The 57,671-nt window shown below is 54.6% G+C and carries 50 protein-coding genes (2 of these 50 running past the window's edge); 4 read left to right on the top strand and 46 right to left on the bottom strand.

The genetic code is table 11. The features are described from left to right. Together FRY98_RS29600 and FRY98_RS29085 are read right to left on the bottom strand one after the other, a co-directional pair. Nucleotides 1-1,321 carry the 5' portion of a DEAD/DEAH box helicase family protein gene (locus FRY98_RS29600; RefSeq protein WP_338114624.1) on the bottom strand. It extends 173 nt beyond the left edge of the window, so only the first 1,321 of its 1,494 coding nucleotides appear in the window; its start codon is at nt 1,319-1,321; its stop codon lies beyond the left edge, outside the window. 3,590 nt (nt 1,322-4,911) lie between these two features. After that, nucleotides 4,912-5,253 carry a TnpV protein gene (locus tag FRY98_RS29085; RefSeq protein WP_249043501.1) on the bottom strand — a complete coding sequence of 114 codons (342 nt, stop codon included), beginning with the start codon at nt 5,251-5,253 and terminating at the stop codon, nt 4,912-4,914. A 319-nt stretch (nt 5,254-5,572) separates the two neighbouring features. On the opposite strand from FRY98_RS29085, the gene FRY98_RS29080 reads away from it, so the two are divergent. After that, nucleotides 5,573-6,136, top strand: coding sequence for a hypothetical protein (locus FRY98_RS29080; RefSeq protein WP_246062951.1), 564 nt, complete (start codon nt 5,573-5,575; stop codon nt 6,134-6,136). On the opposite strand, the gene FRY98_RS22405 is transcribed toward FRY98_RS29080, so the two are convergent. The 22 genes from FRY98_RS22405 to FRY98_RS22300 form a co-directional block, all read right to left on the bottom strand. Beyond that, nucleotides 6,123-6,389 carry a helix-turn-helix domain-containing protein gene (locus FRY98_RS22405; protein WP_127486742.1) on the bottom strand — a complete coding sequence of 89 codons (267 nt, stop codon included), beginning with the start codon at nt 6,387-6,389 and terminating at the stop codon, nt 6,123-6,125. The two genes, FRY98_RS29080 and FRY98_RS22405, sit on opposite strands and share 14 nt — an antisense overlap. A 21-nt stretch (nt 6,390-6,410) precedes the next feature. Further along, entirely contained in the window at nt 6,411-6,851 is a 441-nt protein-coding gene (locus tag FRY98_RS22400) for a hypothetical protein (protein ID WP_148456364.1), read from the bottom strand. Nucleotides 6,852-6,875: 24 nt separating this feature from the next. Beyond that, the gene (locus tag FRY98_RS22395) at nt 6,876-10,694 is read right to left on the bottom strand and encodes a DUF5704 domain-containing protein (RefSeq protein WP_249043500.1); all 3,819 of its coding nucleotides are present in this window, start codon (nt 10,692-10,694) and stop codon (nt 6,876-6,878) included. A gap of 4 nt (nt 10,695-10,698) precedes the next feature. Continuing rightward, nucleotides 10,699-11,805 carry a copper amine oxidase N-terminal domain-containing protein gene (locus FRY98_RS22390; RefSeq protein ID WP_249043499.1) on the bottom strand — a complete coding sequence of 369 codons (1,107 nt, stop codon included), beginning with the start codon at nt 11,803-11,805 and terminating at the stop codon, nt 10,699-10,701. A 114-nt stretch (nt 11,806-11,919) separates the two neighbouring features. After that, the gene (locus tag FRY98_RS22385; protein ID WP_148456358.1) at nt 11,920-12,903 is read right to left on the bottom strand and encodes a hypothetical protein; all 984 of its coding nucleotides are present in this window, start codon (nt 12,901-12,903) and stop codon (nt 11,920-11,922) included. Beyond that, complete coding sequence (locus tag FRY98_RS22380; protein ID WP_148456355.1) at nt 12,890-13,438, bottom strand: hypothetical protein; 549 nt, start codon at nt 13,436-13,438, stop codon at nt 12,890-12,892. Before FRY98_RS22380 ends, FRY98_RS22385 begins: the two co-directional genes overlap by 14 nt. A 10-nt stretch (nt 13,439-13,448) precedes the next feature. Further along, complete coding sequence (locus FRY98_RS22375; protein ID WP_148456352.1) at nt 13,449-13,838, bottom strand: hypothetical protein; 390 nt, start codon at nt 13,836-13,838, stop codon at nt 13,449-13,451. An 82-nt stretch (nt 13,839-13,920) separates the two neighbouring features. After that, nucleotides 13,921-14,400 carry an ABC transporter permease gene (locus FRY98_RS22370; protein WP_148456349.1) on the bottom strand — a complete coding sequence of 160 codons (480 nt, stop codon included), beginning with the start codon at nt 14,398-14,400 and terminating at the stop codon, nt 13,921-13,923. A 76-nt stretch (nt 14,401-14,476) separates the two neighbouring features. Beyond that, the gene (locus FRY98_RS22365; RefSeq protein WP_148456346.1) at nt 14,477-16,546 is read right to left on the bottom strand and encodes a hypothetical protein; all 2,070 of its coding nucleotides are present in this window, start codon (nt 16,544-16,546) and stop codon (nt 14,477-14,479) included. Then, the gene (locus FRY98_RS22360) at nt 16,536-18,407 is read right to left on the bottom strand and encodes an ATPase, T2SS/T4P/T4SS family (protein ID WP_148456343.1); all 1,872 of its coding nucleotides are present in this window, start codon (nt 18,405-18,407) and stop codon (nt 16,536-16,538) included. Before FRY98_RS22360 ends, FRY98_RS22365 begins: the two co-directional genes overlap by 11 nt. Further along, nucleotides 18,404-19,249: a CpaE/TadZ family protein gene (locus tag FRY98_RS22355; RefSeq protein ID WP_124331907.1), complete on the bottom strand. Its 846-nt coding sequence runs from the start codon at nt 19,247-19,249 to the stop codon at nt 18,404-18,406. Before FRY98_RS22355 ends, FRY98_RS22360 begins: the two co-directional genes overlap by 4 nt. Nucleotides 19,250-19,282: 33 nt before the next feature. Then, nucleotides 19,283-19,990 (bottom strand): hypothetical protein, encoded by a 708-nt coding sequence (locus FRY98_RS22350; RefSeq protein WP_124331908.1) that lies wholly within the window; start codon nt 19,988-19,990, stop codon nt 19,283-19,285. Nucleotides 19,991-20,001: 11 nt separating this feature from the next. After that, entirely contained in the window at nt 20,002-21,108 is a 1,107-nt protein-coding gene (locus tag FRY98_RS22345; protein WP_124331909.1) for an SAF domain-containing protein, read from the bottom strand. Between the two features lie 40 nt (nt 21,109-21,148). After that, on the bottom strand, nt 21,149-21,748 hold the full coding sequence (locus FRY98_RS22340) for a hypothetical protein (RefSeq protein WP_170287159.1): 600 nt from the start codon (nt 21,746-21,748) through the stop codon (nt 21,149-21,151). 297 nt (nt 21,749-22,045) lie between these two features. Continuing rightward, nucleotides 22,046-22,990: a ParB/RepB/Spo0J family partition protein gene (locus tag FRY98_RS22335; protein ID WP_429777177.1), complete on the bottom strand. Its 945-nt coding sequence runs from the start codon at nt 22,988-22,990 to the stop codon at nt 22,046-22,048. Beyond that, complete coding sequence (locus FRY98_RS22330) at nt 22,938-23,765, bottom strand: ParA family protein (RefSeq protein ID WP_148456340.1); 828 nt, start codon at nt 23,763-23,765, stop codon at nt 22,938-22,940. Before FRY98_RS22330 ends, FRY98_RS22335 begins: the two co-directional genes overlap by 53 nt. Before the next feature lie 173 nt (nt 23,766-23,938). Further along, nucleotides 23,939-26,155 (bottom strand): S8 family peptidase, encoded by a 2,217-nt coding sequence (locus tag FRY98_RS22325; RefSeq protein WP_148456337.1) that lies wholly within the window; start codon nt 26,153-26,155, stop codon nt 23,939-23,941. Beyond that, entirely contained in the window at nt 26,148-27,299 is a 1,152-nt protein-coding gene (locus FRY98_RS22320; RefSeq protein ID WP_110844016.1) for an ATP-binding protein, read from the bottom strand. Before FRY98_RS22320 ends, FRY98_RS22325 begins: the two co-directional genes overlap by 8 nt. A gap of 413 nt (nt 27,300-27,712) precedes the next feature. Beyond that, entirely contained in the window at nt 27,713-29,449 is a 1,737-nt protein-coding gene (gene rlmD / locus FRY98_RS22315; RefSeq protein ID WP_249043498.1) for a 23S rRNA (uracil(1939)-C(5))-methyltransferase RlmD, read from the bottom strand. A 506-nt stretch (nt 29,450-29,955) separates the two neighbouring features. Next, a complete protein-coding gene (locus FRY98_RS22310; protein WP_148456335.1) occupies nt 29,956-30,846 on the bottom strand; it encodes a diacylglycerol kinase in 891 nt (296 codons plus the stop codon). A 176-nt stretch (nt 30,847-31,022) separates the two neighbouring features. Continuing rightward, entirely contained in the window at nt 31,023-31,811 is a 789-nt protein-coding gene (locus tag FRY98_RS22305) for a sirohydrochlorin chelatase (protein WP_148456333.1), read from the bottom strand. Between the two features lies 1 nt (nt 31,812). After that, on the bottom strand, nt 31,813-32,103 hold the full coding sequence (locus FRY98_RS22300; protein ID WP_148456330.1) for a YerC/YecD family TrpR-related protein: 291 nt from the start codon (nt 32,101-32,103) through the stop codon (nt 31,813-31,815). A 249-nt stretch (nt 32,104-32,352) separates the two neighbouring features. Here FRY98_RS22300 and FRY98_RS22295 point away from each other — a divergent pair, with 249 nt between their 5' ends. Then, entirely contained in the window at nt 32,353-32,853 is a 501-nt protein-coding gene (locus FRY98_RS22295) for a hypothetical protein (RefSeq protein WP_148456327.1), read from the top strand. Nucleotides 32,854-32,872: 19 nt separating this feature from the next. Here the strand turns inward: FRY98_RS22295 and corA are convergent, their stop codons facing one another. From corA to FRY98_RS22275, 4 genes are all read right to left on the bottom strand, one after another. Then, nucleotides 32,873-33,832: a magnesium/cobalt transporter CorA gene (gene corA / locus FRY98_RS22290; protein ID WP_148456324.1), complete on the bottom strand. Its 960-nt coding sequence runs from the start codon at nt 33,830-33,832 to the stop codon at nt 32,873-32,875. Nucleotides 33,833-33,922: 90 nt separating this feature from the next. Beyond that, complete coding sequence (locus tag FRY98_RS22285; RefSeq protein ID WP_148456321.1) at nt 33,923-34,912, bottom strand: inorganic phosphate transporter; 990 nt, start codon at nt 34,910-34,912, stop codon at nt 33,923-33,925. 84 nt (nt 34,913-34,996) lie between these two features. Beyond that, nucleotides 34,997-35,611, bottom strand: a complete 615-nt coding sequence (locus tag FRY98_RS22280) for a DUF47 domain-containing protein (protein WP_148456319.1) — start codon at nt 35,609-35,611, stop codon at nt 34,997-34,999. Between the two features lie 211 nt (nt 35,612-35,822). Continuing rightward, complete coding sequence (locus FRY98_RS22275) at nt 35,823-36,896, bottom strand: DUF3048 domain-containing protein (protein ID WP_148456316.1); 1,074 nt, start codon at nt 36,894-36,896, stop codon at nt 35,823-35,825. 144 nt (nt 36,897-37,040) lie between these two features. On the opposite strand from FRY98_RS22275, the gene FRY98_RS22270 reads away from it, so the two are divergent. Further along, on the top strand, nt 37,041-37,550 hold the full coding sequence (locus tag FRY98_RS22270) for a DoxX family protein (protein ID WP_148456313.1): 510 nt from the start codon (nt 37,041-37,043) through the stop codon (nt 37,548-37,550). Nucleotides 37,551-37,583: 33 nt separating this feature from the next. On the opposite strand, the gene FRY98_RS22265 is transcribed toward FRY98_RS22270, so the two are convergent. The 3 genes from FRY98_RS22265 to FRY98_RS22255 all read right to left on the bottom strand — a co-directional run bounded on the left by FRY98_RS22265 (nt 37,584) and on the right by FRY98_RS22255 (nt 39,655). Beyond that, nucleotides 37,584-38,381 carry a DODA-type extradiol aromatic ring-opening family dioxygenase gene (locus FRY98_RS22265; RefSeq protein ID WP_148456310.1) on the bottom strand — a complete coding sequence of 266 codons (798 nt, stop codon included), beginning with the start codon at nt 38,379-38,381 and terminating at the stop codon, nt 37,584-37,586. A 127-nt stretch (nt 38,382-38,508) separates the two neighbouring features. Then, nucleotides 38,509-39,336, bottom strand: coding sequence for an alpha/beta hydrolase family protein (locus tag FRY98_RS22260; protein ID WP_148456307.1), 828 nt, complete (start codon nt 39,334-39,336; stop codon nt 38,509-38,511). Between the two features lie 106 nt (nt 39,337-39,442). Beyond that, on the bottom strand, nt 39,443-39,655 hold the full coding sequence (locus FRY98_RS22255; RefSeq protein WP_148456304.1) for a hypothetical protein: 213 nt from the start codon (nt 39,653-39,655) through the stop codon (nt 39,443-39,445). Nucleotides 39,656-39,913: 258 nt separating this feature from the next. Here FRY98_RS22255 and FRY98_RS22250 point away from each other — a divergent pair, with 258 nt between their 5' ends. Then, complete coding sequence (locus FRY98_RS22250; protein WP_148456302.1) at nt 39,914-40,612, top strand: DUF1129 family protein; 699 nt, start codon at nt 39,914-39,916, stop codon at nt 40,610-40,612. Between the two features lie 76 nt (nt 40,613-40,688). Here FRY98_RS22250 and FRY98_RS22245 read toward each other — a convergent pair whose 3' ends face one another. The 15 genes from FRY98_RS22245 to purL form a co-directional block, all read right to left on the bottom strand. Further along, nucleotides 40,689-42,071 (bottom strand): erythromycin esterase family protein, encoded by a 1,383-nt coding sequence (locus FRY98_RS22245; protein WP_225038813.1) that lies wholly within the window; start codon nt 42,069-42,071, stop codon nt 40,689-40,691. 22 nt (nt 42,072-42,093) lie between these two features. Beyond that, nucleotides 42,094-42,858, bottom strand: coding sequence for a hypothetical protein (locus FRY98_RS22240; protein WP_148456298.1), 765 nt, complete (start codon nt 42,856-42,858; stop codon nt 42,094-42,096). Continuing rightward, nucleotides 42,855-43,556: an ABC transporter ATP-binding protein gene (locus FRY98_RS22235; protein ID WP_148456295.1), complete on the bottom strand. Its 702-nt coding sequence runs from the start codon at nt 43,554-43,556 to the stop codon at nt 42,855-42,857. The genes FRY98_RS22240 and FRY98_RS22235 overlap by 4 nt, the downstream gene beginning before the upstream one ends. A gap of 27 nt (nt 43,557-43,583) precedes the next feature. Further along, a complete protein-coding gene (locus tag FRY98_RS22230; RefSeq protein ID WP_148456292.1) occupies nt 43,584-43,958 on the bottom strand; it encodes a GntR family transcriptional regulator in 375 nt (124 codons plus the stop codon). 78 nt (nt 43,959-44,036) lie between these two features. Then, nucleotides 44,037-44,804, bottom strand: coding sequence for an ABC transporter permease (locus FRY98_RS22225; RefSeq protein WP_148456289.1), 768 nt, complete (start codon nt 44,802-44,804; stop codon nt 44,037-44,039). Further along, entirely contained in the window at nt 44,797-45,756 is a 960-nt protein-coding gene (locus FRY98_RS22220; RefSeq protein ID WP_148456286.1) for an ABC transporter ATP-binding protein, read from the bottom strand. Before FRY98_RS22220 ends, FRY98_RS22225 begins: the two co-directional genes overlap by 8 nt. A 654-nt stretch (nt 45,757-46,410) precedes the next feature. Beyond that, nucleotides 46,411-47,673, bottom strand: a complete 1,263-nt coding sequence (gene ilvA, locus FRY98_RS22215; RefSeq protein ID WP_148456283.1) for a threonine ammonia-lyase IlvA — start codon at nt 47,671-47,673, stop codon at nt 46,411-46,413. A gap of 180 nt (nt 47,674-47,853) precedes the next feature. Next, nucleotides 47,854-48,081 carry a hypothetical protein gene (locus FRY98_RS22210; RefSeq protein ID WP_225038811.1) on the bottom strand — a complete coding sequence of 76 codons (228 nt, stop codon included), beginning with the start codon at nt 48,079-48,081 and terminating at the stop codon, nt 47,854-47,856. Between the two features lie 42 nt (nt 48,082-48,123). After that, complete coding sequence (locus FRY98_RS28525; RefSeq protein ID WP_170287158.1) at nt 48,124-48,336, bottom strand: hypothetical protein; 213 nt, start codon at nt 48,334-48,336, stop codon at nt 48,124-48,126. Between the two features lie 483 nt (nt 48,337-48,819). Further along, the gene (purD, locus tag FRY98_RS22205; protein WP_148456280.1) at nt 48,820-50,094 is read right to left on the bottom strand and encodes a phosphoribosylamine--glycine ligase; all 1,275 of its coding nucleotides are present in this window, start codon (nt 50,092-50,094) and stop codon (nt 48,820-48,822) included. 88 nt (nt 50,095-50,182) lie between these two features. Next, nucleotides 50,183-51,730, bottom strand: a complete 1,548-nt coding sequence (gene purH / locus FRY98_RS22200) for a bifunctional phosphoribosylaminoimidazolecarboxamide formyltransferase/IMP cyclohydrolase (protein WP_148456277.1) — start codon at nt 51,728-51,730, stop codon at nt 50,183-50,185. Between the two features lie 175 nt (nt 51,731-51,905). Beyond that, complete coding sequence (purN, locus tag FRY98_RS22195) at nt 51,906-52,526, bottom strand: phosphoribosylglycinamide formyltransferase (RefSeq protein ID WP_148456273.1); 621 nt, start codon at nt 52,524-52,526, stop codon at nt 51,906-51,908. Then, the gene (gene purM / locus FRY98_RS22190) at nt 52,526-53,569 is read right to left on the bottom strand and encodes a phosphoribosylformylglycinamidine cyclo-ligase (protein ID WP_148456270.1); all 1,044 of its coding nucleotides are present in this window, start codon (nt 53,567-53,569) and stop codon (nt 52,526-52,528) included. The genes purN and purM overlap by 1 nt, the downstream gene beginning before the upstream one ends. A 413-nt stretch (nt 53,570-53,982) precedes the next feature. Next, nucleotides 53,983-55,473: an amidophosphoribosyltransferase gene (gene purF / locus FRY98_RS22185; protein WP_148456267.1), complete on the bottom strand. Its 1,491-nt coding sequence runs from the start codon at nt 55,471-55,473 to the stop codon at nt 53,983-53,985. Beyond that, nucleotides 55,458-57,671: the 3' portion of a phosphoribosylformylglycinamidine synthase subunit PurL gene (gene purL, locus FRY98_RS22180; RefSeq protein WP_148456264.1), read on the bottom strand. Its footprint extends 30 nt past the window's final position; only the last 2,214 of its 2,244 coding nucleotides appear in the window; its start codon lies beyond the right edge, outside the window — the gene reads right to left on this strand; the stop codon is at nt 55,458-55,460. Before purL ends, purF begins: the two co-directional genes overlap by 16 nt.

Below are 57,671 nucleotides of genomic sequence, written 5' to 3'. Positions count from 1 at the left end.
CATTGAAGGTACCATCCTGTTTCGGAATGGACAAATCGCAAAACACCAACTGGGTCAACCGCGTCTCCTGATGTTCCTCCCAATACCGGAAGACATTGTCCGCGCAGGCGCTGACTTTGCTGCCTTCGTCGTCGGGAAGCAGGGGATTAGCCAGCCGCTGATCGAGCGCCAGTTTGCGTCCGTCATTGGTGATCGTCAGCATATTGTCCTCATGCGGCTCTACTTCCTTCGCCCGCACCCGCTCGGCGCGGCGGGCAAGGTCCGCGACCATATCGCGCTGAAAGTCGCTCGGCGGCACGGCCACATTATGGAAGTGGGCTTTCGGCACGGGAAGCTGGAGCATGTCAGCCGTCTGGATATCGGCCACTTCTTTGAACATATTCATCAGTTCCGGCAAATTGTAAAAACGGGCAAACCGGGTTTTCGCCCGATAGCCCGTTCCTTCCGGCGCAAGCTCGATCGCGGTGACGGTTTCGCCAAATGTCGAAGCCCAAGCGTCAAAATGCTGCAATCCCTGCCGCTTGAGCCGCTCGTATTGCAAATAGCGTTGCATCGTATACATCTCAGTGATGGAGTTGGAGATCGGCGTCCCCGTCGCAAAGATGATGCCCCGGCCTCCGGTCAGTTCGTCCAGATAGCGGCATTTGGCAAACATGTCCGACGACTTTTGTGCTTCGGTTTGCGACAGTCCGGCCACATTGCGCATTTTCGTATAAAGAAACAGGTTTTTGTACGAGTCGGCTTCGTCCACGAATAGACGGTCTACGCCCAATTCCTCGAAGGTGACGACATCATCCTTCCGGCTCGTGTCGTTCAGCTTCTCCAGCTTGGTCTGCAGCGTCTTTTTTGTTTTTTCAAGCTGTTTGATCGCATAGCGTTCGCCTCTGGCTTCCTTGAGTTCCCGGATGCCGCTTGTAATTTCCGAAATCTGTTCGTACAGTTGCTGCCGTTGCCGCTCCATCGAAATCGGAATTTTCTCAAACTGCGAATGGCCGATGATGATCGCATCATAATCGCCGGTAGCAATCCGCGCGCAAAACGTTTTGCGGTTTTTCGTTTCAAAGTCCTTCTTGGTCGCCACCAGAATATTCGCCGACGGATATAGCTGCAAAAACTCCGCCGCCCACTGTTCGGTCAGATGGTTCGGAACGACCAGCATGCTCTTGTTGCACAGTCCTAGATGCTTGCTCTCCATCGCCGCGGCGGTCATCGCAAAGGTTTTTCCTGCGCCGACACAATGCGCGAAAAGGGAGTTGCCGCCATACAGCGCCCGGGCAACCGCATTGACCTGATGCCGGCGCAGCCGGATTTCCGGGTTCATCCCGGTGAATCGGATATGGCTGCCGTCGTATTCGCGTGGGCGGATGGCATTGAACCGGTCATTGTACAGCCGTGTCAGCCGTTCGCGCCGCTGCGGGTCTTTCCATATCCAGTCGCGGAACGCTTCTTTTATCATCTCCTGCTTTTGCTGGGCGATGGCCGTTTCCTGCTTGTTCAGCACACGCTTTTCCACGCCATCCTCATACACGGTGTCAAATACGCGCACGTCCCGCAAATTCAGCGTATCTTCGAGAATTTTGTACGCATTGACGCGGTTTGTGCCGTACGTGACGTTCGCCTTGATATTGTTGCTGCGGTCGTCGCTTTTGCCTTTGACGTTCCAGGCAGCCGTATATTCGGAATACATGACATTGATGTAGGTCTGGTACATCGGCGGCGTGTCCACCAGCTCAAACAGAAATTGCCGAATGTCTTCCGACGGCAGCCAGGTTGCGCCCAAGCGGACATCAATTTCGGAGGCGTCCAGGTCTTTCGGCTGCACCGCTTCAAGCGCTTTGACGTTTTCGCCGTAACGTTCGGCATCGTATGCGGCAAACTGTCTGGCCACACGCAGCTTCTCCCGCACATTGCCGGACAAGTACGCGTCCGCCGTTTCGTAGATCAGCTTTCCTTCCTCGTCCTGATTTTCGGGATTGGGAAAGATGACGCCGCGCAGCTCTTTTATCAGTTGTTCTTCCGTCCAACCGGTTAGCTGCGCCATATACGGCAGATCGACACGGGCTTTTGCGCCGATGGAGACGGCAAGCGCCTCCGAAGCGGTATCCACCTGTTCCACGCGGATGCGCTGCCGGATGGTGCGTTTGGTGAACATATCCGCCTTGCGCAGCAGCCGTCCTTCCTCGTCGATGATTTCCAGCGAGCAAAGAAGAAAGTAGGAACTGTCGTCCGAAAAAGCAAGGCTGTTGGCGCGGCTGTTGATCAGGCCGTATTGCGCCGTAAACCGGTCATACTGCGTATTCAGCTTGCGCTGTTGCTGCTCTATCATCTCATCGCTATAGTCTTCGGTTTGATACTCGATCAGCTCGCGCACGGTGTCCCGCAGCTGAATCATTCCCTTGATGCGGCCTGCCGCCGTAGCAGAAGTGTCCACACGCCGCATTCGGCTGTTCTCCCGATAGTAGATTTGTCCATCCACCAGCGCAAAGCTGAAATTGCGGACAGACGGATCGGCGGGGAGCGAAGGTTCTTCTTCCTCCGGCTGGTCTTCCCGTTCCAGCTCCACCCATTCAGCATGGATATTGGACAACGCTTCGCGCAGCAGCTCATCCAGATTGGCGTCCGGGAATGGCTTGCAGGACGTTTCCTGCCGGTTGCCGTACATCCGGTCGTCAAAAACCATGGTGCCCAGCACCATATCGGGATGTTCCGCGAAATAACGATTCACCGGCACACCGTCCGCTGTCTCGGACAGGGAAAGCCATGCTTCGGTTTGCTCGCTGACGGCAACCATGCGATCCCGTTTCTGTAAAAAGATAATGTCGGCGGTTACTTCGGTTCCGGCATTGGCCAGAAACGCATTGCTTGGCAGACGCACCGCTCCGAGCAGTTCGGCGCGTTCCGCTATATATTTGCGTACCGCCGGGTTCTGCTTGTCCATCGTTCCTTTGGACGTAATAAAGGCGATGATGCCGCCCGGACGCACTTTGTCCAGTGTCTTGGCGAAAAAGTAATCATGGATGAGAAACTTGTGCTTGTCGTAACGTTTATCCGCCACGCCATAACCGCCGAACGGCACGTTCCCGATGGCGAGATCGAAGAAGCTGTCCGGCAAATTCGTCTGTTCGTAGCCGCTGACTGCAATCGACGCCTGCGGGTATAGCTGCCTGGCAATACGGCCGGTAATGCTGTCCAGTTCCACGCCAAACAGCCGCGAGCCTCGGATCGACTCCGGCACCAGACCGAAGAAATTGCCGATGCCGCAAGACGGCTCCAAAATATTGCCGCTGCGAAAGCCCATCGATTCCAGACAGTCGTACATCGCCTTGATGACGGTCACAGATGTATAATGAGCATTCAGCGTTGACGCGCGAGCGGACGCATATTCCTCCGGCTCCAGCACATTTTTCAGTTCCGCATATTCGGCTGCCCACTGCGTGTTCGCTTCGTCAAACGCCTGCGGAATGCCCCCCCATCCAACATATCGAGCCAGTATCGCCTGCTCGTCCGCTGTCGCTTGCCGCTGCTCCTGTTCCAGCTTGTTCAGCAGCCGAATTGCTTCCATGTTCCATTTGAACTTCGTTTTTGCGCCGCCATGCCCCAGTTCATCATCCGTAATCCGGTAGTTGACAGCCGGGACAGACGGACGGGCTGGCGCGGTGCGGCCGGCCGCACCATCAGAGGAAAGGGAAGTGTCTGGCTGCGATACGGTCTCTGGCCCTTCCGTCACCGGCTTCTCCTCCGGTAAAACCGCATCTTCCGCCGTTTCCCATGCCGTTTCGTCAGTCCATTCCGATTCCTGCTCTCCGGTAATCAAATGATCGTTCAGCGGGTTTTCGCGCAGCATTCGCTCAAAATCCCGACGATTCACCTCTTTGATGAAGAGCGGGAACTGACGGTCTTGCAGCACCACTGTTCGTTGCTCCAGCTGCACAATTTCATATTCGTCCGCACCGATCCAGACCGTGCCGCCCGCGTCATAACCGTAGCGCGCCCGTTCCCGGTTCACCGGCATGCGTTCCGGTTCCGCTTGCGCTTCCGGGTGGGGAACCCCCTCCGAGGGCGATACATCCGGCTGCGTCACATCGGACCTGGCCAATTCCGCCGCTTGCAGCCGCCGCTTTTCCTCCTGTTCTTCCGCAAAGGCGGGCAATCGCTCGGCTTCCTGCCGGTTCAAGTAACGCCCCGCTGCCAGCAGTTCGCCGATACGTTTCTGCACGTTCATCCACGGCAGCACCACCTGCGTATCCGGGTTTAGGATCGAGCCGCGGGTCAGCGTGATGCCTTTGCTGTCATGATTCATGTGAATATCCGTGCCGATCAGCGCGGGAAGACGCCCGCCGGTCCCGTATTCCCGTTTCAGGAAATCGGCGTTCTCCTGTGCGGACAGCGACTGCTGGAAATGCAGCGCAATGCGATACTTGCCGTTCTCAAAGCCGCTGCCGTTTTGCAAAATGGCGTCAATGACCGCTTGCGGCATGAAAAAAGCGGAGGCTTTTGCGTCCTCCGCTTGTTCCATCCATAGCGTCTGTTGCTCGATAGATGGTTCCAACTTTCGCGACAAGTCAAATTCGTTTAACAGCATCATGCTGGCGATATGCCCGGCGATGACGCCCCAATCGTAAAAGCTTTGCGCCGTTCGTTTCTCCGCCGTCCCCGTCCACAGATGCAAAACGTTGCGATACGGTTCAAATCCTGCTCGTACGCCTTCATCCAGCGTCAGTTCGGTGATGCCTGCCGGAAACAAACCGCGCACATACAACATGCGCTCGCGCTCATCCTCGTGAGCAAGGAAAAATGCTGTGATGTCCGACTTGCTCTCCCGCAGCGGCGCGGCTCGGAGCATGTCATTGATGATGGCATGGTCATGAAAAAACGGAAGACTTCGGTCTTCCGTTTCCCGATCAAACCATTTTAATGATAAATCAGTTCCGCGAGAATCAGTTCCTCCGCCTGCTGCTTCAGGTTGTTCATGTGCCCCGTCCAGCCCAGCGGATCGCTCGCCTTGTCCGGTGCCGGGTTCAGCCGAAGCATCTCCTTCATCGTCCGGTCGATCTGCTCCCGCGCTGTCCGGTCGATGTCCGCCAGATGCCGGTTCAACTGCTCCGACAACATCAGATGGGCGTACATGCCCTTCCGCTCGGTTTTCAGGAACGTCTTGCGCATCATCCCGTACTTCCCGATGGTCGTCTCCGCTTCGCTCAGCGTCAGGTTGGGCAGCAGATAATCCCCTTGCGGCGAGTACGTCAGTTCCATGTTCATCCTTCCTTTCTTGTCGAGTAGCTTCATTGTGCGGCAAGGAATCGGGTCTTGCAAGGGTATGAAACGATTGCCCCTCATTTGCACGTTGTGCCTCCCGGCGCAACGCTCGAACGGTCGATTCCACTTCCCGCAGCATCATCTCGGACACATCGCTAATCGCTGCGCCCAAGTGAGACAGCGCAGGAAGCGTGTTGAAATACCCGATGCCGGACAAATCCTCGATGCTGATGTAATGTGCGGGATCGAGTCCGCAACGGGTCATCGCCGTGTAAGCGACGGCCGTTTCGGCCATTTGCTTGAACAGTAATTCCACATGTGGTATGTCCAGGTCTTCCAGCAAACTGTGTTCCCGCTCTTTCATCAACTCCGCCACATAATCGGCGCTGTTGTCATCCACCGCATTCCACGCAGCAGCGAGCAACGCAGCAGGCAGATCCGCACGTGGTTCCATCTCATCCGACGCGCCGAACGCATTTTCCAGCGTTTCGATGACATGAGCCGTATCGCTGTCCTGCAATCGCCAAAGCGACACCTGCGGCTGGCGTCTGCTCTGGGTATCCGATACGTCAAACACATGGCGCAGGCCCAGGTGGTTGCCCCGATCTTCAATCAGGGCAATCCCTTTCGCGCCGCGCTTCACCCATCGATCCAGCCGTTTGTTCCAGACGTCAATCGGCGCGCAGGCCGTTGCGTCAGGACGTTGTGCGTAGATCAACAGTTGATCCTGAAACGGATATTTATAGTTCCAGGCCGCCGTCCGCAAAAAATCCGCCCAGCGGTCAGGGTGATTCGTCACCGTGCGAGCCGTGCTGGCAGCCAGTTCGACGATGCGCTGCAACTTGGCTGTCATGAGAGCACCTCCCTTACCGAAACGTGATTTGATTGGTCAGGCGAATGCCTTCCTCGGAATAACGAGCCGTAATCCGAAGGAGTCCGATATGCTGCAACAGGTGCAGATTGCGACGGACAGTCGAATGGGAAAGACCCACCTCCAAAGCCAGCCTTTTGCCGGACAACAAGACGCAGCCGTGCCGCCCGCCCGCGCGGTCCATCAGGTAGCTGTACAATAGCTTTGCGGCAGGAGATACCTTCGCTTTGGCCAGCAGTTGATACCGGGTGAGATCGTTCATAAACTTCCTCCTCGGCAGACGCTATCGCCCCGGCGATCGTTCCGACAAACGCTCCGGCCGGATGTAGCAGTACAGATAGAAATTGTAGTCTCCCGCATGCGGGAAACAACGCAGGTAGTACCGATGGTGTGCGGTTTGAAAACAAAAGCCGTATACGCCGGAATGCCACGCCCCCGATAATCGGGCCTCCGGATGCGACAGGCAAAGTTGATGCATTCGGCTGCGGCTTTGAAGCCATCCCTGCTCCGTCAATGCCTGCACAACCGCCTCCAGTTCCGCCCGGAAAGCCGGCGTTTTTAGCGTTGGCAAATGTTCGAACCAGTTTGCCCAGAATGTCTCGCCGCTGCTGCCAAAATAACCTCGCAGGTGGCCGATGCAGCCACGTTCGATCTCCTCTGCGGCAGAAGCGGAATAAAAATAAGCCGTATCCTCTGGCGCGGCACTTTGCAGCTTTTCCAACATGTTTATCCCTCCCGTCCGGTGAATTTAATGGGTGCCTCCCGTCCCAAAGTCGTCGTAGCTGGACAAATCGGCATGATAAAAGACGACGTCGCCGTCCAGCAGGGAGAACGTTGCCCCGTATGGATCGACGAAGCTGCGCTGAAACCCTTCCATCCGCCACTGATTGTCCAGCGGCGCGTTTTTATATTGCAGATGCGGGTGGTTCAAGTCTTGATTGCGGATCGTTTCGATGTTGAAATTGACGATGATGTACCCATCCTTCAGAAATACGGGCGCATGGTCGTCCAGCCGGTGCGTGCGGCCGTACTCGGCCAGATTGAAGCCTTTCGGCACCACGTACGGCGCGGCGGGCAAGCTGTATTCGCCAAACCACTTCTGCACCGAAGCGTTGGCGCGGGCCGCATCGATGCCGGAGGGCACCTGCATGCTTCCGACAAACGTCCGAAGCCGAGGCGGCAGCAGCATGATATCGTAGCCGCCCACATAGGTCGGCTTCTGCGCATCCTTTACATATTGATCGATAAACGTCTGCCTCGCTCCGGGCGAACCGTTCAGCGACCAAAGCGTTGCGGCGGTGCCGGTCAACTCCTGCTTCGGCACATTGCGCAGGCGAGCGTCGAGCGTCACATACCGTTTCTCCACATCGTCGCTGGAGCCAATACGAATAAACCGCTGACTGCCTGAATGATAGTAGAGATCGACTTCCTGCCTGTTCTTCCCCTTGCTGTCCACAAAATAAAACGTCGGTGTAATGAGGATGCCGTCGCCCGAGCCGAACATGTTGCCTTTCGTCATGACTTCGAATTTGACATGGTAACCCGTTTTGACCGCAACATTTTTCTTGCCGCTCTCCGGGTGACTGCCTTGCCGTACCGGCAGCACGTAAGGAGGGGTATTGCCGCGCGGTGCGCCGTCAATGCCTTTCGTGCCGACCCAGTAGGCGTTTCCTGTCGGCGTCGCGCTGCCCTTTTGGGTGCGGAACACCGATTCCCAGGCAAAATCGGCAATGTCGGTGATGCGGAAATCATAGAGACGTCCGATCACTTCCACTGGAACCACCTGCGCAGCCACATGGTTGGACAAGTCCAGATTGGCATTCATCTGGGACGTAAAGGAGGCCGGACTATTCTCGGCAAACGTTCGGAATAACACGTCGTAATGGCCCTCGTCCACCCAAACGGGCAAGTAGAAGGTCGTCTGCAACTGACCGACCGGGATGGACACCCACGTGTCCTTGGGGACGAACGACGTGCGATCCGCTTTGTACACATCGAACGGAAAGCGTACCTGCTTGTCCCTCACATACTTGGCATAATCCCGATTTCCGTAGCCCTTGATGTCCATGTGCGGGCCGCTTGTCGGAATCGTCACGGAGAAGGGCCGGTCCAGAATGAGCGCCGACCGCCCGGCAGTCGGCTGCGTTTTCTGGTTGTGGGCCTGATCGTCCGACACCGAGGCGTAGTTCACCACCGGCGTATGCACCGTCACCGGATTGATGCCGCCGATCGGATAGCTCTTGTTTTCTCCGCCGCCAATGCCCTTAACCAGTGTATAAAAGATGGTTCCGGTGCTCGGTTGATTGGCTTTATTCGTTTTTCCGGCATCAATGACATAGCCAGAGCCGTACAGCACATCTTGCCCAATCATTGGCGGGGCCGGTATCGCCCCCGGCGTCGGACCTTTTTCCTCAACGATTCGATTGTCCATAATCGCATTTCCGTTAAAAACGAACGAGTCGTTTTTTACCTTGATCTTGCCGATGGCTTTCTCGGCCTCGTTGGTCCAGTCCTCGTTTGGTACGGAAGGCCGCCTGGAGCCGCCGGAAATCGTTTGTCCGGGAAGCGTCACATTCGAATAGACCGGATCGATGATATGCGCGTTGAGCGACGCATCATGCGCAGCGGAAACGGTTGGCGGCGTATAGCCATTCGGCTCCAGCGTAACTGTTCCCGAAGGAAGCGCATAATTGGAGACCGTCGCCTTTTGAATGCCGTACACTTCGAGATTTTGAATCGTCCAGAAGCTGTACTTGCGTTCAATCGAATAGTTTTTGGTGACCGTCTGTGTATCTGAACGCGGAACGGTAATGGTGGTCGGATTCCCGTCCGCATCGGGCGGGCCGGATCGCGTCTCCGTCCAGGTGAGGGTATATGTTTTACTCACCTGAATCGGGTATTGCTTCGTGCCGGTCGTTTCCGTGAACGTGTTGCGATACAAGTACGATTTGGCCAAAGCGTTCACATACAGGTTCTCTGAAGTCGGAATGCCTTGCAGCACATCAAATTTTTCTGCGCCGCGCGCATCCGCCTGAATGACAGCAGAAGCGCTTGGCTCCATCGCTTCGGCCTGCTGGGAAGCGCCGGGCTGCGGTTTTCCGTCGCCGTCGCCTTTGCGTACCGTATGATCGGATGTCGAGTCCCCCGTATTGCCGTCCACATCCTTCACAACGACGGTGATTTGCACGCTCACTTTGTCGCCGGACGTGAACGGGATTTTGATCGGAATCGTTTTACTCGTTGACGTGCCGGAGAGGTTTCCGGTTTTGTCGCCCGTTTGAACGAGCCTGGCATTTCGAATATCCGTGATTTCGTATGACTGCAAATTTTTTAACGACTTGACTTCAAAAACAAAATTCCCGTCCACTTCGGTCACGTTTTGGTCGACCGTTTCCGGCGCTTCAATCCGGGACGCGACCGTTACCGAGGAGGGAATTTTGTAAATGCCGATAAAGTTGGAGCCGCCCGATCCCACCAAAATGGAACGCTCTTTGAGTTTGGGGTCGCCTTTTTCCAGTACGAACAGCTTCTCGTCGGGTTTGTTATTGTTCGTAATGTAAGAGCGGATGATCTCATACGTCTGACCGCCATATGTGACTTGCTCTTCGAACGTATGATTCGCCTCATCCCCGGTTGCGAAAACGCCTTTGTCCATTTCCTTGAGCTTGGTGCCGTCTTCCTTCTGATATATGGCCTTCACCGGATTGTTCTCCGCATATTCGGCAACCGCGTCCGTTCCGCCCAGATGCACCGTAAAGCTTCGCGTTCGCACCTTCGGATTCGTTTCGGGATTTTCTTGCAGCCAGTCTTTCCGCGTCGGGTCCTGCTTAGGCGACAAATAGGATCGAACGATCGTATACGTTTTTCCGTTGTCCTCAATCGTTTCTGGAAATTCATGATCGATCGTTTCCCCAACTTTGTACTTGCCCTTTAGAAACGTAACTTGCGGTTGCTCTATGACTTTTCCGTTCACGGTTTTCGCAATGACATCAACGGGAAATTCCGCGCTTCGATAGGGTACATGAATGCCGAAATAATCGTCCAAGTCGTCCGGATGCGCCCAAGGTTCAGCCCTTTTGATCTCATCTAACGTATAAAATGGCCCTTTGCGCACGTTGCCGTTTCCGTCGATAGACACCATGATGGCATGCAAATATAAGTCGTCGTTGTCTTTGATGTCGCCCATGCCCGCTTTCCACATGCCTTCCGTGACGAGCGCCTCGCTGACTTCGTAATAGGTCGTGACAGGCTGGCCGGGGATGGGCGGATTCGGTTCCTGTCCTACTTGCCGTACTTGCTGGTCCAAAAAAGAAGCGTGTTGGCCGCTTCTCGGATCGCCGCACTGCTTGGGCGTCGTATTCGAACATAATTGGTCACGGCGCACTGTCCACCCCACGGTTCTGTATTTAATGGACGATGTTGCAGCCGTACTGGTGATCTTAAATTTAATGGTGCCATTTTCAGTTCTGACATCGGGAGGTCCCGCGAAAACAGAGGTTGGAATGGAGAAAAACAAAAATAAGCATGCCAGCAGCATGCTCAACAATCGTTTATGCAATTTGTTCATATCTCTACTCCATCCTTTTAATCGTATGGTTGTAGAATAAACTAGCGCTCGGACTTACTTTCAACGTTGGCCCCCAATCGCCTCCCACATTCGTGGACATCGAGATATCGGTGTAGCCTTCATACCAAATTCCTTTTTCCAAAGATTGTTGGTTAGGGAACCTTTCATCATAGAGCAAGTCTTTACTTTCCTTAAACGAAACAAATTTAATCCTGAATTTGGATCGGATATAATTATCGCCGAATCCGTTCCGATAGATCATGGAAGGCTCGGGATCAAGGTATCCTTCGATCTGAATCTTGTTTTCTTTCACCCACTCCACATACCGCCGGATATATTTCAATTCCGCATTGGAGCTTTGCACTTTCGTGGCGAATACCGCCTGCGCCCACGAATCGTCGATCGTGTTGTAATCCACATTCAGCCACAACGCGCCGAACGTTTTCAGCCGGTTCATCCATATATCCACGTTTTTCTTATTGAATTCCGGTATGGTCGAATAGAGCACCAAAGAAACCTTGCTGTCCGTAGGATGCGAGTAGGGATAGGCCATTTCATAGGCTTCATTCGGCACATCGGCCAGAATGTACGAGTAATCTTTCGCGTTCTTCGGCAAATTGGTTGTGCGAATCAGGCGGCCCCATTCATCGTACTTTGCATTGGCATCTTCTTGTGTGGAAATAAATACGGTCGATGTCGGGCTATCCCAATTCACTTCCGCCCCCAGCGCTTCGCTGACAAAACGCAGCGGGACAAACGTCCGGCCGCCGCTGGTAATCGCCTTCGAATCGAAGACCACTTCTTTACCGTTGACGAGCGCCGTGCTATCGCCGATCGTAAGCACAATATGCAGGTCGTCCCGCTCAATCGGAACGGTCATGGTTTTGGGCTCCCATCCAACTTTCGCGCCCATCTGTTCCGCGATGAATCGAACCGGCACGAGCGTCCGGTTGTTTTCATCGACAAATGCTTGCGCATCGGGAAACCAGATTTTTTGTCCGTCCATGACGACGCCGACAAAGGATGGAGAGTTGCTCGCCGCGCTTGCCGTTACGGTGAACGGGCTGCAAATCATCGCGGCGACAAGTCCTGCAATTACCCATTTTCTCACGCCATTCGCTCCTCTCTTAATAGGGGTCATGACAAGTTTGGAAGATTTCGACTGTTAGGTTCATCATAAAGCCGATCTGACGGCGTGTCCACTTTCCGAAACATCGCTGTCTCGTTAAGATGGCGAGACAGGACAGTCCAGCGGCATATAGCCTTTTTGCGCGGCCGCTTTTTCGCTGGAAAACGTCTCTTCCACCGGATAAGTAAAGCCGCATGTGCTGCGATAATACACTTTCATGCTTCCTTTCCTGGCTCCGACAATCTCCGGCTTCTTGAGCACGCGGCTTCCGCCGAGCGCATAATTGTTGTAAAACTTGCCTCCCATCGGAATGCCTTGGATAAAAGCAAGCACCCCGACGTCATCCACGGTATTGTTCCATTCTTCCTGTGAAATCGTTGGCAATGTAAACGTGTAGGAGAGACCAAATCGGGAAACCGATTCGTTGTGTTTATTGATCCGGTACGCGAGTTCGTCTTCAATTGCGCGGACGATGGTGCTCCGGCGCACCTGCTCAAATCGCTCCGCATCCTTTAATAACGTAATATTCGTCTGCTGCCCGACGTCGGCGCGCCAGCCTTCGTGCCAGCTCCGGCTGATCGCATCGTAAGCGAGGACGAAATCGTCCAGCGTAAACGAAAGGCTGTTGCCCTTTTGATCGGCGTAGGCATACGGCTTTTTCGCTCCCCAAACCGGTTTCCGTTCCGTGTTCCCGTCCGCTCCCGTCCACTCCTCCTCGGCATAGACGTAGAAGCCGTCGTAACCAATCACCGCAATAGCCGGGATATACCGACCCAGCACGCCTTGGGCAACGGGATCGTCGGCAATGCCGAAGCTTGCGTACAGCGTCCGATAAAAAGCGGCAATCGCCTCGTCCTTGTTCAGCGCCACCCGCTTGGCCGATTCGTATTGCGTCTCCCGCTGCTGGTTCGCATTGACGGTCAACATCCGCGCCGCGTCATCCACCGCCGCATCCAGCGCGGTGTTATACCGAAGCTCGGTCAGCATCGCCTTCCGCTGCAATTCGACATCGATCCGGTTTATCGTCGCAAACGGCAGGAAAATGAGCGCTCCGACAATGGCCCATTCAATCAGCCTCATTGCGCACCACCCCGCCGTAAGGAATGAAGATTTTTTCGTTCGGACTGATAGCCTGATTCAGAAAATCGAACAGGATCGTGCCGGGAGTCCGGTTCGTATTTTTGACCGTGACCGCAAACGTGTCGCCGACCCGCAGCTTGTAGCGTCGCGCCGGATCGTCTTTTGCGGCCGCGCTGTTCGGGAAGAGAACAGGCAAAATCTGCGCGTTGTAAAATAGGTCGTAGTGCACTTCGTAGCTGCCCCGAAACGTATCCGGCCTTGTCGGGTCGTCATAAACCGGCACGTACTTTTTGCTGCCGTGTTCCATTTGCACATCGAAGGTGTTGCCCGTTGCCGCAATCGCCTCCATAAAGTCCGTATACATGGTCGGCGACACAAAGCCTTTGTCCCGCACCGCATCCACAAATGTTGTCGTCGCCCGCAGGACGACCAACTCCGAAATATCGTCCTGCTGGTCGAAGGCTGCGGAAATGGGGTAGAGGTAGAGCAAAAGAACGGCAATGAGCGCCGCGAAAACTTTCGAGAAACTGTTCATGGCATTCTCCTTAGCGTAAAGCGAAAATGAGGCGCAGCAGCCGCCCGGACGCATCCCGCTGGGCGACTGCCGTATACCGGGCATTCAGGCGAATGCCGGCGGGGACGAACGGGTCCCGATCGAGCGGCGGCGCGTATCGAACGCCGTCCACCACAATTTCCGCGTCTCCCGTCTCCAGCCGGGCAACGGACTGCGCTACCTCTGCGCCGGATACGGTGCCGTCGCCGGCAATCGGTGAAAACGTCATCTGCATGTTGCGATCCAGCGTCTTTCCCGACACATAGGCGGTGGCGTTCAGCGCGGCCCCGGTTTGAAAGAGCATGAGTCCGCTCGTTGCGGCCATCAGAAAGAGAAGACAGGCCACGCTCATTTCCAGCATCGTTCTGGGTGCATGTTCCATCGGCTTCCTCCTTGAAAACGCCGGGGCGTCCGTCTATACCCGAAAGGACGCCCCGTCAGCGTTGTGATGTCAGTAAAGACGCTTACTGCTGCCGAAACACGATGCCGCGAATGACGTTGCTGCTGTCATGCACCAGTTGCGCCCGAAATTTGCCGCTCGGATTGACGTAGTTGATATTCGCTTCATCGAGCGCATGGCTCAGTTGCCCCGGCGCATCACCAACCACTGAACCGTAGGTCACGCTGTCGATCGGAACACCCGTGTTGATCACCTTGCCATACCACTGACCCGCCGGATTTTTCCCGGTGACAATCTGGATGCCGAACTCTTCTTTATCACTGAACTTGCGCAGCGCGTTGACCACCTGACTGCCCGACAACGTCGTGTTGTCGTACACCGTAAACGCCGTTTGCGACAGCTCCGTCTGGATATTGCTGAAATTGCTTTGCGCCGCCTTGGTGGAGTCTTGCGCGGAAATAAACAGCACGACCGCGAGGGTAATGAGCGCGATGGCAAGAAAAATGCCTGCCGCCATCACGAGTGCTTTTTGCGCGTTGGACATGAACCGATCTCTCCTTTAAATGAAATTTGGAATAAAAAAGACACTTCCCGTTTGGAAAGCGCCGCAACATGTCCGCTTACTGAATGCGCTGAAGCTGTTCGTAGTAAACGGACATCTGATGCAAGCTGACGATGACGAGCGGAATGACCAGATAGCCGAAAATGAGGGCCATCATCGGCGCAAACCCGATCCATTTTCCCCAGCCTGCCTTTTGCTCAATCAATTGCTCGTACTCCTGTTTGCGCTGCTCCTGCGCGTAAGCCTGTTCCGACTCCAGGTCGTCGAACGCTTCCCGAATCGGCAAACTTTGCGCCGCCAGTTCCAGCTTTTCGACCGTGCGGACGAACGGCACAAACGGCGCATCCTCTTTCAGCTGCGCCAGCGCCTGATCTGCGCCCTGTTCGAAATGGAGCAAGCAGGTTTGCAGCGGTTCCTTGAACACGCGGGCAAACTGTTCCATCCAGATGAGCAGATGCTCGACCGACATCCGGTCCAGATCCGCCAGCATGGCGATGACGGCATGCAGCTGATCCACTTCATGCTTCATCTCCATCTGCCGCATGCGCCGCTGAAACATCCGAACGCCGACCGGCATGGCGTAGCCGCCCCATCCCGCGAGAGCGGCGAGGAGCGCTTCCCACCACATTACATACTGATTGTCCAGCTTCGCGAGCTTGCCCATAATGCGCCGAGCCGCGGCGCGAAGCTGATCGTCCTGATTCGTCGTCGGTAATTCACTGCGGAGCAGGGCCATCACCGTTTCTTCGGTGCGGTGCTTCACCTCCTTTACGCGATCGATGATGCGGCGATCGATCGCTGCCGCCTCGCGCGCCTTGGCTTCCTCTTCCGGCGAAAGTTGACCGAACAGGATACCCGGCTTTACCGGCGCATACAAGATTTGATGCCGGCTTGCGGCATGAAGCGCCATAAACATCCCGAGCACAGCCAAAAAAGCCATGCCCCCGGCCACGATGCGCTGTACATAGAGCCATTCCAGCCGAAGCGGCGATGCGGTGTCTTTAAGCAGCTTGACCATGCGGTCAGCTTCTCGGGAACCGGGGGCGGGACCGAAACGATGCACAAGCCAGCGCATCCATGGCCATTCGTACACCCGTTTCTCCCATCTTTTTCGGCCGGTCGGTTTTGGACTCGCGTCCAACTCCTGAATGTTCCGCAGCAGGACGTAGGACAGCCATACGACCGCCATCAGGCCGATTTTCACGATCCAGCCGGTCGTGCTCGCATAAAAGGCGTCCATGGCCGGAAAGTAATGGCTGGCCCAAGCTTCGATCGGCCGGGTAAACAGCAGCGGCAACAGCGCGATGGCGGTCAGTCCTTGCAGCAGGAAGCCGAGGCGCTCGCGGCGCAGCAATTCCAGATTCAGTTCTGTCGCGAGCTTCCCGAGCGCCTTCAAGTACACGGAACCGGCTGCGGTTCGTTTGTCGCCGTATTCCTTCACCAGATGCGACAGCCCGGCCAAGCCCTGCAAATAGCGGTTCGGCGCGCTCTCGATATACTGCGCCAGCCGCTGCTCGGCGTCGCTTGCCGTGAGCACTTCATATATTTCGTGTCCGTGCAGCGCCATCTCATACGGCGCGCCGTCCGCCGCTTCATAAATGGCTTCTTCCACCATGCCATGACGATGATAATGATGACGCACATCCGAAAAAAAATGCCGGAGTTGCCGGAGCAGTCGCGTCTCCAACCGATGGACCAGGTTATCCGAAAAGATTCCGTGGCCAACCCAGAAGCCGATGCCCATCATGCCGAGCGTGGCCGGGTCGCGCACGCCGATCGCCAGCGGAACAGCCGCCGCGAGCAGCACGCCCCAAATCAGCAGTGCCGTCCGCATCGTCTCCAGCCGAAGCTTCCATTCGTCGCCAAGCTGGAGAATGGTCATTCGTTTGCGAAGTTGGTGCAAATAAGCGCGCAGGATTGGCACGCGTTCGCATAGGCGATACAACTGCTGCAACACGCTGTACATCGCTTGCTTCTTGCGGGCTTTGCCCGGTTTGCGCAGCGCTTCATACCGCCGAACAGCCTCCGCGTCCGAACCGTGGCGGGATACCCATTGAAACGCAGCCACCATCGCGAGAAACAATACCGTCGCGGCGCCAAGCAACAGGGACAGCCATTCAAGCCTCATCGCCATCCCCCCAGTGAACCGCCAAAAACGCTTCGAACGCCGCCTGGTCCGGCCCGGCGAGGCATGCGGCGATTTCCTTGCGGCTTCGGTCGGACAACGGATAAACGGCGACATAGCGTCCGTCGCGGTATTCGATGACGTTCCGCGCGACGTAAAGCGGTCGGTCCGTCGATCGGCGGAAATATTCCAGCATCGTCTCCATGAACGCCGTCATTTTCTCCTCGGTCGTCGTTTTGTGGCGGAACGTCTCCGGGTAGCCCTCTTCCTGCTCCACCGGGACGCATTCGGTAATCCGTTCAATGTAGCGATGTCCGTCCGCGTCCCGCCTGAGGTGAATGTCGAAGTTGATGACGCTGACGACCTGCTGCTCGGCCACTTTTTCGTTCGTAAACACCCCTGTCTTCAGCAGCGAGTTGCGGAGCGAATAGACAAGATCGCGGAATGTTTTGGCATGATGCGTAAACAAGGTGAACAGCGAAGCGACCTGCGCCATCTGCACCATCCAGGCGGCAACCGGGTCGGTCGCCACTTCTCCCAAAATATTGACCGAGCCGTCCGTTTTTTTCTGGATGTCCAGCCAATCCTGCCCGGAGATCGTTTCCGTTTCCCGCAAGCTTAAAATGTTGCGTTCCCGGTATATTTTCCGAAGCTGAAGCTCAAAGCTCATTTCCTGCACCCGGATCGGCAAGATGGCCGGAATGTAGCGCACCATCGCCATCAAGAGCGTCGTTTTGCCGCTGCCCTGCGCACCGGTGATGGCCGTAATGCGCTCGCCCATGACCAGATATCGGATCAGCCCGATGGGCAACTCCGCATTGTCGTCCTGAATCAATTGTTCCAGCGCTGCGTTTTGCACATCGAATTTGCGCACAAAAAAAGCCCACGATTCGCTGAACCGGGGGCGCAGCACGACGACGCGGGAGCCATCGGCCATTTCGTTCACCTTAAAGCCGTTCGCCTCGGACAATTGGCCGGGAAAATTATGTTTGTACACGTTCTGGCACACGCGCCTCAGTTCTTGCTCCGAGCCGAAGGACAGGAAGCTCAAATGAATGGATTTCCCTTTATAAAACAGCCACACGCTGTCATGCGACCTTGGCACCTCGCGCAGCAGCGCTTCTTCCTCCAGGCTCCACTCGCCTTCCCACATCGAGGGCGGGATGCCGGAGACGCCGCCCGATACGCCGTCGATTTTCATGTCGCGGATTTCGTCGATGACGCTGAATCCTTTGTATTGCTGATAGATCCGCTGCACAACGATCTGCATTTTGTCCTCGGCAGACAGCTTGCGCGCTTCCCGCTTGTAAATGTCGCGGATTTCGTCGGCGGTAATCCGATATGACTCGGTTTCTTCGTCTTCCATACTCCGTTTGGGGCGATCCAATTCGTATTTTTGAATCAGTTCGTCCAGTGCTCTCAACCGATGTTGTTTCTTAAACAGATAGAGCAGGATGTCAAACTGATCTTGCGGTGAGAGCGCCTGCGGGTCATCAAACGGCAGAAGCCGATTCAGGTTATTGTCGTCCAGATTGTAGCGCTGTTCGAGCAAATCGGCGATGACCTGCTTCACATACGCCTTGTCCCGCAAATCTCCGGACGTGCAGCCCCGCAGCGCTTTCTTGAGTTCTGCGCGCTTGTTTTTGCGACGGCGGTATTCTTCTTCCGACAAGCCGAAGTCGATCAGGCTGCTGCTCGTCATCTCGTGCAGCGCCTCTTTCACAAACGTGGTCATCGCTTCCAGCGTGTAGGCCGGTTTTTCGTCCGGCTGCTCCGGCAAGCGGCGGCTCATGCGCAAATAGAGCAAGACGCCAATCGCGATGAGGATGCCCGCCAGAAGCAAGCCGTTCAGCGCGAACATCATCGGTCATCGTCCTCCTTCCCGCCGAAAAGAGGCTTGTTCAGTCCGGCGTTGTTGATGAGCGCCTGCGCCAATGTCCGCACTTGCTGCATAAACAGTGAGTTTTCATGACCGCGCGGCACCTGTCGGTTGCGAAATAGAAAACGGACGGCTTCTCCTTGTTGGGTCGCATCCAGCCAGCCCGTATTATGGACAATCGGGTACGCAGGCTCCCGCCGATGGAACTGGCGCTTGATATTCTTAACGGTCAAAGCGGAGCGAGGATCGTATTTTCCGAATACAAGCAAATGCTTCCGGTTGGACTGAAGCTGCGCCTCCATTAGCGGAAAGACCTGCTCCAGCTTGAGCCCGTTTTGCGGCAGACAGACGACCAGTAAATCCGCCTGACGCAGCAGCGCCTGTGTCCACGCCGACAAACTGCCGCTTCCGCCGTCCAGCAATACCAGATCGTAAGCGCGCCTTGCCAGTTCCAAAAGAGGCGCAAGCCATTCCTGAGCGGCTGAAACAAACGATGCATCCGGCTTGTTCGATCCCGGAAGGATGTCGAGCCGGTCGGCGAGCAGCGGCAGCGTGTAATCCCGCAACCTGTTCGGTTCCAGCTTGCGGTTCTGCAAGAGCCTGAGCAGCGCATCGATACCCGCGTCAGGCGGAGCGTCCGCTTTGCTCATCCAGGTCCGTCTCGGGTAAAAGCTGCGTTCGATGACCGCGTATTCGCTTTGCAAATGCCCAAGCAGCAAAAGACGGGAGGAGTATTCAAGTCCAAGCAGCGCGGCGGAGGCGATCAGGTTGCTCGTCGTACCGGCTTGTCCCGAAACCGGACTCCAAAACACCACGGTAAAACCCATTGCTTCATCTCCTTTCGTGCAACTTTACCGGCCTCACGCACGCTTTCGCGCACGCACCCATGCCCGCCGGGCCGTTTTGGCATCGCATTCAAACAACTGTTGCAGCATGTCCAGCACGTTCCGGCGATACACCCCTGACAGCCGCCTGATATCGATGCGGCCATGATGCTGGTTGTCCAGTTCGACCGACATATCCCGTTCGTCCAGCGGAAAGCGGAACACGGCCTCCTCCCAGCGTACAGCCTGCTGCGGCAGCAACAAATCGATATACGACTCAGGTATGGCGATCGGCAAGGTAGGGGTAATCAGTTTGTAAAACGAGAGCGGCTGGCCCTCCGCTTCGTGAAGGCACAGCCGCTGCATCAGATTCGCGTTGATTTGCATACCGAGCCGACGATAATTGCTGCACCAAACCCGCTTGTCATAGCCCGGCAACTCCCGTCCTTTCACAAATTCGGTGTGATCGGTGTCGAGCAGCATGACATCGTATGCTGTTTCGCCACCGGCTTGAAGCAGGCAACGCTCCAGTTGCGCTGGCGTGATGAACCCGGTCGCCACATCGATGCCTTCAAACTCCCGCAGCGAATAGCCGAATTCTACTTGCGGCAAATAGCCTTGCATGGACTGGGCAAGGGTGGAATCCACGATCAGCACCTTTCGCTCCATCGCCGTGAGCAGCTTGCCTAGCACGAGAAGCAGATGGCTTTTGTCCGGCGCGCCGAAAAACACGACTTTTTTCATGACAGCCTCCTTCACTGATTAAAAATTTGCTTCAATTTATCCGTGCTGGCAGGCGCTTCCGACGGCGATGCTGGCGTTGATGGCGCTGGCTCCGCGGACGCTTCCGGTTGATCTTCATTCGTCGTTGTCGGAGCGGAAGGGGAAGGCAGCGGTTGCGCGGCTGGCGGTTCGTGATCGACCGTAGCCGTTGCGCCTGCCGGTTGCGGCGATGGAACCGCTTCTTGCATGGCATTGCCTTGCCGCGTGACGATCCGCTCGTTTTGCAGTTGCTGCTGAACCGTCACGCTGCCGCTCGTTACGCGCAGTTTGTCCGACTCGCTCATCGCCTTGAGATTGTCATCAAGTTTCAGGCGAAGCTGGCGGGCAAGCTCGGTTGTCGCTTTTTCGAGCAGGTTCGGATCATGTTCCATCAAATCAAGCACTTTCGGATTTGCGGGATAATTGACCACAGCTGCTTCCTGCAATCCCGGCTCGATATACGGCAGGGCATACAGCCGTGCGCCTTGCAAGTAGGCATCGATAATCGCGCTTGACGTTTGCAAAATATCCTTCTCGTTCATTTCGAGCCAGATGACCGTTCCTGACAACTCCCGCGCTTTCTTCTTCGCTAACAGGACATAATCTTCTCCTGTCGGGAAGTTGATTCGCACGTCGATGTACTGTCCCTTTTGCAGATTGGAGGGAAGCTGAATGACATGAAACTCCTGCACCCGCACATCCTTCGGGATCGGCGTGCTCTCGTACAGCATGGACGACATCAGCGGTGTTCCGGGCTGCAATTCGATTTTGGCGCTTTTGCCGATGGCCGCTTCCCGTTCAGTAATCATCCCGGATGGCACCAGACTCGCGGGCATCGGGACGGACTGGAGATCCTCCGCCGTGACGGTACCTCCGGCCGGAATGGTTCGTGCCACGGTCCAGACGTTCCTGCGCGATTGTTCCTCTATCGTTTTCAGTTCCTTGATCTGCCTTTCGTAGTGTTCCTTCATCTGTTGCTGTTTCTGCTCTTGCTCTGATTGCTTTATCAGAGAATAAATGGCCGCAGCCACAAGTAAACAAACACTTACGGCAATCGCGGCGATAATAAGCGTCTTGCGGTGCCGATACGTCCACGACATCGCTCACGTCTCCTTTCTCCTATATATGGAATTGCATCTCTTACCGGGCCTCGTCACGGCGCTTAGGCTTTTGCTGGGATACAGCCTGATGCTGCTCCAGTTTTTCTTGCGCCCATGCGGGCATATGCTCCGGTTTTATCAGACCCATAAAATCATCCCGATTCCAGCGAGCCTCCTCACCGGTATACAGATTGATCACGTAAACGGCGCGACCTCGGGAATAGGCAGAGGTGCCAAACCCGCTTAGCGCCAGCACAAGCTGGTTAACTGCGGTGCGATATTCGGGTCGCAACCGTTCCGGCCGGATGACAACAACCTGGTTGTCAATGCGCATGTCTTCGCGATTCGGCTGGCATTGGGCTTGGGTAAGGGGAGATAGGGGCACCTTGACACTGGCCCTTTCTTCTTTGAGATCCTCCAGCTCCCATTGCACGCGGGAAACAAAGTCATGCACGGCCTCAAGATAATCCGCGCCGGCCGCAATCGCGTAATATTGCTCGACACCCAACGAATTGTTTCGGGTGCAGGTACAAACCATGTACGGACGTTCGGCATTGGTTTCGTCTATGCCAAGCAGCACTTCCACCTTCCCGATGGAGATGGCCTGAACGACTTCGTAGTTGTCCACCATTCGCTTCATTTCTTCCATCGTCCGTCCTCTTTTCCTGGAAAGTTGCGGTCTTCCTTCGTTCCCCGGCTTCGCTTTGATAGGCCGGCTTCACGAGATTTCTTGTTTCGCGTTTGCGGTTCCTCGGTTTCATCCTCCAAAACTTCAATGCGATTGAAACCCGGCTTTTCTTGCATCAGGCGTTCATACTGACGACGCCTCCCTTTCGTGAAATACACCATGAATCGCCTCCCCAAAAATGGGCATAAAAAAGCTCTCCGTCTTAGGGGAGAGTGCTGCCGAACAGGATCGTTATGTTTCAGAAACGGGTTAACGTTCCTGTTCCCGTTGCCGTTTTTTATACCAGCTTTCCAGTAGTTGAACGATCAGGTCTTCCTTTTGCTTTTCGGTAAACTCCCTCGGGAAGAAACGGTCGACCCGCTCGCGCCGAATGGTCATCTTTTCTTTCTGGTTCGGCTTCTCCTCCGTGAGAATCGAGAAGATGACATCCACGTTAAGCCGCCCGTCCTGGCTCAGTTTTTTCATGCGCTGCGCCTGCGCCAGCGAAGGCGTGCAGTCTTCGGACTGCATCGTTTCGTACAGGGCTTGCTGTTCTTCTTCGGACAAGTATGAAAGTTCTACGGCCGGATTGAAGGCGATCCGTTTATCGTCCACCATTTCGAGAATGGAGGGGGTCAGTTCGGTAAGGCGGATATAGCGTGAAATTTGATTCTTGCTCTCGCCAACTTGTTCAGCGAGTATTTCCCTAGATTCTTTTCCCTCTAACTTCCGCCCAAGTTGGGCGGAAGTTAGGTCTGTTCTCTGTCCTTGTCTTTTCATCGCCTCCAACTTCATCTTATAAGCAAAAGCCTTCTCGCTAGGCAAGATATATTCCCGTTGCAGGTTGCTGTCCACCATAATAATGGTCGCCTGATCGTCGTCCAGTTCGCGGACGATACAGGGCATCGTTTCACTACCCGCCAGTTCGCTCGCTTTTTTGCGCCGGTGTCCGGCTACCATTTCATAGCCGCCGTCCGCTTTCGGACGTACCAGTCCGGGAACAAGTACTCCGTATTGCTTCACGCTGTCCGCCATTTCCAGCATCGCTTCATCCGCTTTCACCTTGAACGGATGACCGGGAAAATCGCTGATTTCAGATAAAGGGATGTCCAACACTTTTTCCCGCTTTTCATCGGCGCGACTCTCCTCGGTGGAGAATAAATCAGCGACTGTGGTCAGTTTGATGCTGGCGCGCATGTCGTCTTTCGCTGCCAATGCTCTGTACCTCCTTCGTAAAGGCGGCATACGCTTTTGCCGTTTGACCATTGGGGTCATGAGCATAAATGCTTTTTCCCTTGGCGCTCGTTTCCGCCGCGCGAATGGATAAGGGAATTTCGGTGTTGAACACGCGCAGCTTGTCGCCGTAGTCGCGCCGAAGAATAAAGGAAATGTCCTTGGCGAATTTCGTCCGGCTGTCTACCATCGTGAGCAGCACGCCGTCCAAAACCAACTTCGGATTGATCTGCCTGCGCACACGGGAAATGGTCTGCAAGAGCTGCGTCATTCCCTTGGCCGGCAAATAATGCGCCTGAACGGGGATAATGACGCTATCTGCCGCAGCCAGCGCATTGATGGTCAACATGCCCAAACTCGGCATACAATCGATCAGTACGTAATCGTAGTCGGCCTTAACCGAATCGATGTACGAACGCAAGATCGTTTCTCTGCTCATCGTATTGACGAGCGATACTTCTACAGCGGACAGTTCAATATTGCCTGGCATCAGATCAACACCTTCTTGGTGATGCAAAATACCTTCCCGCGCTTCATAGGATTCTTCCAGCATCGTTTTCGCCAGCAATGTGGCCAAAGATACCGACAGATTATCCGGTTCGTGGAACCCTAACGAATCCGTCAAGTTGCCTTGCGCGTCCGCATCGACCAGCAAAACCTTTTTCCCATCGGCTGCCAAACCGATCCCCAGGTTGACCGCCGTTGTGGTCTTGCCCACGCCGCCTTTCTGATTGGCGAGGGCAATCACTTTGGTCATCCAACATTTCTCCTTTCACGCAAAAAGCCGGTTGCGCTGAACATGTCAGAGTAACCGGCTTTTTGAATTGTATCTATATAAAAAGAGAACGCCCCCGATAGTGGAAGACGTTCTCTTGAGCATTTCTTAATTTAAGCAATTTGCATATAATAGATCGCGAACCTACGGAAATTTTAATTATCTATTCTCAACCGGATTGTATTGAGTGCTCTATATCTGTTTAAAGCTTCAATTTCGCTGTAGACATCTAACGAACCGCTGACATCCTCAATAGTAACAACAAGGGCATAGGGAACATCATCATTTTTATCCTCCCAACGCGAAAACAGTTCAAGCCAGACCTGCCAGTCGCCAGCATTAAATCTAGAAAAGGTTTTACTGAACTGTTGACAAACATCCCATTTTTGTCGTCCTTCTTTGAAGTCTTGTTGAACAGGCTGCAATGTCACTCCGTCCACATGACTTTTCTTTAATGATGCCCGTATATAAGCCCCTAAATATTCTGTTCCCTTTGTTCTATCCACCGATGGCCTAGACACACATGTTACAGAAACCTTTGCAACATTACGTCCAACCTGGGCTGCCAAAATTTGCGGCATAAATATGGTTACTCTTTCCTTAGTAGTTCTGTTCAAAGTGCCTGTCCTAACAAAAGTTACTTTTGACTGAGAGGAATATTTGCTGTCGACTACATTGGAAATTCCCCTACCATACAGATTATGCGCTAGAGTCAGTTCCTCTTCCTCCATCCCATCAACGTCCCACAAAGCAACTGCATTATGATAAAGCAACGCTTTCGATAATAGCGTATCTCGATCCGGAATCGTATTTAGTATTTCTGCGTAATCACCTGCTACAATAGGAGCAGAAAAGCTAGTGCCCGCATCAGGTATTAACCTTCCATCTTTTGAAATAACCATTGAAAATGGATCATTAGGTACGGATGCATCACTACCATCCAGAATAATCGTTCCTGCATATGCGCTTAAATCCGGTTTAGAGAATCCTTGAAAACCTGGTCCGCGTCGACTATAAGGTGCAATTTGGTTTCTCTGAGAAAGACTATTTTGGTGGTCTGCACCGATAATTGATCCAACCACTACCGACAGCATCGAATCTGCCGGTGCGGATATTCTTGAATCATCATCATCCAAAATATCTTCCAGACCAAATTCCGTTTGCCAAAGCTTATGATTACCCGCCGATACAAAAAACTGTACGCCTGTTCTTGATTGTAAAGCGTCTAGTTCATACCCAATAATACTCATTTCATCTCCTTCTATAGGGGAGGAAGCGTTGGCAGATAAATTATAGATTTTAACAATATCCGAATGAGCACTTACCGCAGCCTGTATTCGCTGAATAAAGATATTTACCGGCACGTTACCATCGAGTATGTTGCAGTCAAGAATTCTAGTACGAGGGGTAATTATTGATGATGATAGCTGTTGATTAATATATTTAAAGGCCACTCGGCTTGCTACCTTAGTTCCATGATCGCTATCTCCTCCACTAGAGTCTGGAGCAACCCAATTCTTTATGATTAACGATGATAATGACTCAGGGAACATTACACCGGAGTCCAAGACAGCGACAATCGGAAGCTCTTCTAAATTAACGCTAGGATCAAGCTCAAGTTCCCCCATATCAACAGAGGCCTCTTGAGTAGTCTCTACATTAAAAAAATCTGTTTTCTCGATTCTATAAATTGCAGAATCGTTCTCGAAACGAGTCAATGCATTTGATGGGATTATGGCACGGACAACTGGCGTGTTATCCGATAAATAATAGGGTGATTCCTGGACATGCCCTCGCGTTTCATTTATTTTTTCAATTAGATGCGTCAGAGCAGAATGATACAAATGGTTTTCCAAATTTGGTATCAGCATAAGTTGAATATCTAAGGTAACAGGCACCTGTGCAGAAGCGGTTAATTTTCGCAATTCACTTGAATTCTTTTCGGAACCAATGTATGGTTTGAAATCTTCAATAAAATCAAAATAAGTTCTTCCACTGCCATTACGTGTATAAGCGTCAACCCGATTTCTTAACGTTTGGAACTGACTGCTTGTTGAAGTCACGATAGCACTCCGTACATTTTTAACAGCTCTTACCTTCATACCATTAGAATCAAATAAACTCTGCTTGTCTTGAATCTTCTCCCCCTGAGGCAACTCGATATTAAATACAAGCAAATCCGAATCTGCTAAAGAATTGTCTGAAGCTACTGCTTCCAATGTTTGCTTTATTGCCTGCAAGCTGTGACTCAGTTTGGAACCATGCTCTGAAAAGGAAACATTCCTTTTTGTTGGCAACGCTCTTAAGGTTTTATCAACTCGTTGAACTTCCTCATCTGGAATCCAAAAATGACTTTTCTGCTCATCACTCATCGCTCTTTTCCTCCTTATTGAACCGATAACTCAAAGTAGATTTAGAAATCCCTGTGATTTCTTCAAGTGTACGCATCGAAATGCCACTTTTATTTAACTTATATAGGGCACGAGTATAAGCATCACTGTCTTCGCTAATCAAAAGAGAGGACTGCTTAACCCATACATTCGCAATATCTTCTTTTGTGACAATTTTAGTTTTGTGTTGCATAATACAATATTTGGCTAGAGCCTGTAAGAAAGTACCAACTTGAGCTCCGCTCATTCCTTCTGTTAAGGTCGTAAGGATCTTAATGTCCATTTCGTAAAGCTCAAGTGTCTCGTTAATAAATTTAGTGATAATGCTTTCACGTTGCTGTGCATTCGGTAGTTCTAATAAAATTGAAGTATCAAATCTTCTCCAGATTGCTGGATCAAGAAGGTGATGATGATTGGTTGCCGCAACTAAAAACACGTTAACAGGCATCGAGTCCAAATTTTGAAGCAGTGTTGTCACTACCCTCTTTAATTCCCCTAATTCGTGCGCATCATCCCTTTTTTTAGCTATGGCATCGAATTCATCAAGAAACAACACAATTCGTTTGTTCTTAACAAACTCAAAAATTTTTCTTATATTTGTTCCCGTCTGACCAAGATACGACGAGACAAGACCATCTAGCCTTACATAAGCGACCGGAATATCAATTTCTCCTGCAATTGCATTAGCTGTTAATGTCTTGCCGCAACCGGGAGGTCCACAAAGTAATATCCGATTCGTTGGAGAAACACCCTTAGTTAACAATTCCTCCGCTTGCTTTTGCTCCTCAATAATTTGAAGCAAAGCTTCTTTCGTTTTCTCTGGCAATGCTACATCAGACAATTTGACTTTGGGCTGCAATACTTCAATCAATTCTAAAGCGCTATCCTTATCTTTAGGAGTGGGTAATGCGCTTTGCACAGAAAACGACATTTCGGACAGTGGACTCGAGTTAAACGAGACATTGCTTTTTTTATCGTAAGAATAGGCGCTCATAAGAGCATTAGATAATGAAGAATTTCCTTTTCGTTCTTCATCACTTGCCAGATTCTCAAGAGCTTTCTTAAACGCATCCTCATTTCCTGAACAATGCGCCTCAATTAATTTAATTATTAAACCCGACTTCATTTGTTCCCCTCAATTCATAGCTAATTATGTAATACATTATAATTCACAACCACACTTAAGTCAAAATGAATATTGGACACGATTGGACAAACCAAAATGAAATCAAGTTAAATCGCATGTAATATCAGTATTTACATTCATTAAACAGAAAATTAAATCGGACATTATTGAACTTTCTTAGTATATAAAAAGAGAACGCCTTCGATGATGAAGTAACGTTCTCTTGGGTATTCCACGATTATACAGTTCTCGAAACTATTCTCCTGCATTAAACATGTCTACACACCCGACGTCCAAATCCAGATCCAAAACGACCGAAACCTCAATTTTGTCTTTAAGCACCTTATTTTTGAAGTCGTTGCCGTCCGCCGTGAAAGTCATAAAACGCGCAAAGTGTTGAAAATAAAGGATTTCTACGTATCGATTCGTTGCATTCCTATTACGCACTCCACATGCACCGTATGCGGAAACATATCCACCGGCTGCACCTCGACCGTCCGGTACCCGCCGTCTTCCAGCACGCGCAAATCCCGGGCCAAAGTCGACGGATTGCAGCTCACGTACACCACGCGCTCCGGCTTCATCTGCAGGATCGTCTCCAAGAGACGAGGATCGCAGCCTTTGCGGGGCGGATCGACGACTATGACGTCGGCTTCAACGCCCTGCGCCTTCCAGCGCGGAATTACGTCCTCCGAGGCGCCGACCTCAAACTTCACGTTGGTCATCCCGTTCAGCTGCGCATTGCTGCGCGCGTCCTCGATCGCTTCTTTGACGATCTCGACCCCGTACACCTGGTCCGCGTGCTGCGCCAGGAACAGCGAGATCGTACCGATGCCGCAATAGGCGTCGATGACGGTCTCCTTGCCGGTCAACCCGGCGTATTCCACCGTCTTGTTATACAGCACTTCCGTTTGCACCGGATTCACCTGGTAAAAAGATCGCGCCGAGATCGCAAACTGCACCTCGCCGATATAATCATAAATCACGTCGCGCCCCCACAGGACGCGCGTTTCGTCCCCGAAGATGACGTTGGTCTGCTTCGGGTTCACGTTTTGGCAGATGCTGACCACTTGCGGGATTTGCTCCCGAATGAGGCCGATCCAGGCATCGGCATGCGGGATGTCCCGCCCGTTGGTGACGAGAACCAGCATCATCTCGCCCGTGCGGAACGCCTTCTTCACGACGACATGGCGCAGCAAGCCGCGCCCGGTCTCCTCGTTGTAGGCGGTGACGCCAAGCTGGCGGCCGATCGCTTTGACGCGGGAAACGACATCGTCGTTATGTTCGTGCTGAATCAGGCACGTTTCCATGTCGACGATGCGGTGACTGCCCCGCGCGTAAAAGCCGCCGACCAGGCCGCCGTCGGCGACGCCGATCGGCACCTGCGCCTTGTTGCGGTAGCGCCAAGGCTCGGCCATGCCGAGCGTCGGCAGCACCGTGACACCCGGGCCGCCGGCGTCCCCGGCCACTGGCGCCGCCCCCGCCTCCGCGCCAGCTCCCGCACCGGCGCCGCCGGCGTCCCCGGCCACTGGCGGCGCCCCCGCCTCCGCGCCCGCGCCAGTCGCCGCACCGGCGCCGCCCGCATCGCCGCCGCGGGCCTCGCCCGCCACGCGCAGCTTGCCGATGCGCTCCAGCGCATCGACCACGTGCTGCCGCTTCCAGGCGAGCTGCCCGGCGTAGCTCCAGTGCTGCAGCTGGCAGCCGCCGCACTGGTCGTAGATCGGGCAGGGCGCAGCCACGCGGTCCGGGCTCGGCGTCAGCACGTCCAGCAGCTTGGCGTAGCCGTACTGCTTTTTGGTCTTGAGCACCTTGACCCGGACCTGCTCGCCGGGCAGCGCTCCCTGCACAAAAAGCGTATACCCCTCCGCGCGGCCCACACCCTCCCCGTCATGGTTCATGCCGATGATGTCGATGACGGTCTCGTCGTTTTTGGCCACAGGAAGCCCGGCGATCGCCGCAGCAGCCGCCCCCGCGTTCCCGGCACTGCGCCCCCGGCCGCCCCGCTTAGCCCCGGTTTCCCGGCCTTGGTTCAGCCCCGGCCCTGGACCATTTACACCGCCAGCGCCCTTTACCTTGGCCCCGCTCTCCCTGGCTTCGCTGCGCTTCCCTTGCCCATTTTGCGTCCCACGCTGCCTCTGCTGTTTCTTCATGCTCCATGCCTCATTTCCGCTTCTATTCCTGCATTCGCGAGCCGCCTCGCTTCGCGCGATTTACCTCGTCTAATCACCTGACACACTTACCGCAAACGGATCATGGCCGTTTCAGCTGCACGGATCACGCAGGGCCATCCTCCGCCCGCAATCACGCCATCCCTGCATCCAACCGCTTCCATCCACACAAAACCCCCGCCGCCGCCGGGCAGGGGATTCTCCAACACTCGTCATGTTCTGTTCAAAATAACAGGATTTTATACCGCTAAATTCCCGCTTTATCGCCTCTTCCACACAATTAACTGGAAAAACTACCTCTATTTTTTGGGAAAATAGCACTTTTGCGCGTTTCGGCCTCATTTAGCGGTAAGTTCTCCATTTAATTCGCTCCCCTGCCCCTGTAACTCGAAAATTAACTGGAGAAATTCCAGTTAATCGCCCCGGAGGGGCTGGAGTTATAAGGCAGCCCCGGGCCCACGGGCCCTCGGCCACACAGCTCCCGCAGCCTACGCAAAAATCCGCAAGTGCTGCGGCAGGATCTCGAACACGCCGGGCAGTTCGCCGCCGAGCTCGCCGTCCAGGTTGAGCAGCACGTTGCCCGGCGAGGTCACTTCCATCCGCCTCGTCTTGAAATAGACGACGTGCGGGTCGTTGAAGTGATCGCCGCGCAGCGCCATCGTGACCAGGCGGATGAACTCCGCCAGGTTGCATTTGCGCACGGCGATGACGTCGAGCATGCCGTCGTCGATCTCCGCGCCGGGGGCGAGCTTCTCGAAGCCGCCGACCGAATTGCTGTTCGCGATCAGGAACAGCATGAATTCGCCCTCCATCACCTCATGCCCCTCGGCGTTGATGATGAGTTGGGTCGGCGACAGGCTGGCCATCTTCTCGATGCCCTTCATATAATAAGCCAGCTGGCCGATCAGCGTCTTCAGCTTGCTGGGCACTTCATACGTCAACTCGGTCAGGGAGCCCCCGCCCGCGATGTTGATGAAGTGCCGCCCGTTCACCTTGCCGATGTCGATCGGCCGGGTTTTGTTCTCGATCACCAGGTCGCAGTACTCTTCCCAGCGCTTCGGGATCTTCATCGCCCGGGCGAAGTCGTTCGTCGTGCCGAGCGGAAAAATACCGAGCGGCGGCAAAAATTCCTTCCCCGCCTGCCCGGCCATGCCGTTGACGACCTCGTTGAGCGTCCCGTCCCCGCCGGCCGCGATGATAATGTCGTATCCGCGGGCACAGGCCTCCGCGGCTTCGCGCGCGGCATCCCCTTCTCCCGTCGTCGCGTGACAGGAGGTTTCGATTCCGGCCAGATCCAGCCGGTCCAGCACATCGGGAAGCAGACGCCTCATTTCTTCACGCCCGGATGTCGGATTATATATTAACCTAGCTCTTTTCATGCCATGAACTCCACCTATTTGTCGTCTTGTATTGCACCTTCCGGCCAGCCATGCCAATTTCGGCTCCTATGATTGAAGTATACCCCATCCGAAGCCAAATGAAAGAAGGCTCCTACCCAAAGGAGAGCCTTTTCCCAGGAAATAGGGATCGGTCGACAAAAAAGCCATGCCGCAGGCTATCTCTCCAATGATCCCATTATATTCAATATTTGCCCTAACATCCAGCGGGATAATAAGGGATGGGGCAGAAGGGCATCCCCCGAGTAGCGGAAAGTCAGTCCGGCGAGCCGTGACGGAATCGCCGTCTTCGTAAAATAGCCCGCGCTCAGGAACAACGGAGCCACAAGGACCGTGAAGCCGCGTTCCTCGCTCCAGTAGCCGACCTTCCGGCGGACGCTGTCCGGATTGAGGAGCGCGTAGTCAGCATGGGCCAACCCGCTAACCTCGCCGGTGTGAAGCGCCAGCGACGAAATCCCTTGCTCCCAGCGCTGCCGGAAGCCGTCGTGGATGCTGCCGTGGCCGACCAGAAGCAGGACCTCCCGTGCGGGGTCCGTAGACAGCGGCTTGACCTTTTCCCAGACCAGTTCGGCAATGACCGGATCGTCGTCGATCGGATCGCCAAAAAACACGCGTGCGGAGCAGCGGAGACTTTCCATGTCGGTCTCCTTCTCCGGCGTGTTCTTCACACCTAAGGCATAAGCTATTTCATCGATATGCGTGCTTCCGGACGATACGAACAGTGGAAGGACGATTAAATCCGTGACTCCTTGCGCCTCCAGCCGGTCGATGCCATTCTGGATCAGCCGTCCTTCCACCGTTTCGAGAAAAGAGGCCTCGATCGGCAGTCCGTCCGGCAGCCCGGCCGCCGCGGCTGCGACGGCCTCATCAACCAATTCAACCCAACGCGGGTCGGGAGAACCATGGCTGATGACCAGCACACCAGCCTGACGTGGCTTGTCCCCCATCTTAGCGCCCCAAACGGTCCAACGTCATCTTGTAGCCGTCGTTTCCGTAATTCAGACAGCGCTTGACCCGGGAAATCGTAGCGGTGCTGGCGCCGGTCTCCGCTTCGATCTGGTTGTACGTATTTCCCTTGCCGAGCATTCTTGCCACTTCCAGACGCTGGGATAAAGATTGTATTTCGTTGACCGTGCATAAATCGTCAAAAAAGATATAACATTCCTCGATGTTCTTCAATGTAAGAATCGCTTCAAATAATTGATCAATCGTTTTATCGTTCAATTTCTTGAGCTGCACTAGATAATCATCCCCTACCGTTACTTAACCACAATCCCATTGTACCCGAGCGGAGTATCCCTTTTCAAGCATTAACGGTTTCACGCATCACAGAAAGAACGCCCAAATCCGGCGTGGTCTTGCTCCCCCGGGACATTCGTCTATACGCATTTGCCCCGGGGATCATACAGTGTACTATACAAACGCCTAAATCAGTGGAATTCACGGGCAAAAAAACAATTCCATTTTCTCAAAAAGGAAAGTGATATCATGCCACATTATCAACCTCCCCGTCGGAGTGCGACGCCGCCAACCTATTCCCCTTATACCTCGTTTTATCCAGGAATCAATCCTTATGAAGAAGCCGAGCCGCCGGTCAAAGCCGAGTCCTCGGCGCTGGTGCCCTTGTCTTCCGGATCGGCCAGCCCGGTCCAAGCGCTGCCCGCGGCGGCCGAATCGGCCTCCAAATCGTCCGGAGGCTTCTCCATACCCAATTTGGGCGATCTCAAAGGGATCATCGAAAAACTGGGCGGCATCGAGGGCATCGTCGCCACGATGGGCAAAGTTCAGAAGGTCATGCAGACGGTGCAGCAGTTCGCTCCCATGGCCAAATTGTTTACCGGCCTCCTGCCGGGGCTTAAGGGCTCCAAGGGCGGAGGGGGCGGGCTTGATGAATACAAGCCGACCCGCCGAAAGAGCCGCAGCAAGAAAAGCCGTAAAAGAGCGCCAAGCTCCCGCGGCCGTAAAAAAACCGGAAAACGCCGCCGCTAACCGCAGGCGGCGCTTTCCTTTATTTGAACCAGCCGCGTTTGTGGAAGGCGAGAATCATCCAGACGGCCAGCATCACCATCAGGCCCAAAACGGCAAAGTAGCCGTAACGCCATTGCAGTTCGGGCATGTAAGCGAAGTTCATGCCATAGATGCCGACGATGAGCGTTAGCGGCATAAACACGGTGGTGATCACGGTCAGCGTCTTCATAATGCCGTTCATCCGGTTCGAATTCAAAGAGATGTAAGAATCCCTCAAATCTGCGGTCATTTCCCGGTCGGTTTCGATCATATCCGACAGCTTCAACAGGTGATCGTAAATATCGGCGAAATAAGCGCGCGGTTCCCGTTCTCCCTGGATATGCTCGGAGTTCAAAATCCGGTACATCAGGTCCCGCATCGGCACGATCGTCCTCCTCAGCTTGAGCAGCCGGCCTCGTAAGTCGAACACTTGATTCATCAGCAACTCTACGGATTCGCTGCTCCCCCGGTTCTCCAATTCATCCAGCTCGTCCTCCACGGCGTAAACGCAGGGAAAATACTGGTCCACCAGCGCATCGATGATCATGTAGGCGGCCGCGTAAATCCCGCGGTCCCATTTTTTTCGATGCGCCAGCCGGCTGTCCATCTTCTCCCACACTTCATCGATCTCTTTAATAGCGCGCTGGTGGAACGACACGAGACAGTTGCCGCCGAGGAACAAGTTCACTTCCACCGTCCCGAGCGTATCGGGATCGAGCGCGTGCAGCACAAGAAATTGCATGTCCTCATAATGATCCATTTTCGGGCGCTGCAGCACGTGAAGGCAGTCCTCGATCGCCAAGGGATGAAAGTGAAAGAACGTATCCAGCTTTTCCGACTCCTCCGGAGACGGCGCGTTAAAATCCACCCAACTCCATACATAATTCGGGCTTTGGGTGTCCTCCAGCGACAGCCCTCTCTCCACCCGATGATCCCGTGTAATGCCCATGACTCGTATCAAAACGCTCCCCCCTCCCTCATCCGCTTGAATACAGAGAAAAGCCAACCTGGACAGATTGGCTTTTCTTGATCTTTTTTATGGAACAAGCCGTTAAAACAGCAGCTTATAAATCAATCCGGAAAGCACGGCCACGATCGGAATCGTAATGAACCAGGCGATGACGATTCGTCCCGCCAGCGACCAGCGGACCGCGGAGAAGCGCTTGGCCGAGCCGACGCCCAGGATTGCCGAGGTAATAGCGTGCGTGGTGCTGACCGGCAGATGAAGCATCGTCGCGCTAAAGATAACCGAAGCGCCCGTGATGTCCGCGGCGAATCCGTTGATCGGCTCGATTTTGAAAATCTTCGTGCCCATCGTCTTGATGATCTTCCAGCCGCCGATGGAAGTTCCCAGCGCCATGGCCGTGGCCGCCGAAAGCTTGACCCACAGTGGAACCTCCATATGGTTCTGATATTCGGCGGTAACGAGCGCGAAGGTGATAATCCCCATCGCCTTTTGGGCGTCATTCGTCCCGTGGGTGAAGCTTTGAATCGCCGCCGTCACGATTTGCATCGTCCGAAAGCCTTTATTGACCGTGTGAGGACTGCGTTTCGCAAAAATCCATTTCAAAAGCATCATAATGATGTAGCCGACAACAAACGCGATTACCGGCGATAGCAGCAGGCCTTCAATAATGGTCCGGAAACCGCTCCAATTCAGCTTCTCCGAGCCGGCTCCCACAAACACCGCTCCGGCAAGGGCGCCGATCAAAGCGTGCGAGGAAGAAGACGGAATCCCGAACCACCAGGTGATGAGGTTCCAGATAATCGCCGCCAGCAGCGTAGCGATCAGCACCTCCAACCCGTTATCCAGCTTGGCGGGATCCGCCACGCTACCGCCGATTGTCTTGGCTACCCCGGTGAACATAATCGCTCCCAAGAAGTTCATGACGGCCGCCAGCATAATCGCCGTCCGCGGCTTCAGCGCCCGGGTGGAGACAGAGGTCGCAATCGCATTTGCCGTATCGTGAAAGCCGTTGATGAAGTCAAACGCCAGCGCCAGTATGATAACGATGACAATAATAAGTAGACTCGTATCCATATCTTATTTGCACAGACCTTGGTTTCTCTATGTAAATCCGCGCAATTCCAACCTCCCGAAAATCGATTGTAAAACCAAAGCTTCTTATGAATTGCGCATAATGATGGATTCCAGCATATTCGCCACATGCTCGCAGGCATCCGTGGTCGTTTCCAGGCGTTCGTAGATCTCTTTTTTCTTGATTAATTCGATCGGATCCGAGACTTTCGCAAACAGTTCTTTGATACAGATCCGCAGCAATTCGTCGCCCTGGTTCTCCAGATCGTTCAAACGGATCGTATGCTCGCGGATGGCCAGCAGCTTCTTCTGCGACAGCAGATGAATCGCCTTTTGAATCTCATAAGCCGAATTGCGGAGCATTTCCGCAAATTGAATAATATACTCGTCAGGCTGGCTCAAATGGTACATAAAGAACCGGGATGTCGTCGCCTCCAGACCGTCAATCACGTCGTCCAGCTTCGTCGTCAGGTTCATGATATCGTCGCGTTCAATGGGGGTAATAAACGTCTTGTTCAGTTCGACAATAATCGTATGTGTGTAGCCGTCGCATTTGGATTCGAATTCTTTCATTTGCTTGGCAAATTGCTCAACATCCTTAAAGTCCGACACCTGTTGGGCGAAATAATCCGCCGAGTGCACGATCGTATCGGCCATGTTCTCCAAAGTTTGGAAAAAGATATCCTTTTTCTTCACTCGCATTTGGGTTCCCCTTTTCTCTTTTGTGTAATTTTTACACTCCTGAAACAATCCCTTAACACACTTGAATATATTATCACAACTGATACGGCTATAGTAAATTTTGTCGCAAACATTTCATCTTCATTCGCTTATATTTACCCAACAATCCCCATTCTTATCCTTCCTGTTCCAAAATCAGCCATAACCTGCAAAATTCCGGATATCACGCACCCTACTCCACCTTAAGATGACTGTCGAAATCCGGCTGATTCGGCACCACATTGAAATAGGTCGTCCCCGGCGCAAACGGAACCTCCTGATTGTCCTTCACGAATCGGATGACATCGTCCGGCCGGTGAATCCACTGCCCCCGAATCATTTTCCCGCGCTGAAACAGCACGGCCTGTCCTCCCAGCTCCAAATCGACGGACAACCGTCCCACGTCATCCAGCACTTTGTGATCCGCGCTGAGAACGACTACGTTCGCTGCGGTCAGGATTTCTCCCGTTTCCCGGTCGTTATGCGGGCTTCCGTTGACGTAACGCTGATATAGCTGGGTCGCCGCATCGTATTTATATGTAACTTTATAGTTATTCAGTTGGAACTTGATCTCGACCGAGTTTGCGGAATCGCCCGCGACAAGGTCGCCCTCTTTAAGGAAGCTGTATGTCGGAACGGAGGTGTCTTCGGTCTTGTACTTGCGCTTAGCCGCCCCTTCCAGAAGCTTCTCCACGTTGGAGTACAGATTGTGCGGAGCCTTTCGCGACTTGTCCCGCCAGAAATAAGCACCCGCATTCGTAATCTCGTCGAGATCTTCCTTCTTCTGCCGCTGCAAAATCGCGTAAGCGTCATTGCTCGCGCCGGCGTGGACCAGCACCCCGTGGTAGCTCTCGCCCAGCTCGATCATATACGGGCGGATGCTGCGGATCGGCCCGATTTTGGCTTCATCCGCCCGGCTGTGGAAGATCGAGACGAGCCGGGTGACGCCGCCTTCGGCCAGCACTTCATATACGATATCGGCGCCGCCGAGTCCCGATTGCGGCCTGGCCGCGGGCGCATTATTGACCATGACCGCCAGCGGACGCCGGGTTAACGGCTCGTTGAGCGGCATCCCCGTCAACGGTGCCGTGTAGGCGGCCGCAGGCCGTTCCTCGGAAACGGGAGGCTCTTCTTCCACCGTAATAGTTTCAACCGCGGGTTCTTCCGCGGCGGGGGGATTTTTGGCGGTTCCGCAGGCTGGCAGGGCGATCAGACAAATCGACAACAGCAGGAGAACAAAACTGTTCCTTATCAGGTTTAAATTCATGATTCCTCCGTCAAAATATGTAATAAGTTCTATTATACGTCGAACAAAGTCGGAGCGAAAAGAATTTTAACCTCCCCCTGCCGTTTTTACTTATTGTTAAAATTTTAAATATCGGGTTTAATTAGGGGAAAAGGAGGGGACTTTATGGTTGTGAATTGGTTAAGAAACAGCCCGGTGGCTGCTTGGCTTTTGACTCTGGTCCGGATTTATGTCGGATATCAATGGCTGACTTCAGGGTGGGGAAAAATAACGGGAGGTTTTGATGCCGGTGGATTTTTGCGCGCGGCCATCGAAAAAAGCGGCGGCGAGCACCCCGCCGTTCAGAGCTGGTGGGCATCCTTCCTGGAGAGCTTTGCGCTTCCGGGAGTAGGACTGTTTAACGTCCTCGTTCCCTGGGGAGAAATTCTGGTAGGTGTGGGCCTCATTCTGGGGTTATTGACATGGGAAGCGGCCTTGTTCGGGATGATCATGAATTTCGCTTTCCTGTTCTCGGGCACGGTAAGCACCAACCCGCAGCTGGTGTTGCTGCAGATCTTTATTGTCGTCGCCGGATACAACGCGGGAAGAATCGGCCTCGACCACTACGTCACACCGTTTCTGCGCCGCCGTTTGGGGCGCAATCGGGATTATGGCCATCTTTCGGGAGCCAGGTAATTCCGGCCGGCCCCCGAATTTCGCGGCAATCGGTCAGCGGTCCGGCCGGTTGCCGAACATCCAGCAGTTCAGGCTGAGGCTGCCGTATTGGTAGTCCTGGAACAGCTTGACGGCCTGGCGGTCGGAATCGGCAGCCCCCATCGCGTACAGTAAAGGAGCGAAGTGTTCCGTCGCGTAAGTAGGCACGGCTTCCTTGGCATGGGGGGCCTTTTTGTCGTACTCGAACAGGCTGCGGAGATTCCATGAGACCAGCTGTTCTCCGATCCAATCGTCAAATAGAACCGCCCACGCCGCTGGATCCGTTCCTTCGCCGGCGATTCGCCGCAAATTGTGCACCAACCCGCCGCTTCCGATGATCAGCACATTGTCGCTGCGGAGCTCCCCCAGCATTTTACCGATCGCATATTGCTCCGCGGGAGAACGCTTCGCGTCTACGGAAAGCTCGACAACCGGGATATCCCCTTCCGGGAACATCGCCCTCAGCACGACCCAGGCCCCATGGTCCAGCCCCCGCCCCTCTACGGTCCGGGAGGGCAGGTTCCCCGCTTTAAACCTGGATATGATCTCATCGGCAAGCAGAGGATCGCCCGCCGCGGGGTAACGGATCCGGTACATCTCCTCCGGAAACCCGTAGTAATCATGCATCGTCTGATGACGATCGTCCGCGCTTACGAGTTGGACCGGCGATTCCCAATGCGCCGAGAAAATCACCGCGGCCCGCGGCCGATCCAGCATCTCCTGCCCCAGCCGTCTGAGAAACTTCGTATAATCATTCTCCTCGATCGCCAGGGTCGGCGACCCGTGGGCTACAAACAATGCAGGCTGAACCATCTCTCTACCTCCCGTAACAAAGCCTTTCGCTTTAATTTCATTTTATCCCGAAAGGAAGTTATTTACCACTTTTACGGAAAAAGGAGATGGGTTCAGCCTGTATTTGCAGCCATCCTAGTTTTTATCTTCAGATCATCCAGTGCTTCCATTCGTTCTGCTCGGCTTCCCGTCCGCTCAGCCAATCGCGGGTCTTGCGGATCAAGGGCTCCCGGGTCTCGCCGGAAGAGTACGTATGATCCGCCTGAAAAATAATTTCCTTATCGCAGCGTCCTTCCATACGCATCCAAAACACTTTCTGATACAAAAACGCGTAATCGGCAGGGATGACATCGTCGCTCGTCCCATGGACGACCAACACATCGCCGGTGAACTTCATCGCTTCCTGCATCGGCTGGTACGCGCCCAGAGAATTGAAGAAGGCCGGGGTCAGCGCGTAGCCCAGATAATCCGCCGAGCCATGCTCGATTGCCCGATCATACACTTTGCGCCCGGTGATGTTGACGATATCGTTGAATGGATAACCGACGGCAGACCAAAGAATCAGATTCTTGACCCGCCGGTCCCGAACCGCCGTAAGCAGCGCGATCATGCCTCCCAGGCTGTGTCCGATTAAGGATACGCGGGTCGGGTCGATATCCCCCAGCCCAAACGCGTAATCCAATACGGCCCGCGTCTGGGCGATCAGGGAATCAACGCCTTCGCTTCCGTACTCCCCGCTGCTCTCGCCGCATCCGACATGATCGAAACGGACGACCAGAAATCCCGCTTCCGCCAAGGAACGGGCCGTCTTGACGAAGAGGCGGTCAACGCCGATCCGGCTGCCGACAAAGCCATGACAGATAACCACAAGCGGAACGCGTTCTTTGCAGCGGCTGCCCTGTACCTTCGCCTCCGCGTAGTGCACGCTTGCCGCAATCCGTTCTTCTCCATACGGTATGCTGATTTGCCGTTCCATTGCGATTCCCCCTGCCGATGAATTCAAATTAAATTATTCCGATAAGTTTAATATGAATAATAAACTTATCTTAGCATCGGGGAAAACCGGTGTCAATCGCTTTTTGCTACTGGTAATAAGACTGCAGGAAAAAGTCGCGGGTCTCATCCTTCCCTTCCCACCGGTCGGAAAAGTCGTCTCCCTTGCCCTCCTGCCCGGCCGTTTGCGCATCCACGACCAAATCCAGACTTTCATCCTCACTTACGACTTCTTCCAAGCTGCCTCTGGATTGGCTGTTTAATAAGTAACGGCGCGTCAGCTCCGATTCAAACTTGTCCATCCTTCCTGCCTCCTTTACCTTTTTGCTGTAGTTTCGGCGTAGGGAGCGTTTTTTTATTCCCGCTTCACCAAAACGTCAAACCTAGCGATCTCTTCTGTTGATTCTCCAGTCTCATCAGTCAGGTCACATCGGAAGGCCCTTGCATCCATGACAAAATTTGCGCTATACTTTTGCCGTACAAGACTGGGGAAAACCGGAAATTTAAATGCATAATGGGAGAAATTAGAGAAATGGACAGCATGGGAGGAGAGGAAGCCCTTGTATATTCATGAAATGATTCATGAAACGAAGACGCTGAGACAACAAATGACTCCGGAAAATGAAGCCTACTTCGGGGAAATGGTGAAGTACATCCGATCCGGCGGAAGTTCCTTGACCGAGGCCAAAGGGGAAGAGGTACTGCTTGGATTAGCAAGGGAAATCGTCAAAAACCAGTCTAAAGGCATTTCCGCGGAACAACTCTATGGCCCAGATGCAAAAGCATACTGCGAACAGGTCGTGGATGACGTCAACATGCGCAAGCCTCGCAGTACGAAAGAAAAAATTATGTATTACACGATGATTCCCTGGGTGGCACTGACTTGGGTATTCTTCATTTACATGATTACAGGCTTCTTCAGCAAATGGTTTGGCGGGGAGCTGGAGTATACCCTCATCAGCAGCGCGTCGCTGCTGTTGATCGCGGGGCTTTCGATCGTCCTGGTCGAATTGGTCATCCGTTTTCTTGGCCCGGGTTCCCGTAAAAACAAAGAGGAAGCGTCCCAGACGCCTCCCCGCAAGTTTGATATCAAGACACTCGGCACTTATCTTGCCATCGCGGTGGGGATCATCACCGTCGGCGTATTCTTGGGCCGCATCATGCCCTCGTTTACCGTATCGCCTTGGGATAGTCTGATCATCTTCGTCGTCGGCATTCTCGGACAGAAATTCATTTTCGGTCGCAGGCCGAAAGCATAACTAAATAAGGGCCGGAACGTCATGGAAATACTGACGCTCCCGGCCCTTTTACTTATGCCTTTTTAAACGCCCCGCTTCATTTCCCCGCCGGTTTGAGCGGGGTGGGGGCCTTCACTTTATCGATGACGATAATTCCGTCGTACTGCTCCTTCGGTATGAACCGCATGACATTCGGCAGAACCTGATACGTGGTCAGCCCGTCCTCGGAAGCGTAGATCGGCCGGAACATCCAGGCATTTTGCGCATTCTGCACTTTATGCTTGCTCAAATCGATAAAGGAATTCGCGTAACCGCTCTGCATAATCAAGTGCTCGAGACTTCCTTTTGTTGCCGGCTTGATCGTAAACGGCTTACCCGAATCGAGTGTCACCGAAGAACCACGGTTCATATACAGCCCGATCACATACATTTTATCTTTCAATTTGCGGTGCATCAGCTCGCCCATGCTTGTAAAGCTGTATATCCATTTTCCGCTTTCGTCCTTAACCCGCATTTTCGAAGTGTTTTTGGCCAAATGGTCATTATGGGCCCACAAAATCACCTTTTTTCCCGGGTACAGCGTCTTCATCACCCATTCCAGATTCTCCGTCATCAACCGGTCGCGGGAGGAATAGCCATCCTTGACGTCCTTCAACCCGCTCTCGAGAAAGGCGACATGATCTTTCAAGGCCTTGAGAATAATTTCATCGATATGGGGTTGATTAGGAACAACCGCTTTGATCTCGGCACGATGCTCCTCCACATATTTGATGGTTTCCTGATATTGCGGCACATATTTGTCGATCACGGCCCTTATTTCTTTTCTATAAACCGGATCCTTACTGAACATCGGGTATTTGTTAACCACCCCATACCAGTCAGCAATCGCCTGGAACTCCATTTGTGCGAAAGCTTTCCCTTTATCAAGATCCAGTTTGCCGATCACTCCGCCAATAAACTGGGTCAGATAATAGCTCGTAAATTGATTGTCATACCCCGCCAGATACAGGGGATCGTCGCCCTTTCCCTGCTCCTTGATATAATTGAACAGCTCCAGGGTTTCGCTGGAATGCCAGGCCCCATGGATCGAACCCCCCATCATCTCCTCCGGAGTAAGGTAATCCCGGGTTTCAAACACGGCGGCCGCATCCCCCATTCCCGATTCAAAAGCGATCACATCAAAGCCCATCTCTTCGTGTAAAAATTTAATCAGCCTTGTTTTTACACTGCTGTACTCGGCCACACGGTGATAATTTTCCCCGAGGCTGACAACGGTTTTGTCCTTCAGCAGCGGCTTTAAAAAGGCGAGATCGCTATAATCCTCGGACTCCAGCGAGTTCAGCTTATGCGCGTTTTGCTGCAGCCATTGCTTCTGGCTCCCGGAGGCAGCCGCCGAGGCGCTTGTGGGTACCAGAAGCAGCGAGCAAGCCACAATCGCGGAAAAAATAGCGGTGGCCGTCTTTTTCAAACTCATTTTCATAATTTACATCTCCCGTGGTTTTTTAAATTTCCATTTTCTTGCGCAGCAAATAAGTCATGGCGTAGAACATTACTCCCGCAAAAGCGGCTTCGTACAGGAAAGGAGCAAAGCTCAGAAATTCAATGCCGCCCGTAGCCTGAGCCCCCGAGGCATCCGCACCGGCGCCGAGATGAAAAACCCCGATCCGCAACCTTGGAGGGTCGTTGTCCCCGAACAGCAGCCCCTCCAGCCACCCCATCACGCTGCTGATCATGAAGAAGGAAAGGATGGAGATCCAGGTTCCCGCTTTTCCCCGTATACTGATGCTCGCACCGATCGTAGTCGCCGCAAAAATGATCAGCAGCAGTAAAATGTACCCCCATGCCGCAGTCAAAGCGATCAGGAACAAGTCCATTAGGCCTCGGCTTCCCGACCCCATGAAATTGTGATAGGAAATATGGTGATTGTTGAAATATATAAACGCGTGTACGAGCGCAACAGCGGCAACCACAGCCGCCGTCAGCACACCAAGCAGCAACGAGGAGAGCACGGTCCAGGCCGGATGAACCGGCAAAAGCCTGCGATGGTAAGCTTTGATATTCGATTCGAACGTTTTACAAACCAGGATCATTGTGATAATGCCCGCGGTTACATAAAAAATAAAGGAAGAAACTACGATCACACTCTCATCCCAGCCCCTGACTTTTCCGATCATCGACAGGATGATTTGAACAAGGACCAGTACCGCCAGCAAACCCGAGAAGGTATTGGCATTGCGTTTCCAGTCGTATTTCAGCAGCTTCATCATTCCGCAAACACCTCTTTAAACATGTCGTCCACACTTTTCCCGTGCTTGAGCCTCAAGTCTTCCACATCTTCCTGCAGCACGATCTCCCCATCCCGGATAAACATCACCTCATCAAAAATCCGTTCGATATCCCGCACCAGGTGGGTGGAAATCAGCAGGCTGCTATCTTCGCTGTAAAACTCGACGATCGCGTCCAAAATCTTCGTGCGCGCTACCGGATCGACCCCTCCGATCGGTTCGTCCATCAGGTAGAGCTTGGCTCTGCGGGACAGGGTGAGCGTAAGCTGCAGCCGTTCATTCATCCCTTTGGACAGTGAATTGACTTTGTCCCGTTCCTCCAGGTGCATAAACTCCAGCATTTTCCGCGCCTTCTCCTCATCGAAATCCTGGTAAAAATCGCGGTAAAAGGCCACCGCATCCCGTACCCGCATCCAGGGCTCCGATAAGGGACGGTCTGGCATAAAAGAGACGACCGCCTTGCTTGCCAGGCCCACCGGCTCGCCCGATACGGTCACCTTCCCGGCCGATGCGGGAATCAGGCCCGCGGCGATCTTCATCAACGTACTCTTCCCGCTTCCGTTGGTCCCGAGCAGGCCGATGATTTTTCCCGGCCCAACGGTAAAGGACACGTTTTTGAGCGCCGGCTTTGAGCGGTAAGACTTGGACACTCCTTCAAACTGCAGCAGATTTTCCACCATGTTCTGTATCTCCTTTTGACTTGCCCGTTATCGTCTTTCCTCGGCATCGACCGCTTCCGCAACGATCGCCGCAATATCCCGATTGGTGAAGCCAAGCTCCTGCATCCCGTGAATGAACCGGTCCAGCAGGTCGCCGGCCATCTCTTTTTTGATCGTCATAATCTTACCTTCCTCACTGGTTACATATCTCCCTAGACCCCGTTTGGTTTCCACGATTTCTTCACGCTCCAATTCCTGAAACGTCCTCTGTACCGTATTCGGATTGATTTGCAGCTCGGCCGCAAGTTCACGAACCGAAGGGATTTTATCCCCGGCCTTTAGCCGGCCGGTTACGATCTCCCGTTTGATGTAATTCATGATTTGTATATAAATCGGCAGATTATTGTCGAATTCCATTGTCACAATCGGCCCCATCCTTTCCGCCGGTATTCAGGCCTCCCATATTTCCGGCCGTAGAGGGATGCCGATGCCGGATCAGCATCAGGCAACATCCCGTTTTTTAAACGTAACAAAGCTTGCTCCAAGAAACAAGGCCAGATAGACGAAGATAACCCCCAGCGAAAAAGGTAAGGTGACTCCTTGCACCGGAGGAGTTCCCCCGTTCAGATACACCGACAAATCCGCATGGGTAAACAGCAGGTATTTGGTAAACGCGTACCTCGACAGGAGCTGCACCACCAGACCTTCCATCAGCACGATCATCATTCCGATACCGATGGAGGCTCCGGCCGAGCGGGTCAGCACCCCAAGCAGGAAGGTGATCGTTACATAAACGATCATATAGGCATAATGAATTCCGGCGGCCGCGAGGGCTCCGACCAGTCCCGTTTCTACGCCCTGAAACCCGAAGGCCGCTCCGCCCGCGGCAATGCCGACGAACAAAGTAACCAGGGACAAGGTCAAGCTATACAGCAGAACGGTTACATATTTCGAAGCCAGTATCTTGCTCCGGCCCTGTCCCCGGATCAGCAGCAGCTTGATCGTCCCCAAGCTGTGCTCCTTGGCGAGAATGCCGGCCGAACCGATGATCGCCATGAAGGTGAGCATCTGTCCTGTCCCGTTCTTATTGAACAACCATGCCGAGAACTCGTATCCGGACAGCATGCCTCCCTCATTCGCACCCATGGATTTGAACAGATAGACGATGAACAGCACCATGGCCGCGAGTACGGCATAAGGAACAAAAAAGCTGCGCTTTTTGTACAGCTTTAACCATTCATTTGTCAGCAACTTCCCGAAACTACGCAATCCGGTTCCCTCCCGTCCACTTCAAGAACTCATCTTCCAGCGATTCCTTGATCTCCTCAATCCGGTATAATTCGATCCCTTCCGCCCCCAAAGCGCCGACCACTCTCGGAATATACGCGTCGCGCACCGCGACCGCCACCTGCCGCTGTTCCTCCGACACGCGGAGAATTGTAATTTCCTCCATCCGCGCCAGCCTTGCCTGAGCCTTCAACGCGTCGTTGACCCGGAATATCACCTGAACCCGGCCTGCGTTGTCCACGTCGGCCGCCGAGCCGAGCGCTCTTTCCGTAACGAATCTCCCCTCCTGGATCACGACCACGCGGCTGCACATCAGCTCCATCTCCGACAGCAGATGGCTGGACACCAGGATCGAGATCCCCTCCTCCGCCGCAATCTTCTTCAAATAATCGCGCATTTCCCGGATCCCCGCGGGATCGAGTCCGTTTGTCGGCTCATCCAGGATCAGAATGGAAGGCTCATGCAGCAGGGCCTGGGCGATGCCGAGTCTCTGCCGCATCCCGAGGGAGTATGCCTTCACCCGCTTATTCATCGCGCCTTCCAGCCCGACAAGCCTGGTCACCGTCTGGATTCGCTCCTCCGTAATCCCTTCCGTCATCCGCTGGTACTGCTTCAGATTATCGTACCCGGTCATATACGGATAGAACTCCGGATTCTCGATGATTCCTCCGATATGGGCAATCGCCTTGGCAAAATCGCGGCGGATGCTCTTCTCTTTTACCCGCACATCGCCTTCGCTCATGGAAATCAGTCCGACGATCATCCGGATCGTCGTCGTCTTCCCCGCCCCGTTCGGTCCCAACAGTCCGACGATTTCGCCGGGATACAATTCAAAAGAGAGCCGGTCTACAATTCTCCGGTTTCGAATGATCTTGCTTACGCCATCTACGGACAAAACGGCCGTCTCATTATCCGCTAAACGTCTCTCATTCATCGACTCCACACTCCTTGGTCAGTTTTGCGTCATTAGTCGGTTCTGCGTCTTAGTCAGTTTTGCGTCATTAGTCGGTTCTGCGTCTTAGTCAGTTTTGCGTCGTACTAGTGTTATAGTTGAATAGTACACTAATATATTAAGATTGTAAAGGGCGCTTTGGAAAAATAAAAAAAGCGTACACCCTCAGGACTTCTCGTCCTTGGGCATACGCTTTTTACTATATAGTTTGAATTATTGATTTGCTTACTTGTGCTCCGTCAGGCAACTTGATCGCATTGGGTGTCTCATGGGACTGTAGGTAGCGTGGAGTGAGTTCTTTTCACATTCTTCACCTGCAGCTCATTGAATTAAAAGGAATTCTTCCTGTTAATTTGGTGCATATGTTGCTGTAAAGGCGAATTAACTGGAGAATCTCCCGCTAATTCGCCTGAAATTGTGTATATCGGCAATAGGGCCGCGAAATAGATGGAGTTTTTCCAGCTAAATCCGAAAGAAGCGCCAAGAGCGGTGAATTAACGGGAGATTTTCCCGTTAATAATGTAACTCCGATATATCTACCATTGTGGATGTCGGTGACGTATCTCCAAAATCACTTCATATCGTCATCCAACGCCAATTCTTTAGTTCAATCTATATAGACTGCCGTTATTCGCATTAAATCAGCAAGTTAAACAAATTCAAATCACGGTTCAATTCGGTAAAGGCGATTCCCTTCGCCTGCATCCGCTCGACCAATGCTTGATAATCCTGCTTGTCGCTCAGTTCGATCCCGACCAGCGCCGGACCGTTCTCTTTGTTGTGCTTTTTCGTATACTCAAACCGGGTAATATCGTCGTTCGGCCCGAGCACCTGCTCCAGAAACTCGCGCAGGGCGCCGGCCCGCTGCGGGAAATTGATGAGGAAGTAATGCTTGAGCCCTTCGTAAATAAGCGAGCGCTCCTTCATCTCCTGCATCCGGTCGATGTCATTGTTGCCGCCGCTGATAATGCAGACGACCGTCTTGCCGCGAATTTGCTCGCGGTACATGTCCAGCGCCGACACCGGCAGCGCCCCCGCCGGCTCAACGACGATCGCACTGTCGTTATACAGCTCCAGAATCGTCGTACACGCCTTTCCTTCGGGAACCTTGACGATATCGTCAAGCAACCCCCGGCTGATCTCGAAATTCAGATCGCCTACCCGTTTAACCGCCGCTCCGTCCACAAACTTATCGATCGACTCCAGCGTGACCACCTTTTGCTGCCGGATCGACTCCGACATCGAAGCCGCCCCGGAAGGTTCGACCCCGATCAACTTCGTTTGCGGGCTTACCGTTTTAATGTACGTCCCCACGCCGGAAACCAGCCCCCCGCCGCCGATCGTCACAAAGACATAATCCGCCGGAGCATCCAGCGCCTCCATAACCTCCATCGCGACCGTCCCGTTGCCGGCGACGATTTTCGGATCGTCAAACGGATGGATAAACGTCATTCCGCCTTCGTTGCACGCCTTCATGGCCTCTTCGTAGGCATCATCGTAATTGTCTCCGGTCAGGATCACCTCCACGGAGGAACCCCCGAAACGCTTCACCTGCTTAATCTTCTGGTTCGGCGTAGTGCTCGGCATAAAGATCTTCCCCTGAATGCCCAGCGCATTGCAGGAAAACGCCACACCCTGCGCGTGGTTGCCGGCGCTTGCGCAGACGATGCCTTTCGCCAGCTCCTCCCGGGTCAAACTGCGGATCATATTGTAGGCCCCGCGAATTTTGAACGACCGGACCACCTGCAGATCCTCCCGCTTCAGGTACACCTTGCAGTCGTACTTGGCCGACAGTGTCGAATCGAGCTGCAGCGGCGTCCGCCGCACGACTTCCTTCAGAACATGGTGCGCCCGCACGATGTCCTCCATCGCTACCGTATGCTGTTCCGTATGGCTCATCCCTATCTCCTCGCTTCATAACGTATCTCTCATTCTTCTAACGTTACACCGGAACCGTCCGCGGTTCAAGAGGTAGATTTATGATAACCCTTCCAGCAGGCAAATCGCGCAAAAAACGCCCCTGAATTCGCCGCCAAAATATCGGCGGCGAATTCAGGGGCGTTCCGCCAGAGCTTATTCCTATTCCTTGTTCGGAGTCAGCCTCGGATTGGTGCGCCCTTCGGCATGCTTCACCTGGGCCAGCTCGGTCAACTTCCACTCGGTCGTGCCCAATACCAGGTCGGCGGGAAACTCGTCGCCCTTATGCAAATATTCCTCGCGGCCCGTCTCATCGGCGTAAACCCCTTCAACATCCACCTTCTCGTGCGAGACCGGCAGCATGTTCCTGTTCTTGTTGTTATTGCTCACCTTATCGCCTCCTCTTTGATAACATCTCCAAAGTGGCGGCTCTTATCCATAACGGCCTTTCGGGACGATCCAAATCGTCTGGGGCCCATGGCGATCAAGAAGCCAAGCGGCGCTTTCAACCAGTTTTCTAGGTCTCCAACTTGTCAAAACCTTTCTAACCTCTCTCCCCCCTCTACCCTCTCCAACCTCTCTAACCTCTCTAACCTCTCTAACCTCTCTAACCTCTCTAACCCTTCCAACCTCAACCTCTCCCACACTCCAACACTCCAACTCCAAAAAGATGCAAATCTGCAGGAATTCTAGGCCGATCTCCGAGCAGATGCGAAAAAAGATGCAAATCTGCAGGTATTTTTAGCGATTTTAGAAAAACGAACCGGTTTCGTCGAAAATTCCTGCAGATTTGCAGGAATTTGATGTTCTCAAGGTTCAGATGGAGCACAAGCAAGCTAGTTTCCAGACATAACTATATCCACACGCCATCCGCACGCCGATCCCATACACCGGAGAGTGGACCGAACTTATTTCAGTTATGCCTAAGCTTTGCTAGGCGCGAGCGGTTCAAAAAGACCTTATTCCCCTACCTGCCGAGACCCCGAAATCATGGGTTGACCGACTTATTCGCTTAATAAGACCCCAACGTCCAGCCCGCTATGCGCTCTGTTCCCTGCACCCGCCCCCATTCCCCCGCTAACAAAACACAAAAAGACCGCCCCCTCGGGCGGTCTTCCTTCAACCCCTCTAAACCAACGCCTTGGCGGCGATATCCGTGCGGTTGTGCTTGCCCTCGAAGCGGATTTTTTCCGCCGAGGCGTACGCCCGCTCCCGAGCTTCGGCGATATCGCGCCCGAGCCCGACGACGCCGAGCACGCGGCCGCCGTTCGTGACCCACTCGCCGGCTTCGTTCTTGGCCGTGCCGGCGTGGAACACGAGGCCTGCCGCGTCCGACTCGGCGGCGTCCAGCCCTGTAATCGGCAGGTCTTTCGGATAGGACGCCGGATACCCGCCCGACGCCAGAATGACGCAAACCGCCGCCTCGTCGCTCCACTCGATTTCCGCCTCGGCCAGCGTGCCGTTCACGGCCGCGAGGAAAATCTCCAGCAGATCGCTTTTCAGGCGCGGCAATACGACCTGGGTTTCGGGATCGCCGAAACGGGCGTTAAACTCGATCGTCTTCGGCTTGCCGTCCAACGTAATCATCAGCCCGGCGAACAGCACGCCGCGGAAAGGGCGGCCCTCCTGAACCATCGCTTTGGCCGTCGGCTTAATGATCGTCTCGATCGCTTCCTCGATAATCGAATCGGCGATATGCGGCAGCGGGGAGTACGTCCCCATCCCGCCTGTGTTCGGCCCTTTGTCGCCGTCGTACACCTGCTTGTGGTCCTGGGCCGCCGCCATCGGACGCACCGTTTCTCCGTCCACGAACGACAGAATCGACATCTCCTGGCCGGTCAAAAATTCCTCGATCACGACCTGGCTGCCGGACTCGCCGAAAACTTTGTCGACCATGATTTGCCGGAGAGCCTGCTCAGCCTCCTCCTGGGTGAAGGCCACGGTTACGCCTTTACCCGCCGCGAGTCCGTCCGCCTTGATCACGATCGGCACCGGCCGACTCCGCAAGTAGGCCAGCGCCTGCCCGTAATCGTCAAACTTTTCGTAGGCCGCCGTCGGAATGCCGTATTTTTTCAACAGATCCTTCATGAACGTTTTGCTGCCTTCGATCAAAGCCGCATTTTTTCTCGGTCCGAACACCGGAATGCCTTCCGCTTCAAAAGCGTCGACAATCCCGTCCACCAACGGATCATCCGGTCCGACGACCACCAGATCGATCTTGTTCTCGCGTGCGAACGACGTCAATCGCGCAAATTCATGGACTTGAATCGGTACGATTTCCGCAATTTGTCCGATCCCCGCATTTCCCGGCGCGCAATAAATCGTCCTCGCTTTCGGGCTCTTCGCCAACGCCCAGCAGATCGCATGCTCGCGTCCGCCGCCGCCAATCACCAAAATATCCATTTTCCTACCTCCCGGGTAACGAAGTCTCCGATAAAAAAATCGGCAGGGCCGCCGCAGCGGTCCTGCCGTCCAGGCCTTAGCCAAAGTATTAGTGTTTAAAGTGTCTTACGCCGGTGAATACCATCGCGATGCCATGTTCGTTGGCCACTTTGATGGATTCCTCGTCGCGGACCGAGCCGCCGGGCTGAATGACCGCCGTGATGCCGGCTTTCGCCGCCAGTTCGAGCGTATCGCCCATCGGGAAGAACGCGTCCGAAGCGAGCACGCTGCCCTTGGCTTTGTCGCCGGCCTGGTCGATCGCGATTTTCGCGGAACCGACGCGGTTCATTTGGCCGGCGCCCACGCCGACGGTCATATCATCCTTCGCCAGCACAATCGCGTTGGACTTCACATGCTTAACGACCTTCCAGCCGAACAGCAGTTGCTTCAGCTCTTCCTCGGTCGGCTTGCGGTCGGTAACTACCTGCAGATCGCTCTCTTTCAGGGAGTGAACATCGCTTTCCTGAACGACCATGCCGCCGTCGATCGAGGTGACGACAAACTGGCTGCTCCGGCTGCCGCCGGCCGCCAAATTGCCCAGCTTCAGCAGGCGGATATTTTTCTTCTGGGTCAGTACCTCAAGCGCTTCGGACGTGAAGCCCGGCGCCAGGATAATCTCCAGAAAAATCTCTTTCAAAAGCAGGGCCGTCGCTTCATCGACGATCCGGTTCGCCGCGACGATGCCGCCAAAAATCGAGACCGGGTCGGCTTCATACGCTTTCCGGTAAGCTTCATAGATACTTTCGCCGACGCCCACGCCGCAAGGATTCATGTGCTTAACGGCGACAACGGCCGGCTCTTCGAATTCCTTCACGATCTGCAGCGCGGCGTTCGCATCGTTGATGTTATTATAGGACAGCTCCTTGCCGTGCAGCTGTTCCGCCGTCGTCAGCGTATCCGCCGCAGCCAGCGGTTTGCGGTAGAACGCCGCTTTTTGATGCGGATTTTCGCCATAGCGGAGATCCTGGATCTTTTCATAGGTTACCGTGTAGCGTTCAGGCAGCGGGTCCCCGGTTACATTCGACAAATAATCGGAGATCAGCGCGTCGTAAGCCGCCGTATGGCGGAAGACTTTGGCCGCGAGCCGTTTGCGCGTTTCCAGCGTCGTATCGCCGCCCGTCCGTACCTCCTCCAGCACGCTGGCGTAATCGGCCGCGTCCACGACCACACTGACAAAAGCGTGGTTTTTGGCCGCCGAACGAAGCATGGTCGGTCCGCCGATGTCGATATTTTCAATGGCGTCTTCGTAGGTGACATCCGGTTTGTCGATCGTCTCTTGGAACGGATACAGGTTCACGACAACCAGGTCGATATAATCCAGACCGAGTTCTTTCATTTGCGCCTGATGTTCCGCGCTGTCCCTAACGGCCAACAATCCGCTGTGCACCGCGGGGTGCAAGGTTTTGACGCGCCCGTCCAAAATTTCCGGAAAGCCCGTCACCTCGGAAATCCCGATGACCGGAACCCCCTCCTTCGACAAGAGACTCTTGGTCCCGCCTGTCGAAATAATCTCCACACCCAGCTTTGACAGCTCGCGGCAAAACTCCACGATGCCTGTTTTGTCCGAAACGCTAACCAGCGCTCTTTTGATACCCACGATTTGGCTCCTCCTTTATGATGGCGAATGATTGACCCGATATTTCTCGGGAAATATCGAAACGAACAACACGACTCCGGCTGAAAAAGACTTCTTTCGCAGCAAAGGCAAAATGGCTCCCATAGTTCGCTATATCGCAAGCGGGTAGAGACGAGCACGAATCCGCCCGTTATACCTATACCGACTTAACCGTCACTTTTCGGCCTTCCACCGCGATTCGGCCTTCGGCAAACCACGTAACGACTTGCGGATAAAGCTCTTTTTCCGCTTGGTGAATCCGCTCTTCCAGCGACTCGATCCTGTCGCCGGGAAGCAAGGGCACCGCGGTTTGAGCAACAACCGCTCCGGTGTCCATGCCTCCATCGACCAGATGAACGGTAACGCCGGTTACTTTTACCCCGTACTCCCGGGCCTGGCCGATCGCGTCTTTTCCCGGAAAAGCCGGCAAAAGCGAGGGATGGATGTTGATCATCCGTCCGGCGTAGCGATCGACCAGCACCGCGGTCAGCAGCCGCATATACCCTGCCAGAACGACCAGGTCCACCTGCCGTTCTTCCAGTTCCGCGGCAATTTCGGCTTCGTAGTCCTCCCGCCGCGCATAGGCCTTGGGCTGGAACACAAACGCGTCCACGCCCGCGGTCCGCGCGCGTTCGACAACAGGCGCCTGCGGTTTGTCGCTGACGAGCAGCACGATTTCGGCCCCGCCAAGCCCGCCGGCGCGGGAAGCATCCAGCAGCGCCTGGAAGTTGCTGCCCTGCCCGGAGGCGAATACGGCGATCCGGTAAGGGGACGGCATTAGACGTCCGCCCCTTTAAAAGTCACGATCCGCTCGCCCTCCGTCACGCGTCCGATCACGTACGGCGTTTCTCCCGCCGCACGGAGAGCTTCCAGCGCGGCCGCGGCGTCCTGTTCCGCCACGACGATCACAAGGCCGACGCCCATGTTGAAGGTCGTGAACATGTCGCGGTTGCTGACGCCGCCTTTCTCCTGCAGCAGCGAGAAAATCGGCAGAACCGGCCAGGAACCGTAGTCGATCTCGACGTTCACGCCTTCCGGCAGAACGCGCGGGATGTTCTCGATGAAGCCGCCGCCGGTAATGTGAGCCATGCCCTTCACCTGCACCTGCTCCAGCAGGGACAGTACCGGCTTCACATACAACTTGGTCGGCGTCAGCAGCACTTCGCCCAGCACGGCGTCGCCCAGCTCGGGCAAACGGTCCTGCAGCGCGTAGCCGGCTTGCTCCAGCAGCAGCTTGCGCACCAGCGAGAAGCCGTTGCTGTGCACGCCGCTCGATGCGAGGCCGATCACCGTATCCCCTGCGGCGATCGTGCTGCCGTTTACGATTTTGCGCTTATCGACGACGCCGACGGTGAAGCCGGCGATGTCGTACTCGCCCTCGGCGTACATGCCCGGCATTTCCGCCGTTTCGCCGCCGATCAGCGCGCAGCCCGACTCGTGGCAGCCTTCGGCGATGCCGGAGACGATGGCCTCGATTTTTTCCGGCACGACTTTGTCGCAGGCCAAATAATCGAGGAAAAACAACGGCTCCGCGCCCTGCACGACGATGTCGTTCACGCACATCGCCACCGCGTCGATGCCGATCGTATCGTGCTTGTCCATCGCGAAGGCGATTTTCAGCTTGGTACCGACGCCATCGGTCCCCGAAACGAGCACCGGCTCCTCATATTTGTCTTTGTTCAAACCGAACAAAGCGCCGAAGCCGCCCAAATCCGTCATGACTTCCGGACGAAACGTCCGTTTGACGTGCTTCTTCATCCGCTCTACCGCTTCATTCCCGGCCGCGATGTCCACCCCGGCGTTTTTGTAAGCTTCAGACACGTAAGGACACTCTCCTTAAAAGTTATTGAGTTGAAAAAACTTGGTGCGACGCCAATCGGCACCGCATGAATTAGTGTCACATGAATCAGCACCATATGAACTAAAACCGCACAAATTAGTGCCGCATGAATCAGCTTAGTACTCGCCAATTTAACAGGAATAAATCCCGTTAATTTCGCCTGAATCAGTCCAAACGGAGAAATAGCTGGAAAACCTCCAGCTAATTTCGCAAAAATCGCACCAACTAGGCGAAAACCGCCAATTTAACTGGAGAAATTCCAGCTATTTCCCAAAAGCTCGCCTCTCTCGGCAAAATTAACGGGAGAAAATCCTGTTAATCCCACACTAAGGGATTAATCTCTTCCAAAGATTCACCTCATGAAATACCTATGAGGTGAACCCGCCGTCCCGTTTCAGCACGTGCAGCCGAACTTCTCCTCACCGTCAAAATCGGTCCGCGTCGGATAATCGTTGTCGAAGCAGGCCATGCACAGGCCGCCCTTGTAGTCGTCCCGGTTGTCGCCGCCCACGGCGCGGATCAGCCCTTCCGGACTCAAAAATTCCAGTGAGTCCGCATGGATCTCTTGGCGGATCTCCTCGACGGATTTGTACGAGGCGATCAGTTCTCCGCGATCCGGCGTGTCGATGCCGTAGAAGCACGGGTTTTTGAACGGCGGCGAGGTGATGCGGACATGCACCTCGGTCGCGCCCGCTTCGCGCAGCAGATTGACGATGCGCCGGGACGTGGTGCCGCGGACGATCGAGTCGTCGATCATGACGACACGCTTGCCTTCCACCACGCGGCGTACGGCGCTCAGCTTCATCTTCACGCCCTGCTCGCGAAGCTCCTGGCTCGGCTGGATGAACGTCCGGCCGGTGTATTTGTTTTTGATCAGACCGAGCTCATAAGGAATGCCGGTCTGCTCCGCGTAGCCGATGGCGGCGGAGATGCTGGAGTCGGGCACGCCGGTCACGACGTCCGCGTCGACGAACGACTCCTGCGCCATCACCTGGCCCATCCGCTTGCGCGAGGCGTGCAGATTGGAGCCGTTCAAATCGCTGTCGGGACGAGCGAAGTAAATGTACTCCATCGCGCACAGCGCCTTCCGTTCGGGAGCGGCGTACCGCTCCTCCCGCAGCCCGTTCTCGTCCAACACGAGCAGCTCGCCCGGCTGGATGTCGCGGATCGTCTCCGCACCGACCACCTCGAACGCGCAGGTCTCGGAAGAGAACAGGTACGCGTCGCCCAGGCGGCCCATCGTGATGGGCCGCAGGCCGTTCGGGTCGCTGGCGACGAGCAGCTTGTCGTTCGTCAGCAGCAGGAACGCGAACCCGCCAACCAACCGGCGTAGCGCATCCTTCGCCGCTTCGACGAAATCCTTCGGCGACCGCGCGATCAGATGCGCGATCACCTCGGTGTCGCTCGTCGTTTGAAAAATCGAGCCGCTCATCTCCAGCTCGCGGCGAATCTTCGGCGCGTTCACGATGTTGCCGTTCGTCGCTACCGCCAGGTCTCCGTCGCGGTACTTAAAAATCAAAGGCTGCGCGTTCGTGATCCGGCTGTCTCCGCTCGTCGAATACCGCACATGGCCGATCGAGCGATCGCCCCGCAGGGATTCCAGCTTGTCGCGGTCGAACACCTCTTTGACCAGCCCCATGCCGCGGTGGTAGTTGAAGGCTTCACCGTCCGTCACGCAAATCCCCGCGCTCTCTTCTCCCCGGTGCTGCAGCGCATGCAGACCGTAATAGGAAAGGGAGGCGGCTTCCGGATGGCCGTAAACCCCGAAAACGCCGCATTCTTCCTTAAGCTTGTCGAAAATATCGCTGCGCGTCGTTCCCTCGTTATAATAATCGCCTGTCCAAAGACCGCGCCCTTGCTCTTGCTGTCTTATTTCATCAGACATGGAATGGTGTCCTCCCAGACCCGCTTGAGTCCCTCCACCGGTCTGTTCAAAGCGGAAGCCCCGCCGACGCGGATGACCAAATCCCGGCCTCCGACCTGGCCGATCCGCTGCACAGGAACACCGCGCGAAGCGATGAACTCTTGCAGTTGGTCCGCCTGATCGGGAGAAGCCGAAAGCAGAATCCGCGACTGGGTTTCACTGAACAAGGCCACATCGGAACGCAGCGTAGTATCAAAATCAACCTGAGCGCCCAGTCCGCCGCTGATGCAGGATTCCGCCAGCGCAACAGCCAGGCCGCCTTCCGACAAGTCATGCGCGGAGCGGACCAGACCGCTTTGAATCGCGCCGAGCACCGCATCCAGCAGCTTCTTCTCCACAGCGAGATCCAGCTGCGGCGGACGTCCTTCCGTCAGGCCGTGCACCACGGCCTGGAACTCGCTGCCGCCAAGCTCCGCCTTCGTTTCGCCGAGCAGGAAGATCACATCGCCCTCCGCTTTGAAGCTTTGCGTCGTAATGTGGTCCGTGTCGTGCACGAGACCGACCATACCAACGACCGGCGTCGGATAGATCGCGCCTTTGGCGTTCTCGTTGTACAAGCTGACGTTCCCGCCGATGACCGGAGCATCCAGCACGCGGCACGCTTCGGCCATGCCGTCGACCGCTTTTTCCATCTGCCAGAAAATTTCCGGTTTCTCCGGGCTGCCGAAGTTCAGGTTGTCCGTAATCGCCAGCGGCTCCGCGCCCGAGCAGACGATGTTCCGCGCCGCTTCGCTGACCGCGATCCGGCCGCCGACCTCGGGGTCCAGATACACGAAGCGACCGTTGCAGTCCGTCGTCATCGCCAGCCCCTTGCGGGTGCCGCGAATCGTTACGACCGCCGCGTCCGAACCCGGACGAACCGCCGTGCTGGTGCGGACCATGTAGTCGTACTGGTCGTAAACCCAGGCTTTGCTTGCAACCGATGGCGATGCCAGCACCTGCTCCAGCGTCGCTCCCAAATCCGTGACTTCCTCATACCGGAGCGTGTCTACCGCTGCGTTTTGCTCATAATAGGCTGGTACTGTCGATGGCTTGTCGTAAATCGGGCACTCGTCCACCAGCGCCTTGACCGGCATGTCGCCGACCAGTTCGCCGTGATGGAACAGCTTCAAACGCCCGTCGTCCGTCACTTTGCCGACCTTCGCACAAATGACGCCCCAGCGCTCGAAGATTTCCATCGCCTGCGCCTCATCCTTCGGCTCGACGACGAACAGCATGCGTTCCTGGGATTCCGACAGCATCATTTCATAAGCCGTCATTCCGGACTCCCGCTGCGGCACCTGGTCCAGATACAGCTCCAGCCCGTTGCCGGCCTTGCTCGCCATCTCCGCGCTGGAGCAGGTCAGCCCCGCGGCGCCCATGTCCTGGATTCCAAGGACGATGCCCGTGTCGATCAATTCCAGGCACGCCTCCATGACCAGCTTCTCCATGAACGGATCGCCGACCTGAACCGCCGTCCGCTTCGCTTCCGACTCCTCCGTCAGTTCTTCGGAAGCGAACGTCGCGCCGTGAATCCCGTCGCGGCCGGTTGGCGGCCCTACGTAGAACACCGGGTTGCCGACGCCTTTGGCTACGCCGCGCTGGATTTTGTCGTGATCGATCAGACCGACGCACATCGCGTTAACCAAAGGATTCCCGTCATAGCTCTCGTCGAACACAACCTCGCCGCCGACCGTCGGAATCCCGATACAGTTGCCGTAGCCGGCGATGCCGGACACGACGTGCTCGAACAAGTACTTTACGCGCTCGCTTTCCAGCTTGCCGAAACGAAGCGAATTCAGCAGGGCCACAGGTCTTGCCCCCATGGAAAAAATATCGCGGATAATCCCGCCCACGCCCGTCGCCGCGCCTTGATAAGGCTCGACCGCCGAAGGGTGGTTATGGCTCTCGATCTTGAACACGACCGCCTGATTGTCGCCGATATCAACGATGCCGGCGCCTTCGCCGGGTCCCATCAACACGCGGGGACCGCTGGTCGGAAAGCGGCGCAGCAGCGGCTTGGAGTTTTTGTATGCGCAGTGTTCGGACCACATCACGCTAAACACGCCGATTTCCGTATAGTTGGGCTTGCGGCCAAGGAATCCGCAGATCAGCTCATATTCGCTGTCCGAAACGCCCATCTGTTTGTAAATTTGCTGCTCCGCGATTTGTTCCGCGGT

It is taken from the genome of Paenibacillus faecis, assembly GCF_008084145.1.
Classification (GTDB): Bacteria; Bacillota; Bacilli; order Paenibacillales; family Paenibacillaceae; genus Fontibacillus; species Fontibacillus faecis.
The sequence above is the reverse complement of the archived record's forward strand: the minus strand, read 5'-3'. Positions and strand labels throughout refer to the sequence as shown.

Excerpts from the sequence above, each read along its gene's own strand:
- FRY98_RS29085 (WP_249043501.1), bottom strand. The coding sequence starts at position 5,253 with ATGGAACTGACGTACTCGCCGCAAGGGGATTATCTGCTGCCCAACCTG.
- FRY98_RS22365 (WP_148456346.1), bottom strand. The coding sequence starts at position 16,546 with ATGAGGCTTGAATGGCTGTCCCTGTTGCTTGGCGCCGCGACGGTATTG.
- ilvA (WP_148456283.1), bottom strand. The coding sequence starts at position 47,673 with ATGAGCCATACGGAACAGCATACGGTAGCGATGGAGGACATCGTGCGG.
- FRY98_RS22310 (WP_148456335.1), bottom strand. The coding sequence starts at position 30,846 with ATGAAAAGAGCTAGGTTAATATATAATCCGACATCCGGGCGTGAAGAA.
- FRY98_RS22405 (WP_127486742.1), bottom strand. The coding sequence starts at position 6,389 with ATGAACGATCTCACCCGGTATCAACTGCTGGCCAAAGCGAAGGTATCT.
- FRY98_RS22255 (WP_148456304.1), bottom strand. The coding sequence starts at position 39,655 with ATGGACAAGTTTGAATCGGAGCTGACGCGCCGTTACTTATTAAACAGC.
- FRY98_RS22375 (WP_148456352.1), bottom strand. The coding sequence starts at position 13,838 with ATGGAACATGCACCCAGAACGATGCTGGAAATGAGCGTGGCCTGTCTT.
- FRY98_RS22330 (WP_148456340.1), bottom strand. The coding sequence starts at position 23,765 with ATGACCAAAGTGATTGCCCTCGCCAATCAGAAAGGCGGCGTGGGCAAG.
- FRY98_RS22320 (WP_110844016.1), bottom strand. The coding sequence starts at position 27,299 with ATGAAGTCGGGTTTAATAATTAAATTAATTGAGGCGCATTGTTCAGGA.
- FRY98_RS22325 (WP_148456337.1), bottom strand. The coding sequence starts at position 26,155 with ATGAGTGATGAGCAGAAAAGTCATTTTTGGATTCCAGATGAGGAAGTT.
- FRY98_RS22350 (WP_124331908.1), bottom strand. The coding sequence starts at position 19,990 with ATGAAAAAAGTCGTGTTTTTCGGCGCGCCGGACAAAAGCCATCTGCTT.
- FRY98_RS22270 (WP_148456313.1), top strand. The coding sequence starts at position 37,041 with ATGGTTGTGAATTGGTTAAGAAACAGCCCGGTGGCTGCTTGGCTTTTG.
- FRY98_RS22235 (WP_148456295.1), bottom strand. The coding sequence starts at position 43,556 with ATGGTGGAAAATCTGCTGCAGTTTGAAGGAGTGTCCAAGTCTTACCGC.
- FRY98_RS22370 (WP_148456349.1), bottom strand. The coding sequence starts at position 14,400 with ATGTCCAACGCGCAAAAAGCACTCGTGATGGCGGCAGGCATTTTTCTT.
- FRY98_RS22385 (WP_148456358.1), bottom strand. The coding sequence starts at position 12,903 with ATGAGGCTGATTGAATGGGCCATTGTCGGAGCGCTCATTTTCCTGCCG.
- FRY98_RS22245 (WP_225038813.1), bottom strand. The coding sequence starts at position 42,071 with ATGAAAATGAGTTTGAAAAAGACGGCCACCGCTATTTTTTCCGCGATT.
- purD (WP_148456280.1), bottom strand. The coding sequence starts at position 50,094 with ATGGATATTTTGGTGATTGGCGGCGGCGGACGCGAGCATGCGATCTGC.
- FRY98_RS22240 (WP_148456298.1), bottom strand. The coding sequence starts at position 42,858 with ATGATGAAGCTGCTGAAATACGACTGGAAACGCAATGCCAATACCTTC.
- FRY98_RS22280 (WP_148456319.1), bottom strand. The coding sequence starts at position 35,611 with ATGCGAGTGAAGAAAAAGGATATCTTTTTCCAAACTTTGGAGAACATG.
- FRY98_RS22395 (WP_249043500.1), bottom strand. The coding sequence starts at position 10,694 with ATGAACAAATTGCATAAACGATTGTTGAGCATGCTGCTGGCATGCTTA.
- purF (WP_148456267.1), bottom strand. The coding sequence starts at position 55,473 with ATGTCTGATGAAATAAGACAGCAAGAGCAAGGGCGCGGTCTTTGGACA.
- FRY98_RS22305 (WP_148456333.1), bottom strand. The coding sequence starts at position 31,811 with ATGGGGGACAAGCCACGTCAGGCTGGTGTGCTGGTCATCAGCCATGGT.
- purN (WP_148456273.1), bottom strand. The coding sequence starts at position 52,526 with ATGCCGTCCCCTTACCGGATCGCCGTATTCGCCTCCGGGCAGGGCAGC.
- FRY98_RS22260 (WP_148456307.1), bottom strand. The coding sequence starts at position 39,336 with ATGGAACGGCAAATCAGCATACCGTATGGAGAAGAACGGATTGCGGCA.
- FRY98_RS22220 (WP_148456286.1), bottom strand. The coding sequence starts at position 45,756 with ATGAATGAGAGACGTTTAGCGGATAATGAGACGGCCGTTTTGTCCGTA.
- FRY98_RS22380 (WP_148456355.1), bottom strand. The coding sequence starts at position 13,438 with ATGAACAGTTTCTCGAAAGTTTTCGCGGCGCTCATTGCCGTTCTTTTG.
- FRY98_RS22400 (WP_148456364.1), bottom strand. The coding sequence starts at position 6,851 with ATGTTGGAAAAGCTGCAAAGTGCCGCGCCAGAGGATACGGCTTATTTT.
- FRY98_RS22275 (WP_148456316.1), bottom strand. The coding sequence starts at position 36,896 with ATGAATTTAAACCTGATAAGGAACAGTTTTGTTCTCCTGCTGTTGTCG.
- FRY98_RS22265 (WP_148456310.1), bottom strand. The coding sequence starts at position 38,381 with ATGGTTCAGCCTGCATTGTTTGTAGCCCACGGGTCGCCGACCCTGGCG.
- FRY98_RS22345 (WP_124331909.1), bottom strand. The coding sequence starts at position 21,108 with ATGTCGTGGACGTATCGGCACCGCAAGACGCTTATTATCGCCGCGATT.
- FRY98_RS22355 (WP_124331907.1), bottom strand. The coding sequence starts at position 19,249 with ATGGGTTTTACCGTGGTGTTTTGGAGTCCGGTTTCGGGACAAGCCGGT.
- FRY98_RS22340 (WP_170287159.1), bottom strand. The coding sequence starts at position 21,748 with ATGAAGCGAATGGTGGACAACTACGAAGTCGTTCAGGCCATCTCCATC.
- rlmD (WP_249043498.1), bottom strand. The coding sequence starts at position 29,449 with ATGAAGAAACAGCAGAGGCAGCGTGGGACGCAAAATGGGCAAGGGAAG.
- FRY98_RS22295 (WP_148456327.1), top strand. The coding sequence starts at position 32,353 with ATGCCACATTATCAACCTCCCCGTCGGAGTGCGACGCCGCCAACCTAT.
- FRY98_RS29080 (WP_246062951.1), top strand. The coding sequence starts at position 5,573 with ATGTGGTATGTCCAGGTCTTCCAGCAAACTGTGTTCCCGCTCTTTCAT.
- FRY98_RS22285 (WP_148456321.1), bottom strand. The coding sequence starts at position 34,912 with ATGGATACGAGTCTACTTATTATTGTCATCGTTATCATACTGGCGCTG.
- FRY98_RS22360 (WP_148456343.1), bottom strand. The coding sequence starts at position 18,407 with ATGATGTTCGCGCTGAACGGCTTGCTTCTGGCGGGCATCCTCATCGCG.